58 protein-coding genes and 1 riboswitch (1 of these 59 only partly in view) are annotated in these 54766 nt (G+C 65.4%); of the genes, 31 read left to right on the forward strand and 27 right to left on the reverse strand.

Annotation, left to right across the window (positions count from 1 at the left end):
• The first annotated feature begins 94 nt into the window (after positions 1–94).
• Entirely contained in the window at positions 95–418 is a 324-nt protein-coding gene (locus NGK62_RS04155; protein WP_059375158.1) for a hypothetical protein, read from the forward strand.
• An 88-nt stretch (positions 419–506) separates the two neighbouring features.
• Here the strand turns inward: NGK62_RS04155 and NGK62_RS04160 are convergent, their stop codons facing one another.
• Positions 507–1892, reverse strand: a complete 1386-nt coding sequence (locus NGK62_RS04160) for an aminotransferase-like domain-containing protein (protein WP_251877541.1) — start codon at positions 1890–1892, stop codon at positions 507–509.
• Positions 1893–2010: 118 nt separating this feature from the next.
• On the opposite strand from NGK62_RS04160, the gene NGK62_RS04165 reads away from it, so the two are divergent.
• Positions 2011–2871 carry a DMT family transporter gene (locus NGK62_RS04165; protein ID WP_118931794.1) on the forward strand — a complete coding sequence of 287 codons (861 nt, stop codon included), beginning with the start codon at positions 2011–2013 and terminating at the stop codon, positions 2869–2871.
• A 31-nt stretch (positions 2872–2902) separates the two neighbouring features.
• Here the strand turns inward: NGK62_RS04165 and NGK62_RS04170 are convergent, their stop codons facing one another.
• The 4 genes from NGK62_RS04170 to NGK62_RS04185 all read right to left on the reverse strand — a co-directional run bounded on the left by NGK62_RS04170 (position 2903) and on the right by NGK62_RS04185 (position 6146).
• Positions 2903–3346: a DUF695 domain-containing protein gene (locus NGK62_RS04170; protein WP_118931793.1), complete on the reverse strand. Its 444-nt coding sequence runs from the start codon at positions 3344–3346 to the stop codon at positions 2903–2905.
• An 80-nt stretch (positions 3347–3426) separates the two neighbouring features.
• Complete coding sequence (locus NGK62_RS04175; protein ID WP_251877543.1) at positions 3427–4368, reverse strand: sensor domain-containing diguanylate cyclase; 942 nt, start codon at positions 4366–4368, stop codon at positions 3427–3429.
• 132 nt (positions 4369–4500) lie between these two features.
• Positions 4501–5373 (reverse strand): alpha/beta fold hydrolase, encoded by an 873-nt coding sequence (locus tag NGK62_RS04180; RefSeq protein ID WP_251877545.1) that lies wholly within the window; start codon positions 5371–5373, stop codon positions 4501–4503.
• A gap of 191 nt (positions 5374–5564) precedes the next feature.
• Positions 5565–6146: a CGNR zinc finger domain-containing protein gene (locus tag NGK62_RS04185; protein WP_251877547.1), complete on the reverse strand. Its 582-nt coding sequence runs from the start codon at positions 6144–6146 to the stop codon at positions 5565–5567.
• Positions 6147–6282: 136 nt separating this feature from the next.
• Between NGK62_RS04185 and rpiB the strand changes: the two genes are divergently transcribed.
• The 4 genes from rpiB to NGK62_RS04205 all read left to right on the forward strand — a co-directional run bounded on the left by rpiB (position 6283) and on the right by NGK62_RS04205 (position 9377).
• Entirely contained in the window at positions 6283–6711 is a 429-nt protein-coding gene (rpiB, locus tag NGK62_RS04190; protein ID WP_118931790.1) for a ribose 5-phosphate isomerase B, read from the forward strand.
• Positions 6712–6738: 27 nt separating this feature from the next.
• Positions 6739–7614: a leucine-rich repeat domain-containing protein gene (locus tag NGK62_RS04195; RefSeq protein ID WP_251877549.1), complete on the forward strand. Its 876-nt coding sequence runs from the start codon at positions 6739–6741 to the stop codon at positions 7612–7614.
• Between the two features lie 14 nt (positions 7615–7628).
• Complete coding sequence (locus NGK62_RS04200; RefSeq protein ID WP_251877551.1) at positions 7629–8096, forward strand: hypothetical protein; 468 nt, start codon at positions 7629–7631, stop codon at positions 8094–8096.
• A 72-nt stretch (positions 8097–8168) separates the two neighbouring features.
• A complete protein-coding gene (locus NGK62_RS04205; RefSeq protein WP_251877553.1) occupies positions 8169–9377 on the forward strand; it encodes a hypothetical protein in 1209 nt (402 codons plus the stop codon).
• A 65-nt stretch (positions 9378–9442) separates the two neighbouring features.
• Here NGK62_RS04205 and dsdA read toward each other — a convergent pair whose 3' ends face one another.
• Positions 9443–10762 (reverse strand): D-serine ammonia-lyase, encoded by a 1320-nt coding sequence (gene dsdA / locus NGK62_RS04210; RefSeq protein WP_502802971.1) that lies wholly within the window; start codon positions 10760–10762, stop codon positions 9443–9445.
• A 94-nt stretch (positions 10763–10856) separates the two neighbouring features.
• On the opposite strand from dsdA, the gene NGK62_RS04215 reads away from it, so the two are divergent.
• Entirely contained in the window at positions 10857–11807 is a 951-nt protein-coding gene (locus tag NGK62_RS04215) for a LysR substrate-binding domain-containing protein (RefSeq protein ID WP_251877557.1), read from the forward strand.
• 41 nt (positions 11808–11848) lie between these two features.
• Here the strand turns inward: NGK62_RS04215 and mntP are convergent, their stop codons facing one another.
• Entirely contained in the window at positions 11849–12421 is a 573-nt protein-coding gene (gene mntP, locus NGK62_RS04220; protein WP_059375198.1) for a manganese efflux pump MntP, read from the reverse strand.
• Positions 12422–12430: 9 nt separating this feature from the next.
• Positions 12431–12618: riboswitch (yybP-ykoY riboswitch) on the reverse strand.
• A 122-nt stretch (positions 12619–12740) separates the two neighbouring features.
• Here mntP and NGK62_RS04225 point away from each other — a divergent pair.
• Positions 12741–13190 carry a DUF6389 family protein gene (locus tag NGK62_RS04225; protein ID WP_251877559.1) on the forward strand — a complete coding sequence of 150 codons (450 nt, stop codon included), beginning with the start codon at positions 12741–12743 and terminating at the stop codon, positions 13188–13190.
• A gap of 22 nt (positions 13191–13212) precedes the next feature.
• On the opposite strand, the gene NGK62_RS04230 is transcribed toward NGK62_RS04225, so the two are convergent.
• The 6 genes from NGK62_RS04230 to NGK62_RS04255 form a co-directional block, all read right to left on the reverse strand.
• The gene (locus NGK62_RS04230) at positions 13213–13656 is read right to left on the reverse strand and encodes a CopD family copper resistance protein (RefSeq protein WP_059375201.1); all 444 of its coding nucleotides are present in this window, start codon (positions 13654–13656) and stop codon (positions 13213–13215) included.
• 84 nt (positions 13657–13740) lie between these two features.
• The gene (locus tag NGK62_RS04235) at positions 13741–16179 is read right to left on the reverse strand and encodes a TonB-dependent siderophore receptor (RefSeq protein ID WP_251877561.1); all 2439 of its coding nucleotides are present in this window, start codon (positions 16177–16179) and stop codon (positions 13741–13743) included.
• A 66-nt stretch (positions 16180–16245) separates the two neighbouring features.
• A complete protein-coding gene (locus tag NGK62_RS04240) occupies positions 16246–17229 on the reverse strand; it encodes a FecR domain-containing protein (protein ID WP_251877563.1) in 984 nt (327 codons plus the stop codon).
• On the reverse strand, positions 17226–17732 hold the full coding sequence (locus tag NGK62_RS04245) for a sigma-70 family RNA polymerase sigma factor (protein ID WP_118931779.1): 507 nt from the start codon (positions 17730–17732) through the stop codon (positions 17226–17228). Before NGK62_RS04245 ends, NGK62_RS04240 begins: the two co-directional genes overlap by 4 nt.
• Before the next feature lie 132 nt (positions 17733–17864).
• A complete protein-coding gene (locus NGK62_RS04250; protein ID WP_054450298.1) occupies positions 17865–18587 on the reverse strand; it encodes an META and DUF4377 domain-containing protein in 723 nt (240 codons plus the stop codon).
• A gap of 428 nt (positions 18588–19015) precedes the next feature.
• On the reverse strand, positions 19016–19840 hold the full coding sequence (locus NGK62_RS04255; protein WP_251877565.1) for a lysozyme inhibitor LprI family protein: 825 nt from the start codon (positions 19838–19840) through the stop codon (positions 19016–19018).
• A gap of 287 nt (positions 19841–20127) precedes the next feature.
• Here NGK62_RS04255 and NGK62_RS04260 point away from each other — a divergent pair, with 287 nt between their 5' ends.
• The gene (locus tag NGK62_RS04260) at positions 20128–20895 is read left to right on the forward strand and encodes a substrate-binding domain-containing protein (protein WP_059375215.1); all 768 of its coding nucleotides are present in this window, start codon (positions 20128–20130) and stop codon (positions 20893–20895) included.
• 98 nt (positions 20896–20993) lie between these two features.
• On the opposite strand, the gene NGK62_RS04265 is transcribed toward NGK62_RS04260, so the two are convergent.
• A complete protein-coding gene (locus tag NGK62_RS04265; protein ID WP_059375218.1) occupies positions 20994–21593 on the reverse strand; it encodes a nitroreductase family protein in 600 nt (199 codons plus the stop codon).
• 181 nt (positions 21594–21774) lie between these two features.
• On the opposite strand from NGK62_RS04265, the gene NGK62_RS04270 reads away from it, so the two are divergent.
• The 13 genes from NGK62_RS04270 to NGK62_RS04330 all read left to right on the forward strand — a co-directional run bounded on the left by NGK62_RS04270 (position 21775) and on the right by NGK62_RS04330 (position 34922).
• Positions 21775–22146: a tRNA-binding protein gene (locus tag NGK62_RS04270; protein WP_251877567.1), complete on the forward strand. Its 372-nt coding sequence runs from the start codon at positions 21775–21777 to the stop codon at positions 22144–22146.
• A 113-nt stretch (positions 22147–22259) separates the two neighbouring features.
• The gene (locus NGK62_RS04275) at positions 22260–23396 is read left to right on the forward strand and encodes an NAD(P)/FAD-dependent oxidoreductase (RefSeq protein ID WP_251877569.1); all 1137 of its coding nucleotides are present in this window, start codon (positions 22260–22262) and stop codon (positions 23394–23396) included.
• Between the two features lie 28 nt (positions 23397–23424).
• Positions 23425–23841 (forward strand): RidA family protein, encoded by a 417-nt coding sequence (locus tag NGK62_RS04280; protein WP_059375227.1) that lies wholly within the window; start codon positions 23425–23427, stop codon positions 23839–23841.
• Between the two features lie 127 nt (positions 23842–23968).
• Positions 23969–25414 (forward strand): M81 family metallopeptidase, encoded by a 1446-nt coding sequence (locus tag NGK62_RS04285; RefSeq protein WP_059375232.1) that lies wholly within the window; start codon positions 23969–23971, stop codon positions 25412–25414.
• Positions 25415–25466: 52 nt separating this feature from the next.
• Positions 25467–27038, forward strand: coding sequence for an ABC transporter substrate-binding protein (locus NGK62_RS04290; RefSeq protein ID WP_059375234.1), 1572 nt, complete (start codon positions 25467–25469; stop codon positions 27036–27038).
• A 52-nt stretch (positions 27039–27090) separates the two neighbouring features.
• Positions 27091–28026, forward strand: a complete 936-nt coding sequence (locus NGK62_RS04295; protein WP_013391996.1) for an ABC transporter permease — start codon at positions 27091–27093, stop codon at positions 28024–28026.
• A 14-nt stretch (positions 28027–28040) separates the two neighbouring features.
• Positions 28041–28916, forward strand: a complete 876-nt coding sequence (locus NGK62_RS04300; RefSeq protein WP_054450278.1) for an ABC transporter permease — start codon at positions 28041–28043, stop codon at positions 28914–28916.
• 8 nt (positions 28917–28924) lie between these two features.
• The gene (locus NGK62_RS04305; RefSeq protein ID WP_251877571.1) at positions 28925–29932 is read left to right on the forward strand and encodes an ABC transporter ATP-binding protein; all 1008 of its coding nucleotides are present in this window, start codon (positions 28925–28927) and stop codon (positions 29930–29932) included.
• An 8-nt stretch (positions 29933–29940) separates the two neighbouring features.
• On the forward strand, positions 29941–30954 hold the full coding sequence (locus NGK62_RS04310; RefSeq protein WP_118931773.1) for an ABC transporter ATP-binding protein: 1014 nt from the start codon (positions 29941–29943) through the stop codon (positions 30952–30954).
• 12 nt (positions 30955–30966) lie between these two features.
• The gene (locus NGK62_RS04315; RefSeq protein WP_251877573.1) at positions 30967–32421 is read left to right on the forward strand and encodes an N-acyl-D-amino-acid deacylase family protein; all 1455 of its coding nucleotides are present in this window, start codon (positions 30967–30969) and stop codon (positions 32419–32421) included.
• 82 nt (positions 32422–32503) lie between these two features.
• Complete coding sequence (locus NGK62_RS04320; RefSeq protein ID WP_059375252.1) at positions 32504–33136, forward strand: helix-turn-helix domain-containing protein; 633 nt, start codon at positions 32504–32506, stop codon at positions 33134–33136.
• A gap of 257 nt (positions 33137–33393) precedes the next feature.
• Entirely contained in the window at positions 33394–33573 is a 180-nt protein-coding gene (locus NGK62_RS04325; protein WP_059375255.1) for a hypothetical protein, read from the forward strand.
• A gap of 140 nt (positions 33574–33713) precedes the next feature.
• Positions 33714–34922 carry an NAD(P)/FAD-dependent oxidoreductase gene (locus NGK62_RS04330; protein WP_059375260.1) on the forward strand — a complete coding sequence of 403 codons (1209 nt, stop codon included), beginning with the start codon at positions 33714–33716 and terminating at the stop codon, positions 34920–34922.
• A gap of 33 nt (positions 34923–34955) precedes the next feature.
• On the opposite strand, the gene NGK62_RS04335 is transcribed toward NGK62_RS04330, so the two are convergent.
• The 6 genes from NGK62_RS04335 to NGK62_RS04360 all read right to left on the reverse strand — a co-directional run bounded on the left by NGK62_RS04335 (position 34956) and on the right by NGK62_RS04360 (position 39415).
• Positions 34956–35522 carry a GrpB family protein gene (locus tag NGK62_RS04335; protein ID WP_059375264.1) on the reverse strand — a complete coding sequence of 189 codons (567 nt, stop codon included), beginning with the start codon at positions 35520–35522 and terminating at the stop codon, positions 34956–34958.
• A 41-nt stretch (positions 35523–35563) separates the two neighbouring features.
• The gene (locus tag NGK62_RS04340; protein WP_059375267.1) at positions 35564–35833 is read right to left on the reverse strand and encodes a hypothetical protein; all 270 of its coding nucleotides are present in this window, start codon (positions 35831–35833) and stop codon (positions 35564–35566) included.
• A gap of 116 nt (positions 35834–35949) precedes the next feature.
• The gene (gene argE / locus NGK62_RS04345; RefSeq protein WP_118931819.1) at positions 35950–37125 is read right to left on the reverse strand and encodes an acetylornithine deacetylase; all 1176 of its coding nucleotides are present in this window, start codon (positions 37123–37125) and stop codon (positions 35950–35952) included.
• A 42-nt stretch (positions 37126–37167) separates the two neighbouring features.
• Positions 37168–38133 carry a LysR substrate-binding domain-containing protein gene (locus NGK62_RS04350; RefSeq protein WP_059375270.1) on the reverse strand — a complete coding sequence of 322 codons (966 nt, stop codon included), beginning with the start codon at positions 38131–38133 and terminating at the stop codon, positions 37168–37170.
• A gap of 176 nt (positions 38134–38309) precedes the next feature.
• Positions 38310–38981 carry a DUF1028 domain-containing protein gene (locus tag NGK62_RS04355; protein WP_118931771.1) on the reverse strand — a complete coding sequence of 224 codons (672 nt, stop codon included), beginning with the start codon at positions 38979–38981 and terminating at the stop codon, positions 38310–38312.
• Between the two features lie 20 nt (positions 38982–39001).
• Entirely contained in the window at positions 39002–39415 is a 414-nt protein-coding gene (locus tag NGK62_RS04360) for a RidA family protein (protein WP_059375273.1), read from the reverse strand.
• Positions 39416–39799: 384 nt separating this feature from the next.
• Here NGK62_RS04360 and NGK62_RS04365 point away from each other — a divergent pair, with 384 nt between their 5' ends.
• From NGK62_RS04365 to NGK62_RS04400, 8 genes are all read left to right on the forward strand, one after another.
• Positions 39800–40597, forward strand: coding sequence for a maleate cis-trans isomerase family protein (locus tag NGK62_RS04365; RefSeq protein WP_059375276.1), 798 nt, complete (start codon positions 39800–39802; stop codon positions 40595–40597).
• 46 nt (positions 40598–40643) lie between these two features.
• Complete coding sequence (locus NGK62_RS04370) at positions 40644–41435, forward strand: transporter substrate-binding domain-containing protein (protein ID WP_059375279.1); 792 nt, start codon at positions 40644–40646, stop codon at positions 41433–41435.
• An 84-nt stretch (positions 41436–41519) separates the two neighbouring features.
• Positions 41520–42233, forward strand: coding sequence for an ABC transporter permease (locus NGK62_RS04375; RefSeq protein ID WP_059375281.1), 714 nt, complete (start codon positions 41520–41522; stop codon positions 42231–42233).
• Entirely contained in the window at positions 42223–42912 is a 690-nt protein-coding gene (locus NGK62_RS04380) for an ABC transporter permease (RefSeq protein WP_059375283.1), read from the forward strand. Before NGK62_RS04375 ends, NGK62_RS04380 begins: the two co-directional genes overlap by 11 nt.
• Before the next feature lie 38 nt (positions 42913–42950).
• The gene (locus tag NGK62_RS04385; RefSeq protein ID WP_059375291.1) at positions 42951–43736 is read left to right on the forward strand and encodes an amino acid ABC transporter ATP-binding protein; all 786 of its coding nucleotides are present in this window, start codon (positions 42951–42953) and stop codon (positions 43734–43736) included.
• 25 nt (positions 43737–43761) lie between these two features.
• Positions 43762–44787 (forward strand): ABC transporter substrate-binding protein, encoded by a 1026-nt coding sequence (locus tag NGK62_RS04390; protein WP_118931770.1) that lies wholly within the window; start codon positions 43762–43764, stop codon positions 44785–44787.
• A 72-nt stretch (positions 44788–44859) separates the two neighbouring features.
• Positions 44860–45714 carry an ABC transporter permease gene (locus NGK62_RS04395; protein WP_251877575.1) on the forward strand — a complete coding sequence of 285 codons (855 nt, stop codon included), beginning with the start codon at positions 44860–44862 and terminating at the stop codon, positions 45712–45714.
• Position 45715: 1 nt separating this feature from the next.
• Positions 45716–46537, forward strand: a complete 822-nt coding sequence (locus tag NGK62_RS04400) for an ABC transporter permease (protein ID WP_118931768.1) — start codon at positions 45716–45718, stop codon at positions 46535–46537.
• Between the two features lie 577 nt (positions 46538–47114).
• Here the strand turns inward: NGK62_RS04400 and NGK62_RS04405 are convergent.
• The 5 genes from NGK62_RS04405 to NGK62_RS04425 all read right to left on the reverse strand — a co-directional run bounded on the left by NGK62_RS04405 (position 47115) and on the right by NGK62_RS04425 (position 51404).
• Positions 47115–48074 carry a 2-hydroxyacid dehydrogenase gene (locus NGK62_RS04405; RefSeq protein ID WP_251877577.1) on the reverse strand — a complete coding sequence of 320 codons (960 nt, stop codon included), beginning with the start codon at positions 48072–48074 and terminating at the stop codon, positions 47115–47117.
• A gap of 12 nt (positions 48075–48086) precedes the next feature.
• Positions 48087–48557, reverse strand: coding sequence for a type II 3-dehydroquinate dehydratase (locus NGK62_RS04410; RefSeq protein WP_251877579.1), 471 nt, complete (start codon positions 48555–48557; stop codon positions 48087–48089).
• A gap of 10 nt (positions 48558–48567) precedes the next feature.
• The gene (locus NGK62_RS04415) at positions 48568–49182 is read right to left on the reverse strand and encodes a glutathione S-transferase (RefSeq protein WP_118931764.1); all 615 of its coding nucleotides are present in this window, start codon (positions 49180–49182) and stop codon (positions 48568–48570) included.
• Between the two features lie 15 nt (positions 49183–49197).
• Entirely contained in the window at positions 49198–50196 is a 999-nt protein-coding gene (locus NGK62_RS04420) for an NAD(P)H-quinone oxidoreductase (RefSeq protein ID WP_251877581.1), read from the reverse strand.
• A gap of 86 nt (positions 50197–50282) precedes the next feature.
• Positions 50283–51404, reverse strand: coding sequence for an ABC transporter ATP-binding protein (locus tag NGK62_RS04425; RefSeq protein WP_059375371.1), 1122 nt, complete (start codon positions 51402–51404; stop codon positions 50283–50285).
• Between the two features lie 409 nt (positions 51405–51813).
• On the opposite strand from NGK62_RS04425, the gene NGK62_RS04430 reads away from it, so the two are divergent.
• The gene (locus tag NGK62_RS04430) at positions 51814–53064 is read left to right on the forward strand and encodes a flavin-containing monooxygenase (RefSeq protein WP_059375379.1); all 1251 of its coding nucleotides are present in this window, start codon (positions 51814–51816) and stop codon (positions 53062–53064) included.
• A gap of 110 nt (positions 53065–53174) precedes the next feature.
• Here NGK62_RS04430 and NGK62_RS04435 read toward each other — a convergent pair whose 3' ends face one another.
• Positions 53175–54173 (reverse strand): D-2-hydroxyacid dehydrogenase, encoded by a 999-nt coding sequence (locus NGK62_RS04435; protein WP_251877583.1) that lies wholly within the window; start codon positions 54171–54173, stop codon positions 53175–53177.
• Positions 54174–54186: 13 nt separating this feature from the next.
• Positions 54187–54766: the 3' portion of a class II aldolase/adducin family protein gene (locus NGK62_RS04440; RefSeq protein ID WP_059375472.1), read on the reverse strand. 182 nt of this gene lie beyond the right edge of the window; the window shows 580 of its 762 coding nt (coding positions 183–762); its start codon lies off the right edge, out of view; its stop codon occupies positions 54187–54189.

A 54766-nucleotide genomic window follows, 5' to 3' on the forward strand; every position in this document is an offset into this window, starting at 1 on the left:
CGGCTTGCGATTAACTTTCGCCGCCGGCTGCCGTTAAAGAAGTGAAGACAGACATAGCCATCCCCTCCGTTTCCAGTCGCAAGGAGTTGCTGTCATGTCCAAGCTCCAATATCGCCTTTCCCTGCTTTTGCTGTGCGCGTCCAGCGTCCTGCCCGCAGCCCACGCCGCGGATGGAACCATCTATTTCCACGGGGCCATCGTCGAGGCGGCATCATGCACGCCGCAGATTCAACCCAAACGGGTCGCCGTGCGCGTGGAATGCGACGCTGAACGCGCCCGCGCCGCCGGCAAGCCGGCCTACCGCTACGGGGTAAACGCCAGCCGCGTGCAGGTCGACGTGCAGCCCGTGTCCCTCAAGGCGCGACAGACCGGGCAGAAAGATGCCCAGGGCTACATCATCACCCTCGCCTACTTGTAGTCGCAAGTACGCACGATCCGGCGGCCCGCGCGCCGCTGGATTGCGTAGCCCCCGGCGGCGCGCGGCAAACCGGGATAGACAGGACGCATCAAGCGGCGTTCAAGGCCTTGGCCAGCACCGTGAATATCCGCTCGTCCGTGGACTGCGCAACGTTGAACCGCAGGAAATCCCCAGCTGCCAGCGACTGGCTGAACGCATTCCCCGGCGCCACCAACACCCCTTCCTTCAGGCACAGGCGGGCCACGGTAGCCGCGTCCTTGCCTTCGGGCAGGCGGCACCACAGAAACATGCCCGCCCGGGGCGTCAACCAGGGCTTGATGCCAAGCTTCAGCAGCTTGGCGGCGGTCTTGTCCATCTGCTGCGCCAGACGCAGCCGGGTCAACTCCATATGCCGACGGTAGCCGCTGCCCGTCAAGGTTCTGAAAATGACGTCGGCCGCCAGCCGGCTGCTGCCAAAAGTCGTGGCGACTTTCAGGTCGGTCAGGCTTTCCACCCAGTCGGACCGCACCGCGATGTAGCCGCAGCGCACCGACGCCGACACCGTCTTCGAGAAGCTGCCGATATGTATGACCCGCGACAGCCCATCGAACGCGGCCAGCCGCGGCGCGGGCGTGTTCTCGAAATCCGCGAAGATATCGTCTTCGACGATCACCAGCTCGGAATCGTCCGCCAGCTTCAACAGACGGTGCGCAACCAGGGGCGACAAGGTCGCCCCCGTCGGATTGTGTATGCCGGAGTTCGTGATGTAGAGCCGCGGGGAATGCTCGCGCAGCGCCGCTTCGAACGCTCCGAGGTCCGGCCCGTTCGGCGTGTACGGCACTCCCACCGCCTTGACGCGATGCGCCTTCAGCAGCGCATGGAAGTTGAAATAGCAGGGATCGTCCACCAGCACCGTGTCCCCAGGCTCCAGCAGGAAGCGCAGGATCAGGTCGATGGACTGCGTTCCCGAATCGGTCAGCATGATCTGCTCGGGCCCGGCCTCTATCCCCATGCCCGCCATGCGCCGCGCCAATAACTGCCTCAAAGGCGCATGGCCCAACGGCGTTCCATACTCGGTCAGTTCCGCGGTTTCGGCCCGCGCCATGCCGCGCATGGCGCGCCGCAACCCGTCTTCATACATCCAGCTGACCGGCAGCCATCCGCAACCCGGCCGCAAGCTGTCCGCGTCCGCCGCCAGCGACTGGCGCGAAACCCACAGCGGATCGACCTCCCGGTCCAGCTTTGGTCCCATCTCGGTCAGCGTCAGCGGTGCCACCTGCCCGGCCACATAAAAGCCGGAGCCGGGACGCGACACCAGCACGCCCTCGGCCGCCAGCCGCTCGTAGGCTTCCACCACCGTGGACACCGACACGTCCAGCGTCTTGGCCTGCACTCTTACCGAAGGCAGCCGGGCGCCAGGCAAGGCCGTGCGCGCCGCAATCCGCCCCTGGATCTCGCCCATGACCTGCTTGATTAGGGTGCCGCCACGCGCCATGAAAATCTCCGCCGTACTGGCTCTTTATACATAACAGTTCCTTGAAATTGTACTGGATTGTGCGTGGACTACGGACAACTGCCGTGCTGTACTGAAGCCCGCTATCAAGGAGCTTCAGATGCAAAAGGCCACCAGCGGCTGGGTGAACGGTTTTATCGGTGTGGTGATCTTCGCGGGCTCCTTGCCCGCCACCCGGGTCGCCGTGGCGGACCTGGATCCCATTTTCCTGACCTGCGCGCGAGCCGCCATCGCGGGCCTCTTGGGCCTGGCCCTGCTGATGCTGCTGCGCCAACGCCGGCCGTCCCTGTCCGACCTCCCCTCCCTGGCGCTGACCGCGCTGGGCGTGGTGGTCGGCTTCCCCCTGCTGACGGCGCTGGCCCTGCAGCACGTCACCTCGGCCCACTCCATCGTCTTCCTGGGACTGCTGCCGCTCAGCACCGCGATCTTCGCAGTGATACGCGGCGGCGAACGCCCGCGACCGCCGTTCTGGATGTTCTCCATCGTCGGCGCCGCCTGCGTCGCGGGCTACGCCGCCTGGGGCGGCCTGCAAGCCTCGCCCACCGGCGACCTGCTCATGCTCGCCTCCATCATCGTCTGCGGCCTGGGCTACGCCGAAGGCGCCAAGCTCTCCCGCAAGCTGGGCGGCTGGCAGGTCATCAGCTGGGCGCTGGTACTGTCCCTGCCCCTCATGCTGCCCATCGCGCTACTGACCATGCCGGCCACGTTCGAACACGTTGGCGCGCCGGCGTGGATAGGTCTCGCCTACGTGTCGCTGTTCAGCATGCTCATCGGGTTCGTGTTCTGGTACCGCGGGCTGGCGCAGGGCGGGATTGCGGCGGTGGGGCAGTTGCAGCTGTTCCAGCCGTTCATGGGGCTGGGATTGGCTGCCGTGCTGCTGCATGAGCAGGTCAGCTGGACGATGCTGGTCGTGACGCTGGCGGCGGTGATTTGCGTGGCGGGCGCCAAGCGGTATGCGTAGCACGTGGCGCGCAAGCGCCACCCAAGCCCTATCAATGAAGCTGGTCTGAACCCTGGGGCTGCAATTCCGCCAAGGCATTCCAATCGGGATCCTTGTACATGCGCAGTTGTATGGGATAGACCGGATGCCCCGCCAGGCATGCATTGAACGCATCCAGGAAGGCTTCGACGTCCCGCGTGTAGTAACGCCATTCTTTGTGGTGATTCCCGGTCAGGCAAGCCACCTGCACCCCGATATCGGAGTTCTCAAAGCCTTTTTCGATAGCCTCTTCAAAGCTATTGTGGCTCTGCTTGTCTTCGTCACTGGGCATACCGGACTCGATGCCCTGGTACGGCCACGAGATGATGACCAGGTTTTCATTGATCTGACGGTCAGGCGCCGATGGCAGCCCGGTGCGAAAACGAACGATGACCGTCAAGCCCTCGATCTGCGCTTCACCCACTGCCCACAGATCGCCTGGAAAAATACTGCTCATTAAATCAATTCCTGTGTAGACGCCGAACCCGGGAGGTTCAGCGCTTGTTACTGAGAAAACCTTGCGCGCGCGACCCAGCGCTACAACTGCATATGCTCAATGCGGTCCCGCCCATTTTTCTTGGCCGCATATAGCTGCTGGTCGACGGCTTCGATGAAGCCAGCGCGGTCTATCTTCCCGTCTGGCACCACCGTTCCGGCGCCAATGCTGACGGTGACGCGCCTGCCATGCGGTGACAGCGCGTGCACGATAGCCTTTTTCTGGAGCAAGCGCTGGCAGCGCTCAGCGACTTTTCGCGCCACCTCGGCGTCGGCTTCCGGCAGCAGCACGACAAACTCTTCGCCCCCGTAGCGCGCAACCAGATCGCGAGGCCCATCCAGCGCCAGACTCAAGGTCTGGGCGATATCCACCAGACATTGGTCGCCCTGGGTGTGGCCATACAGATCGTTGTACTGCTTGAAGAAATCAACGTCGAACAACAGCATGGACAGCGGCTGACGTTCGCTGCGCGCGCGGTCCCACTCCAATTCGAAACCACTATCGAAGCGACGCCGGTTGGCAATGTTCGTCAAACCGTCCTTGAAGGACAGCGCCTCCAATTCCTTCTGCAAGGTCAGCAACTTTTCCTCGGTCTTCTTGCGTTCGGTGATGTCGAACATGAAACCGATCAGCGCTTCGACCTCGCCCCTGTCGTTGCGCACCACGTGCACAACGTCGCGGATCCACACGTAGCCGTTTTCCTTGGTCAGCGCCCGGTAGTCCGCCTCGTGGTCGACGCCGGCCTGGGATTGGGTGACGCAAAAATTCACCACATAGTCCCGATCCTCCGGGTGCATGCGCATGGCCCAGTCCTCCACGCTCACCCAGCTGTCGGCCTTCCAGCCCAACAACGTTTCAATCTGCGGGCCGATATAGGCGAACTGCTTCGTGGCCCAATCGATCTTCCAGGGAATTGCCTTGGTCGACTCAAGCAAGGTCCTATACACCGCGTTGTCATCAAGAAGCGGGCTTTCGCTCGACATACCCTATCCATCCTCGATCCAAATGAACGGGTCACTGTAGCCTGAATCCATCAGCTGCGGCGGGCTGCTCGGTGAGCGCCAAAAGAAGCGCGCCATGAATCGGCCGCGTTCGGCGGCCGCTTCCGGGATCCCTCAAGGCGCCAACACCTCGATAATCCGGCTCCCGATGTACTCCGCATGGGTCTCGAGCGCAAAATGCCCGGTATCCAGCAGCTCGACCTGCGCGTCCGGATTGTCCCGCTTGAACGCCTCGGCGCCAGGCGGAATGAAGAACGGATCGTGGCGCCCCCAGATCGCCAGTGTCGGGATCTTCGCCGCGCGGAAAAAGGCCTGGAAATCCGGATACCGCTTCAGGTTGTTGGCGTAGTCCAGGAACAGATCGAGCTGGATTTCCTTGTTGCCCGGCCGCTCGAGCAAGGCGGCATCGAGCGTGTAGCTTTCCGGAGCCACGTCGTCCGGATTGGCGACGCCATGCACATACTGCCACTTCGTACCCTCTAGGTTCAGCACGGCATCCGCGATGACCTGGCGGTTGGCGGCGGTTGGCTCCGCCCAATAAGCGCGGACCGGCGCCCAGGCATCGCCCAGGCCTTCGAGATAGGCATTACCGTTCTGCGAAACCAGGCCGGTGACCCGCTTGGGGTGGGCTAGCGCCAGGCGCAGCCCGACGGGCGCGCCATAGTCGAAAACATACATCGCATAGCGCTTGAGACCCAGCGCATCGACGAATGCGCCGAGCGACGCGGCCAGGTCGTCAAACGTATAGCGGTAACCGCGCTCCTCGGGCACTTCCGTGAAACCGAAGCCGGGCAGGTCCGGCGCGATCACTTGAAAGCGCGTGGCCAGAATCGGGATCAGGTTGCGGAATTGATGCGAGGAACTGGGAAAACCGTGCAGTAGCAGCAGCACGGGCGCATCGGGATTGCCCGCTGCGCGATAGAAAAAATTCAGGCCGTCGGCTTGCACGCGACGCGTTTGGATCGGGCTTTCAGGGGTACTGGACATGACGGTCTCCGTAGTCAGGAACTGGATCAGCAGCCGAATTCCGGCAGGCTGTGCGAGCCATTCTTGCTCCTTTCAAGTAACCCGTCAAACTAATATTTAACGGTTACTTAAATAGTTCAAAGCTATGACACGGAGAGGTTCGTTCAAAAAAAATCCGGCCAGGGCGGCCGGATGAATGGGCAAGCAAGCGCTCAGGAAGCCGCGTCCTGGGCTTCCCTTTGGCGAAAGGCCGCCACCTTGTGGCGGTTGCCGCAAAGCGACATGCTGCACCACCTGCGGCGATGAGATCGCGTGCGGTCGTAGAACCAGAGGGAACAGAGCGGGCTTTCGCATTTGCGCACCAGCTCGAAGTCCCCGTGCACGAGCAAGTCCGCAGCCGCCTCCGCGGCGGGAAGCAGCCATTGGTCAGGCGTGGCCGCTTCGTACCGACGGGCCAGGCTGGGCGCGCCCGCCACCACGGTAACCTCGAGATGGCTGCCGCCGGCGGCGAGCGCCCGGTTGAGCGCGCTGAGCTTGAGCGGCAATCCGGCCTTTCTCTGGGCAACCAACGCACGCACCGTCTCGCGCAATGTCCGCGCGGATTCGAGCAGGCCCTTGGGCGTCTTGCGCTGGGCGGGCGCAAAGCCCAAGGCGTCCAGCCAGGACCGCACATCGTCGTCCGATTGCAGGCGGTCGCGAGGGCCGTCGTCGGACTGCTCGACGGTGTTGATCAGGTCTAACGCCGCATGATCGCCCAGCAGGCGGAATTCGGGCGTGGGGGTAGTGGCGGTCATAACGTTCTCCGTCTTGAATGTAACCACTTAGTTTGCGACTATCAAGTTACGGAAGAATCGTGCGGCGCGCGGCGTCACGCTTTCGCGGACTACAATCGCGCTCGGCAATCCCGAGTCCCCACATGAGAGAGAAAGCATGCAAATCGCCATTGCCTCCGACCACGCCGGCTACGAGCTCAAGGAAAAGCTGAAGAAGGCCTTCGAAAACGTGGATTGGCTGGACCTCGGAACCCACAGCGAAGACTCGGTCGACTACCCCGCTTTTGGCTTTGCCATGGGGCGGGCAATCACGGACGGAAAGGTCCGGAAGGGCGTCGTGATTTGCGGCTCGGGCATAGGCATTTCGATTGCCGTCAATCGTTTCCCCGCCGCAAGAGCCGCCTTGTGCACGAATGCCACCATGGCGCGCCTGAGCCGTCAGCACAATGATGCGAACGTGTTGGCGCTTGGAAGCAGAATCATAGGAATCGAGGTGGCGCGCGAATGCGTCAGCGCTTTCCTTGACACGCCCTTCGATGGCTCGCGTCATCAGCGCCGCATCGACATGCTGAGCGAGGCGGGCTGAGCTCCCGACGGCCTGCCGGAACGCCACATGTCCATCATCCCGTTTTCGATCCCGCGGCCAGCCCGCGACCAGACCTGGCGCTTCATGCACAGCCGCCAGCGCTCGCAATTCGCAGGCGCGGATGAACGCATCGTGCTCTACGATGCCCCGCCGCAAGAGGCCGTCCTGGCCTCGATCGAAGACGTGCATCTATGGGCGCCTCAGGGCGACCCGCTGCACGAGCTGCCCGAACTCCTCGCCCGGCTGCCGGCGCTGGCGCACCTGTCCATCGGCCCCGGCGCGGTCGCGGGCAGCGTTCTGACCGGATTGCGCGCAGACATGCTCCCAGCCAGCCTGCGCCATCTTTCCATCCATCCCGAACCCGGCACGTACGCCTGGAAAGCCGGCCCGCTGCCCAGGCTGGAGGCGCTGACAGTAGACGCAACGTTGCGGTTCGAGCCGGAAGACTTTCCGGCATTGATTTCCTTGTCCATGGTTCCGGACCGGCGCGGCATGCTGCTGGACCGCGCCTTGAGCCTGCCGCTCAAGGAGCTGAACCTTTGGAACGTGCCGTTCGATTCGTCGATATTCGATCGCATCGCGGGACTGCCGCTGTTGGCGCTGGGCTTGCTGGCGGGCCGTGGCTTGAAGACGCTGTCCGGCATCGAGCAACTGACAGGATTGCGCTCCTTGCGCCTGAAGAACCTGGGTGCGCTGGAGAAGATAGGTCCGATCAGCGCCCTTGAAAGCCTGGAACGGCTGGACATTCAGTACTGCAAGCGGATTGCGGACATCGGCGTGCTGGATACGCTGACCCGATTGCAGGAGCTGACGCTGGTCGGCTGCGGCGATGTGGGATTGGGCGAGTTGGCGCAAACCTTGAACGCGCGCTTGCGGCGCGCGAACATCGCGGCAACGCGATAACCAAGACAAGCCTGATGAGCAACTTGCACGAACGTTTCCTGAGCTTGCTTGCCGCGCGCGGCTGGACGGTACACCGCGCGACGCCCGTGGCTACACCGGCTGACTCCTCGGAACACGCGGCGTTCCTGTCCTTGTACACGCAGCTGAGCAGCGCGGACGACACGCGCTGGTTCCTGAGCGCGGCCGACTATGCCGGAACCGCCGACAGCGCCTTTGGGCGGGACGCCTTTCGCGACATCAGCCTCGAAGCCGCCATCAGCGACGCCGACCGGCACGCCGTCGAGGCATTCTGGGCGCGCCATGTGCCGATCTTCATGAGCGTGGACGGCGATTATGAATTTCTCGCGATCGACCTGATCTCGGGGCGGGTCGTGCACGGCGTCGAGCCGGAGTTCGAGGCAGTCAGCGAGGTGGCCAGCAGTCTTGGCGACCTGTTCGAGCAGATGCTTGCGGATGACGAGGCGGCTGCGCTATTGGGCTGATGGTTCCGGTATAGTCAGCCGACGCTATCCCTTTGGATCCCAGGCTCCTCGATGTTTCGCTCACCGTCCCGTATGCACCGCAACGTCCGCAGCGCGATTGCGCTGGCAGTCCTGTCTCTTTTAGCCGCCCAGGCCCACGCCGCGCCCCGCACCGTCTACACCGGAACACTGCAAGGCGCCGGCGACATCGTGCTGGAGCTGGACACCGAAGCAGCGGCCGACGGCACCTTGACCGGCCGCTACTTCTACGCCAGGCACGGCGTGGACATCCCGCTGCGCGGCACGGCCAAGGAGCTCTTCGAACCGAAGCCCCGCCAGGAAGGCAAGCCGGCGGATCAGGCCGCAAGCTGGCAAGGCACGCGCGATGCCACCGGCTACCGCGGCCTCTGGACTGACGCCGGCAGCGGCAAGCAGCTACGCTTCGACCTGAAGCAGGTTGCGCAATACGACACGGAGCAGCTGGAAAAGGACCGCAAGCAGGCCCGCGCCAGCCAGGTCAATCTTGGCGACGTCGACGTCCAGGCAGGCATCACCGCCGCCCGCGCGCCCTACGAGACGCTGAAGCTGGCCGGACACGCCCAGCCGGTCGGCAAGGAGATCGGTGACGGCGCGGTGGCCTATCGCATGTGGCGCGATCCGCGCACCAAGTTCACCTACCCGCGGCTCAGCCGCCATCCCGATGCGCAGGTCCTGCAGCGCACGAACTATCTGCTCGAACAACGCCATTGGCAGAAGAGCCTGGGCGCGCTGGCTTGCATGGCCTCGGCCTACACCAGCGGCAATCCGGGCGCCGGCACGCTGGGCGGATTCGATGAAGAGGCCGTGCACGTCACCTGGCTGTCGCGCGCGCTGATGACGGTGACCGAATCGGGCAGCCTGGACTGCGGCGGCGCGCATCCCTACAACCATTTCGAACCCTACACCTACGATCTGCTGCGCGGCGAATACCTGGACTGGAATCGCGTGTTCGACGCGTATGTGCCGGGCAAGCGCAGCTTCGGCGGGGAAAAGAGTCCCGCCCTGCTCGCGCTGATGCAACAGGCGGTCAAGTCGGGCACCGCCGCCCAACAGTCCGGGGATCGGCCCAATCTGGAAGACTGCGCGGACCTCTGGCCCGACTATCTGGCGCTGGGCGTGCAAGCGCCCGGCGCGCTGAGCCTGTCCGTGTCCGGAGTCGGGCACGCGTCGGGCGCTTGCCTGGGCACCCATGCCAGCGTGCCGTTCAAGGCCTTGACGCCTTATCTGAAGCCGGACGGGCGGGCGTATCTGGTCAACAACTGACGGAGCGCACGGGCTTGCCGTGCGCGAAAAGCCATGCGGTCGAAAGCGGCCGGCGCCGCCTGGAATCACGGGTCAAGGGCCGCACCGGCGCGGCTGAGTCCCCTGGCGTGTTCCTGGAAGCCGCGCAACGCCTCCGCGGGCACCAGCGACCCGCCCGTGGCCCAGATGACGTGCGTGGCTTCGGACATATCCATGCCCTGGACATACGCGCGGCCGGCGGCTGAATCCAACCAGCCCGGACCGGAAACCGCGGCGGCGGCCGATGGTTCGACCTCGACGCCCAGGCTGTCTTTCAGCGCAATCAGGTTCAGGTAGAGCTCGTCATCGGACACGGTGAAGACGCCGCCCAGCTGGGGCTTCATCAGCGCGGCCACCAGCTCGGATGCCTGGCCGACGGCCAGGCCGTCTGCCTCGGTCCGGTTGTCCAGGCCGATGTCGTACACCGACACGGGAGTGTCCGCTCCCGACGCCAACTGCACCAGAAAGCACGGTGAGGCGACGGGCTCGGCGAAGAAGCAATGCACGTGAGTCCCGAACAAAGCCTTCAGGCCATGACTGATGCCACCCGGTGCGCCGCCGACGCCGCAGGGGATATACACGAACAGCGGGTGCGCTGCATCGACCACGCGTCCCGCTTCCACCAATTGCCGCGCCAGTCCGCGCGCCGCCGCGGCATAGCCGAAGAACAGCAGCTCGGATTGCTCGTCGTCGACGAAATGGCTGCGGGGCGCGGCCAGCGCCTGCGCCCGCCCGGCTGCGACGGCCTCGGCGTAGTCGCCGTCGTGTTCCACCACGCGCACGCCGCGTTGGCGCAGCCGGTCCTTCTTCCATTCCTTGGCATCGGCGGACATATGCACCACGGCATCGAATCCCAGCGCGGCGGCCATGACGCCGATGCTCATGCCCAGGTTGCCGGTGCTGCCCACGGTCACGGCATACCGGCTGAACACGGCGCGAGCCCGCGGCGTGGCCAGGATGCGCCTGTCCGTTGACGCATCCTGCAGCAGCCCGTGCTCCTGCGCGATCGTCTCGGCAATGGCCAGCACTTCATGAAATCCGCCGCGCGCCTTGATGGAGCCTGCGACGGGCAGCTCGTCATCGCGCTTGAGGTACCAGCTGCCCGAGGCGCAGCCGCCGCCCAGCGCCTGTTGCAACGGCCCGGCAGCCATCAGCCGGGACTCGATATGCCCATTCGCGGCCGCGAGCTCGGGAAAGAGCGTAGCCAGCAGCGGCGCGCAACGCGCCAGACGGCTTTCCGCCTCGTCGATCAGGGTCAGGGACGGGGCGGATCCTGGCATGGGTCCGCCCCTTTCGGGGTTGAGCCATAGCAAAGGCGTTCTTGATTGAAGATTTTCTAATAGCTGAGGATCGAAATTGGCGGTCATCATGAACTTGCAGGTTGATGGTTCAGCGCGAATCGTAGATGCCGCCAGCATGCAAGAATAGCGATCATTTCTACTGCAGCCATTAGCGTGACTTATGCCAGCCCATTTCGACTCGACACTGCTGGGCGCCCTGCGCTGTTTTGACATGGCCGGCCGTCATCTCAGCTTTACCAGGGCTGCGGCAGCCATGAACCTCACGCAAAGCGCGGTAAGCCAGCAGATCCGGCAGTTGGAAGACCGCCTGGGCTACCTGCTGTTTGTTCGTCAACAACGCGGCCTGACGTTCACGTCCAAGGGCGAGTCGCTGTACTCGACGGTCAGCCGCGCGCTGGGCGACATCCAACAAGAGATCGAGCGGCTGGGCTTGCCGGCGTCAACGCTGCAGGTCAATTGCCTGCCCTCGTTCGCGCTGCAATGGCTGATGCCGCGCCTGACGGAATTCCATCGCTTGCAGCCGGACATATCGGTGCGGCTGAAGGCGGAGTTCCAGCCGCTGGACCGCAAGCTGATGGAGGAGGAAGACATAGACATCGCCATCCGCTACGACCCGGCGCATTACAGCGATTTGCAGGCGGACGCCTTGCTGGACGAGTATCTGCTGGTGGTCGCAACGCCCGAATACCTTGCGGCCCACCCCAAGTTTCGCGCCGGCAAATCGCTCGATGGCGTCGAGTTCCTGCACGACGCCTCGCCTTGGGCTGGCGCCGCGGAGTTCATCGAATGGCGCACCTGGATGCAAGCGCACCAGCCGGGCTGGGTGCGCCATCTGGACGGGCCGCAGTTCAACCTGGCCAGCCTTGCCATTGGCGCCGCGCTGAATCACCAGGGCGTGGCGATCGGGCGCAGCGCGATGGTCTATGACGAGATCCGCAGCGGGCGGCTGGTCGACGTGTTCGGCAAGCACACGCCCGCGCCGGCGCGCTACGTATTGCTGTCACGCCGGCCTGATGAGCGGCGCACCCGTATCTTTTCCGAGTGGTTGAAATCCGAATGCCACAGCTTCGACAGCGCGCGGTCCGCCTTGATCGGGGGCTCGCGCGGGTAAGGATACGCCGTGGAACCGGCGAGCGACGCCGCCGCGCGACATCAAACCGCCGCGGCGCTCAAATGTTCATAAAGTATCGCCGCGCCTATCCCGATCAGCGCGATACCGCCCAGGATCTCGGCCCGCTTCCCGGCGACGCTGCCCAACACCCGCCCCAGCATCACGCCTATCGTCACCATCAAGGTAGTCGCCAGGCCAATGGCAATGGCCGCCACCACGATGTTCACATCCACGAACGCCAACCCCACGCCGACCGCCATGGCGTCGATGCTGGTGGCCAGGCCCGTTGCCGCCAGCAGCCAGAAGGAATGGCGGGTGACGGGCGCGGCGTCCTCCTCCTCTTCCTTGAGGCCGTTGCGTATCATCAGCAAACCCAGAATACAGAGCATCGCGAACGCGATCCAATGATCCCAGGCAACCACGTACTTGGCCGCGACCGAGCCCAGTCCCCAACCTATCACCGGCGTGATGGCTTCGATCACGCCGAAGATCAGCCCTGTGCGCAGGGCTTCCGGGAATCGGGGTTTGTATAGCGCGGCGCCTTTGCTGATGGCCGCGGCGAACGCGTCCGTGGACATGGCGAACGCGAGAACGATGATGGCGATGGGATTCATTGGAGTCGTGATCCTGCTGGGCGGAAACGGCACGGATCTCCCGCGCCGCCCGGCGTCGCGCGAAAAATCCGTGGTCTCGCCAAGCATGGATGCCGCTTGCGCCATGGCCGAGGAAGCCAAGAATGTTGACGCAAGCCCCTGCGGACCGGACCTTGGCTGGCCGGGCTGCAAGGAGGCTACTCCCCAAAGAGTAAGGGCAGTCTAGCAGAGCCTGCCGATCCGTGTGTTACACCACTAGTCCTTGTGGATTCCCAGCTCCACGCGAACGCCTGTCTGGCGATGCTGCCATCGCCCCGGCGGGAATGATCAGGACACGCACATGACCCAATCCGAATACATCGCCGAACTGCTGCGCATCCTGCGCGCCCACGACGCCGCGGCGCGCGCCACTCTGACGGCGCTGATCGCCGCCCTGCCGCCCAAGGCGCGCGAAATCCACTTCGTGGTGTTTCCCGACCAGGACGGCGAAGGCACGTTCTCGGTGGTGGCCAGCCTGGAGGGCCCGGACCTGTTCGTGCTCAACAAGGCCATCGAAGGCCACCGCTACCTGTTCGACGTGCGCCACACGGAAGACGGCATCGAACCCGAAGTGCCGCTGTTCGCGTCGGACGAAGCCGGTTTCAACGTACAGGACGTCATCGTCGATACCGCGATGCAATGGGTGGCGGAACTGTGGGAAACCAGCGGCCACGGCCATTCGCCGCTGCCGGGGCTGGTGTACGGGGAGGAAGGCTACGGAACGCTGGAACCACTCGCACTACCGGCGTAGCGCCGCGGCATGGGCCGCGCACTCACCAGGCCACGTGGAACATCGCCTTCGCCAGCACCACGATCAGCACCATGTGGCAGAACACGCTGATGTGCATGCGCCTGCTCAATGCGCCGGTCAGGCGCTTGCGGCGCGCGAGCGTCAAGGCGGTCGCGACATGGAGCAGCACGCTCAAGGCCAGCGCGATCTTCAGCGACAGCAGGACGCCGAAGGACGAAGCGAATGGATCGGCGAGCGCGCCGCGGTATTGCCAGGCCAAGCCCAGGCCGGCCAGGTAGAGCACCACGACCGACCACGGCAGCACGGCCCGCACGCGCGGCGCCAGCTGGCTGCCCAGCGCGCGGCGCACGTCGGGCGGCAGGCGCTTGTGCACCGGTTCCAGGAACAGCACCTCGAAGGTGACGGTGCCGACGAACAGGAAGGCGGCAAGCAGATGCAGGATGAGCAGCAAGGGGTAGGTGTTCATGGCTGCGAATGGGAATGGCCATCAGTCGGGATTGTCTCATCCGCGCCATGCGCTGCAACATGACAAACATCAAACGCCCCCCGCTCAGAACTTGTAGCTCACCTTCATCCAGACGTTCCTGGGCGTGCCGTAGTTGTAGCCGTTGTAGCCCCCCAGGCCGCTGTAGTAATACTTGTCGGTCAGGTTTTCCACATTGACGGACGCGGACACATGCCTGTTGAAGTCATAGCGCGCCATCAGGCCAAACAGCGTGACGCCGCCCTGGCTGGCGCGGCCTAGTCCGCCGGCTTCGTCGTAGTAGATGCTGCTCTGGTAGCTGACGTTGCCGCCGATCGTGAGCTTGTTCCACTCGCCCGGCAGCCTGTAGCTGGCAGCCAGGCGGAACAGCCGCTGGGGTGTGCTCGGCAGCAGCAATGCGCCCTCGGCGTCGCGCTTGGCAAAGTAGGTATAGCCGCCCATCAGCTGCAGGCCAGGCGCCACTTCGCCGGACGCGGTCAGCTCGAAACCCTTGCTGCGCGCGCCTTTGACGGCGCGGTAGGGAGTGCTCCCGTCCGGCAGCGGCGGGCTGGACGGATCCTCCACCGCAACGTTTTCCTCCTGGGTGCGGAATATCGCGAAGCTTGTGTTCAGCCTGCCGTCCAGATGTTCGCCCTTCAAACCGATTTCATAGTTTTGACCGGTTTGCGGCGGCAACACCACGTTGCTGGCGTCACGCGAGGTGGTGGGTATGAATATCCGGGTGTAGCTGGCGTAAGCCGAATAATCCTTGCTCAGGTCCACGACCACGCCGGCATAGGGCGTGAAGACGCCATTTTCCTTTGCGGTGGGGTTGTGGGTCCAGGTGTTGGCGGGGCCGTTATAGGCCGAAGAGTTTTCTTCGTACCAGGTGGTCCGGGCGCCCAGGATCAGCGACACCGGCTCGGCCACCTTCAGGCGCGCGGAACCGTAGATGGCGGTCTCCTTCGCGTCCAGGAAGGTGTCGTAGAAGGTGTAGGGCATGGCGGGCCGCGGCACGTCGCGCAGATCGTAGAGATTCACGCGCCGGCGGTCCCAGCCAGCGGGGTTCGCCGAGTTCAGGTTGAGTTCGCTGGTGTAGCGGTTGTAGCTCAGTCCCAGGACGGCCCGGTGCTCCCTGCCGAATGCCTGGAACGGCCCTTCGGCGTAGATATCGAAGGACTTGTTGGTGGAGCTTGCCGGGTTGTCGCGCAATTCGATGGTGGAAGCGCCGGACGGATCGACGGGCTGATACGCGAGGACGTAGCCCCAGGCGGCCTTTCTTTCGTTTTTCAAGCGGCTGGCGTCCATCTTGACGTGCCAGCCGCTGCCGAAGCGATGGTCCAAGGTCGCGAATATCCGGTCCGTATACATGTCCCATTGGCTCCATGGCGTCACGGGATTGAAGGACCGGGGAAAGTTCGTGCGCGTGCCGTCGCTGTAGAACAGCGGCGCCTGGCCGAAGTTCGCGCCGTCGATGGCGGTCTTCTGGTGCTCGTAGCCGAGGCTGACGGTGGTGCTGGGCAGGATGTCGGCCTCGAGGATGCCGTAGAAGACATCGTCGGACCGCTTCTTGTAGTCAATGAAGCTGTCGCCCGCGGTGCGGGCGGCAACCACCCGGCCGCGCAGCGTGCCGGCGCTGTTCAGCGGGCCGCCCAGGTCGGCTTCGGCGTTGTAGCTGTTCCAGCGGCCGACGCCACCGGTGACGTGTCCGGCGAACTCCGACGTGGGACGCTTGCGCACCAGATTCACCGAACCGCCCGGCTCGCCCACGCCGTTGAGCAGGCCGGCGGCGCCGCGCACGACTTCCACCCGGTCGTAGATGGCGGTGTTGATCATGCCCGCCTCGGCCGACGGCGTCTTGAACGACAGCGTGGGCACGCCGTCGAGCATGGTGTTCAGCGCAAAACCGCGCGAGGTGAATTGCACGCGCTCATCCAGCCGCTCGACGGCGATGCCGGGCGTCTGGCGCATCACCTCGTCCAGCGTGTTCAGATTCTGGTCGTCCATCTGCTGTCGCGTGACGACGCTGATGGATTGCGGGGTTTCACGCAGCGACAGCGGCATGCGGGTGGCGGCGCTTGTTGCCGGCACGGTATAGGAGCCCGTCCCTTCGGAGGGGCCTTCGTCGCCAGCGCCGGTGACGGTCACTGCGGGCAAGGCGGTGACTTCGCCCTGCGGCAATCTGCGCAGCGTGTAGCCGCCATCGGCGCGCCGCGCCGGTTCCAGGCCGCTACCGGCCAGCAACTGGCGCAACCCTTCCTCGAAGCCGAAACTGCCGCGTAGCCCAGGCGATTGGAGATCGCGCGTCAGGGCGGGATCGAACGACAGCAGAACGCCGGCCTGGGCAGCGTAGGCCGAAAGCGCCGCGCTGAGCGGTCCGGGTTCGACGGCCACGCTCACCTGCCCCGCCTGAGTCTGCGCCTGGGCGGGCGCTATCAACCCGGCCAGCGGTAGCGCGAATGCGCCTGCCGCGAGCAAGACTGGGAAGGAGACGCTTGCGCGCAACGGGGAAAGCTGACGGGGCATGACATGCACTCCAGATGTTGGTCTTACCCTCGTAGCCAGATAAGACGCGCAAAGTGCTAGTCGCCGTTACAAAATAGTCTCGCCGCGCGGCACCAGCGACACCCAGTAGCGGGTGCGGTAGCGCAGGCCGAGTTGCAGGGTGTCCGCCACCGTGACCAGCACCCGGTCGGGTTCGGCCAGCGGGAAAGCGCCGGAAATGGGCAGATGCGCCACCTCGGGCGCGCAATCGATCCAGCCCGCGCGGTAGCGCTGGAGTTCACGCAGGAATTCATTCAAGGGCATGCCGTCGACCTGCAGCATGCCGCGCTGCCAGGCGGAGGGATCGCCGGTCAGCGCTTGGGCGTCATCGATCTGGCCGCCGCTAAAGCGCAGGCCCATGCCGGCGGGCACGATGCGCGCGGCATCCGCCGAAGCGCCCGGGAGCGCCACGCGCACGGCGCCTTCCAGCACCTGTACCGCCGATACGCCGTCGTCGCGCCTGACCACGAAGCGCGTACCCAACGCGGTGATGCTGCCTTCGCGGGTGCGCACGATGAACGGCCGAGCGTCCTGTTGCGGGTCCGGCGCGGTTTCGATCAGGATTTCGCCGCCGTGCAGCGCGATCAGCCGCTGCTGGGCATCGAACAAGACGTCCATGGCGGTGGCGGCATTGAGCACCACGCGGCTATGGTCCGCCAGCAGCACCTCGCGCCGGGCGCCGACAGCCGTGCGGTATTGGGCCACCCAGCCGCGCCAGGCCTCATCGACCTGCGCGTAGCCGATGGCGCCTCCGGCGCCGATCAGCACCAGCAGCTTGCCCAGCGCGGCGCGGCGGGCGGACGAGCGCGGCCGTCCCAGCACGGGCAGCATGCCCTTGGGCAACGCCTCGAAGCGACGCGTAAGCGCTTCGGTGCGCCGCCAGGCGCGCTCATGTTCGGGATCGGCCTGGCGCCAGGCTTGCCACGCTTCCCGGTCCGCCTGGCTGGCGCTGCCCGACGTCAGGCGCAGAAACCAGTCCACCGCTCCGTCCAGCGCGCGCGGATCGATGCGCCCTGCCTCTCCGGCGCTCATGGCACGAACTCCAGGCACTGGCGCAGGGCGCGCGCGATGTACAGCCGCGCCGAGCCGACCGACACGCCCAGCGTCTTGGCAATATCCGCATGCGTCAGGCCTTCCAGCTGGCAAAGCAGGAAAGCGCGCCGCACCGGCACGGGCAAGCCGTCCAGCATGGCGTCGATTTCGCACAGGGCTTCCAGCGCCAGGGCGCGCTCCTCAGGCGACGGCGACTGCGCCTGGGGCAGCTGCGCCAGCGTTTCCAGATAGGCGCGTTCGAGGTCCCGGCGCCGCAGATGGTTGACCATGAGACCGTGCGCGATGGTCGCCAGATAGGAACGCGGCTCGCGAATGTCGCCTGGTTCGCGGCGGGCCAACACGCGCAGATAGGTGTCATGCACCAGGTCGGCGGCGTCGAAGGCGCATCCCAACTTTTTGCGCAGCCAGCCCTGCAGCCAGCCTTGGTGTTCCTGGTACAGCGTGTGCAGGGGGTGCCGCGGAGAGGGATCGGAGGCGGCCATGAAGACGCACGGTTATAAATGAGAATGACTACAATTTACAACATAGTGCCCTGCACCGGGTGAAATGACTGCGCCCGGCCGCTGAATCCAGGGGCCGGGCGCAATCGGGAAATCCAGAGGGAAGCTGGCGTCTTACTTCTTCGACGCGTCCTGCTCCACCACCATATCCAGCACATACACCTGCTTGGGCGCATCCGCGGGCGGATTCTTCCAGTCGTAGCGCTTCACGCGCAGCACGGTGCGCACGCCGTCCTGGTGCTGGAAGCCTTCGATGGACTGATACAGCGGATGCCACTTGTCCTGGGTGGGCTGCTGCACGCCGGCTTCGTTGTAGCGGCGCTCGCGCACCATCAGGCACTGGTAGTTGGGAATCAGCGGGTGGCTGCACTCGGTCTTCTTCGCAGCAACTTCGAGGAACATGATTTCGCCGGCGCTGCCGTAGAGCGTTTCAGGCGTGGGTTCGCCGACAAACTTAAGCACGCTGCCGTCCTGCGCGACCAGTTCCAGTCCCGGTTCGGAAGCGTGTCCGCTGAGCGTGGCGCGCAGGTCGCCCTTCATGCGCTGGCCGATCTCGGCGTCCAGGCGCATCAGGCTCTGGTCGCAGGCCTTCATGGTCGACGCGAGGTTCGCCACTTGCAGCACGCCGTTCTTGTAGGTGTAGCCGCCGAACTGCGCGTTGCAGCCGCCGCGGATGTTCAAGGCGTCCTGCGTGAACGACAGGCGCAGCTGGTGCTCGACGCCGGCCTGCAGCGCGGCTATCGGCTTGCCCGCCGCGTCGGTGGCGGAAGCCAGGCGCCAGTAGTAGGCGGGCAGGCTCACTTCAGGGCTGGCGGGCGTGGTGGCGGTAGTGGGCATGGAGGACGATCCTTCGCGGGGAGAGGAGGTCGGCGCGCAAGCTTGCAGCAGCGCGGCGCATACGGACGCAAGGAGGATGGTTTTCTTCATGGTTCGTTCCTGTCAGCCGGATGGCACTGATGAAAAACGGGATTCTACGTTCGCGTGATGGACGTTTTGGACGCCCGGCCATCCAGTCCGTTTCAAAATCTTGCCGCAGAGCCGGCCCGAAAAACACCCTCTGAGCAACGCAATCTACGGGTTTTCCCTAAACAAACGTGTATTACTCTTGCCTGCCAACGGATAGCCGCGAGGTCTTCGCTGGCTTACAACTAAATACATAACCCTCAAAATACTGCAAGTATTGCCAATACACCGCGAACTGCACGCAATACGCAAAATCGTCGCAACGCGAGACTGATCATGCAGGCACGATCAGCTCACTGGCGTCAATTGGCGGGGTAGGCCGCGCCCGTCAGGCAGGCCCGGGCCCACTCATAGTCGTCATCACTCACGATCTCTCCATCGATCTTGGGCAGCGGCTGGTCGGGATAGGAAAAGTCCGGCTTTTGCGGCTTCATGTTCCATTTTGTCTGGCCCGGGGTATCGGAACACGCCTCGTCCGAGCTGCTGAACGAGCAGGACGCAGCCAACTGTGGTTTTCCGCCCACGACGTTGGCGACATAACGCTTGGTATAAACGCCGCCCGAGGCCCAGTACTCGTCGACCGAGCAGATGCGGTCATTGTTCTGGTAATGCCGCGTCGCGAAGCAACCGTAGTAGGCATGTTCGCCTGGAAAGATGTCGCACGAACTCGAGTAGCCGGCGTACACGCCGCCTGTGAATTGCGCCTGGAACTGCCGCTGGCGGACTGCGCTGCCGATGATGTCGGGCAGCGCGGCGCCCTTGTGCGTTTCCTTGAGCTGCGCCGTGCGGCTTTGGATCAAATCGCGAGCGACGCCTGCAACCGTCTTGCCGGCGGGGACCGAGCCCGGATCCTCGATCAGGTCCGTTAGCGCGCGGTCGCGCGCCACAATCCAGCGCTTCTGGCTGTGCGCCAGCATGGCGCGGATATCGCCGTCGGGGGCCTGTTTCAGTATCGCGGCGTAAGCCCGGTTCAACTCGGCGTCCGCCGCCACGGTCTTGCGGTCCGAGCAGATCAGCTTTTCCGCGGCGCTGGCGGCTTTGGCGCAATCGATCGCGTAGGCGGGCGCGGCAAGCGCGCAGAAACCAGCCATGCACAACAAACGGCCTGCGGTGATTCCAGATTTCATGTGACGTTTCTCGTTGAGGATGCCCCTCGCCTTGTCTCGATGCCTGAAGACTGTGTTGTCGTCCATCGCGAGGCGGCGGCAAGGCTGCAATTTTGCACGCGACTTTTTAACAGACTGGAAACAGAGTTCTACCCTCTGCAACGTCCTCGCCGGAATATTCCCCTTCCCTTGCGCGTCTACCGGGTGGCGAGCCGCGGGAAAGACCCCGCGGCGCTCCATGGATCAACCAGCCGATCGCGCCGCTTGTCTCAACCGGCCGCAATCGGCGTAGAACGGAAGTGTCAGCTATGAAGTCGATCAGATCCCTTGCCTGCGGCATCGCCCTGGCTTGCTCCGCCGCCGGCAGCGCCTGGGCCGCTCCGAGCCTGAACGTGTATGGCCCCGGCGGCCCCGCGCCCGCAATGAAGGAAGCCGCCGCTGCGTTCGGCAAGCTGCACGGCATTGATGTCAGCGTCACCGCGGGTCCGACGCCGGCCTGGGCCGACAAGGCCAAACAGGACGCCGACGTGATCTACAGCGGGGCCGAAAACATGATGAGCGGTTTTGCCTCGGCGCTGCCTGGCGTGTTCGAGCTGCGCGAAGCCCGCACGCTGTACCTGCGACCCTCCGCCATCCTGGTGCGCCCGGGCAATCCCAAGGCCATCACGGGCTTCAAGGATCTGCTCAAGCCCGGCATCAAGGTCATGGCGGTATCCGGCGCGGGCCAGACCGGACTGTGGGAAGACGTGGCCGGCCGTCTTGGCGACATCGAAACCGTGCGCGCCTTCCGCGCCAACCTCGTGCTGCCGGAGGCCGGCAACAGCGCGCAGGCGCGCACCCAATGGACCGAGGACAAGACCATAGACGCCTGGCTGATCTGGAACATCTGGCAGGTGTCGAACCCCGAACTGGCCAGCGTGGTCGAGGTGGAAGAGCCGTACCGCATCTATCGCGACGCGGGCGCCGTCGTCACCAAGAAAGGGAAAGGCAACGCGCAGGCGCAGGCCTTTGTCGACTTCCTGACCGCGCCCGAAGGTCGGGCGATCTTCAAGAAGTGGGGCTGGAAGACGGATTGAAGGCCGCCAGGAGCCGGACGTAAAAAAACCCGCTATTCCCAGGGAATTGCGGGTTTTCCGATGCGCTCGGACCGGGACGCCCAAGGCGTCCCGAAAACTCAGCCCGCCACGCGGAAGCGCTCGGCGTCGTCCATGAACGCCTTTTCACCGAAGCCGTTTTCGTTGGAGCCGAACGGCATCTGCGCGCGCAGCTTCCAGTACGCCGGGATGTTCCATTCGCGCGCAACGGCGGCGTCGATCAGCGGGTTGTAGTGCTGCAGGCTGGCGCCCACGCCGGCGCTGGCCAGGGTGCTCCAGACCGACAGCTGGGCCATGCCGCCCGCCTGCTCGGACCAGACCGGGAAGTTGTCCGCGTACAGGGCGAATTTTTCCTGCAAGCCCTGCACCACGCCCTGGTCTTCATAGAACAGCACGGTGCCCACGCCGGCGGCGAAGCTCTTGAGCTTGGCTTCGGTCTGGGCAAAGCTCTCGGCCGGCGCGACCTTGCGCACTTCTTCGATCGCGATGTTCCAGAGCTTGTCGCTCTCGGCGCCGAACAGGATCACGGCGCGCGAACTTTGCGAATTGAACGACGAGGGGCTGTGCTTGATCGCTTCCTGGATCAGGGAGGTCAGTTCCTCCTTGGAGATCGACAGGTTGCGGCCCAGCGAGTACTGCGTGCGACGCTGCTTGAGGGCGTCCAGATAAGCGTTGCTCATGACGTTGTGGCCTTCCGACGAGTAGATAGAGGAAAATGCATGGCGAATTCTACCGACCGCCAATTGTCCCGAATACGTTTAGGAAGCCAAAAAACACACCATTGCGCGGAACAAACTGTTCCGTCTATCGACCAAATCGGCTCTGCGCAAGGTGACGGACAACCCAATCCAAGGACCCAACGTGCACTACACCCAAGACCCGAATACCCCCGCCGCCGCCGACATCGGCTTTGACGACTTCCTCAAGGTCGACATCCGCATAGGCACCATCCAGTCGGCACAGGCCTTTCCCGAGGCGCGCAAGCCCGCCTACAAGCTGACGATAGATTTCGGGGCCGGCGTGGGCATCCGCAAAAGTTCGGCGCAGATCACCGATCACTACACGCTGGAACAGCTGGCGGGCAAGCGCGTCATGGCGGTGGTGAACTTTCCGCCGCGCCAGATCGGGCCGATGAAATCCGAAGTGCTGGTGCTGGGTTTCGCCGACGAAGCCGGCGGCATCGTGCTGGCAGTGCCGGACGATCAGGTTCCCAATGGCACGCGCCTGACCTGACTTTCCGAGCCTCGGAGTTTCCTCCATCGGGGCTTTCCCCTATTACTTGTCTGCCGTCAAAAAACTATCGTATTCGAGAATTATCAAATAAGAGAATTCTCGCTTCCGACAAAATGACAGCAGAACCCCTATTCGATTACGCCGTGATCGGCGCCGGCATCGCTGGCGCTTCCGTGGCCTACCGCCTGAGCGCCACGGCCTCGGTGGCCGTGTTGGAACGCGAGGCCCAGCCGGGCTACCACTCCACCGGCCGATCCGCGGCCATGTTCATGGAAACCTACGGCACGGACCAGATCAAGGCGCTCACGCGCGCCAGCCGCGCCTTCTACGAAAATCCGCCGCAGGGCTTCAGCGAGCATCCGCTGCTCAGCCCGCGCGGCGTGCTGTACATCGCCACGCCCGAACAGCAGGACCTGCTGCGCCAGGTCTATGACGACTTCCGCAGCCAATCGCCCAATGTGACGCTGATCGACGCCGAAGCGGCCGTCGAGCGCGTGCCCTGTCTGCGCGCCGACCAGATCTGCGGCGCCATCGAAGAACCGGATGCCCGCGACATCGACGTGCACGCGCTGCACCAGGGCTTTCTGCGCGGCATGGCGCGCCAGGGCGCGGTGCTGCACAACAATGCCGAAGTCGTGTCGGCCGCGCATGCGGACGGCGTCTGGACGCTGACGCTGGCCGATGGCCGCACCCTGCATGCGCGGGCGCTGGTCAACGCCGCCGGCGCCTGGGCTGACCATACCGCGACCCTGTGCGGAGCCTCGCCCGTCGGCCTGCAGCCGTGCCGGCGCACCGCCTTCACGTTCTCCGGCCCGCAGGACGTGGACTTTGCCCATTGGCCCGCGGTGGTCGGGGTCGACGAAAGCTATTACTTCAAGCCCGATGCCGGCCAACTGCTGGGATCGCCGGCCAACGCCGACCCGGTCGCCGCGCATGACGTGGTGCCGGAAGAACTGGACGTGGCCACCGGCATCTACCGCATCGAAACCGCGACCTCGCTCACCATCCGCCGCCCCAAGCACACCTGGGCCGGCCTGCGCTCCTTCGTGCGCGATGGCGATTTCGTGGTCGGCTGGGACGCCGATGCGCCCGCCTTCTTCTGGCTGGCGGCCCAAGGCGGCTATGGTATCCAGACGGCCGCGGCGACTTCTGAGCTGGCTGCCGCACTGCTCACGCGCCAGCCTCTGCCCGCCCATCTGCAAGCGCACGGCGTGGACGCCGAAGCCGTGCGTCCCGCGCGATTGCGCTGAACCCTCCCCTTGCCTGCGAGAGTCCACCATGACCACCATTGCCCGCTACCCCAGCCCCCTGCCCCTGCCGTTCTCCCGCGCCACCCAGGCCGGCGGCTTCCTGTTCCTGTCGGGCCAGATCCCGATGGACGCCAACGGCCAGGTCGTGCGCGGCGACATCGCCGCCCAGACCCATGCCGCCATCGAGCGCATCAAGGAAACGCTGGCCCTGGCGGGCGCCACCCTCAAGGACGTGGTGCGCGTGACGGTGTGGCTGTCGGACCTGGAACTCTTCGCGCAGTTCAACGACGCCTACCGCAGCCATTTCTCTTCCGACTTCCCCTCGCGTTCAACGGTCGAGGCCAAGCTGGCCATGGGCGTGGACGTGGAAATCGAGGTGCAGGCCTGGCTGGGCGCGGCGGCCGTGCACGGCGGCTACACGCCGGGCCCCGTGTCCGAAGCCTGAGCCCGCGCCGCGGGCCGGTCCCATTGCTAGCCACCCCCTGGCCCTGGCGCCAGGCGGTGCGGTCTTTTCCCTGCGCTCGCGGCAACGCCGGCGCCCCCATGTGCACATCCTTACGCGGAGCGGCAGCATGAAAATCTTTTCCGGGTCCCTGGCGACCGAGACGAATACCTTCTCTCCCATCCCGACCGGTCTGTCGGCCTATCGGGCGCGCGGCTACTACCCCGCGGGCCAGCATCCGGACCGCATGCAGATGTTTTCGGGGCCGCTGTGGGCCGCGCGCCAGCGCGCCCAGGGCAAGGACTGGACCCTGGTCGAAGGCCTGACCGCCGGCGCCACGCCGGCCGGCATCACCACCCGCCACGCCTACGAAACCCTGCGCGACGAACTGCTGGGCGATCTGAAGCGCGCCGGCCGCGTCGACATCGCCCTGTTCGGCCTGCACGGCGCCATGGTGGCCGACGGCTACGACGACTGCGAAGGCGACCTGCTGCGCCGCGCCCGCGAGATCGTGGGTCCCGACACCGTGATCGGCGCCGAACTGGACCCGCATTGCCACATGACGGCAGACATGGTGGAAAGCGCCGACTTCCTGGTCTGCTTCAAGGAATATCCGCACACTGACATCCTGGAGCGCGCCTACGACCTGGTGGACCTGTGCGTGGCGCGCGCCGAAGGCCGCATCAAACCCACGCGCGCCGTGTACGACTGCGAGATGATCTCCATCATGCACACCAGCCGCGAACCCATGCGCAGCTTCGTGGACCGCCTGCTCGCCATGGAAGGCAAGGAAGGCGTGCTGTCGGTATCCATCGCGCATGGCTTCCCGTGGGGCGACACGCCCGACATGGGTTCCAAGGTGCTGGTCTATACCGACGGCGACCAGGCCCAGGCCAACGCCCTGGCGCGCGCGCTGGGCGAAGAGATCATCGGTTTCCGCGAGCAGCTGGCGCCGCCCTACCCCGGCGCCGACGAAGCGCTGGACCAGGCCCTGGCGTTGAACGACTTTCCGGTGGTGCTGGCCGACTCCGCCGACAACGCGGGCGGCGGCGCGCCCAGCGACGCCACCTTCATCCTGGAACGCGTGCTGGCGCGCGGCATCACCGACGTCGCGACCGGCCCGTTCTGGGACCCGGTGGCCGTGCAGCTCTGTTTCGAGGCGGGCGAAGGCGCGCGCATCCAGCTGCGCATCGGCGGCAAGGTCGCGCCGGTGTCGGGCCAGCCGCTGGACCTGGATTGCGAAATCGTGGCGCTCAAGCGAGACGCCATCATGACCGGGTTGGCCGGCACGCCCGCGCTGCTGGGTGACGTGGCCATCGTGCGCAGCCAGGGCGTGACCATCGCCCTGACCACCAACCGCACCCAGGCCATGGGCACCGACCTGTTCACGCAGTTCGGCGTGGACCTGCAGGCCATGAAGCTCATCATCGTGAAATCGTCGCAGCACTTCTACGCCTCGTATTCGCAGGTCGGCCGCCACGTCATCTACGTGGAAACGCCGGGCGCCATCACCACCGACTACAACGCGCTGCCTTACACCAAGCGCAAATTGCCGAAGTGGCCGTTCAAGGCCTGAGGCTCAACGATCGCCGCCCGAGCAGGGCATGGGAATAACGAAGGGGATAACAATGATCAGACGTTTCAGTTTGCTGGGCGCAGCCGCCCTGCTGGCCATGGGGGCCGCCACCGGCGCGCTGGCGCAGACCAAGACCCTGCGCCTGGTGCCGCACGCGGACCTCAAGACGCTGGACCCGCTGTTCAACACGGCCTACATCACGCGCAACCACGGCTACATGGTGTTCGACACCCTGTTCTCGCAGGACAGCAAGGGGCAGGTCAAGCCGCAGATGGTGGACAGCTGGACCGTGTCCGAAGACGGCAAGAGCTGGAGCTTCACCTTGCGCCCGGGCCTGAAGTTCAACGACGGCACGCCCGTCAAGGCCGAGGACTGCGTGGCGTCGATCCAGCGCTGGGCCAAGAAGGACACGCTGGGCCAGGCCATGATGGCCGCGGGCGCCGAACTCGCGGCGACCGGCGACAACAGCTTCACGCTGACGCTCAAGGAGCCTTTCGGCCTGGTGCTGGACGCCTTGTCCAAGCCTTCCGGCATGCCGCCCTTCATCATGCCCAAGCGCCTGGCCATGACGGACCCGAACACCCAGGTCACGGAAATGGTCGGTTCGGGCCCCTTCCTCTTCAAGCGCGATGAATGGGTGCCGGGCAACAAGGTCGTGTACGTGAAGAACCCGGCCTATGTGCCGCGCGCGGAGCCCGCCGACGGCCTGGCCGGCGGCAAGAACGTCAAGGTGGACCGCGTCGAGTGGGTCTACATCCCCGACGGCAACACCGCCACCGCCGCCCTGATGAACGGCGAGGTCGACATGATCGAACAGACCACGCCCGACTTCCTGCCCGTGCTGGAAACCAACAAGGACATCACCCTGAACACGTCCGTCGCGACGCAGGGCATGGTCATCCTCAATTCGCTGCATCCGCCCTTCGACAACCAGCTTGCCCGCCAGGCGCTCTACCACCTGGTGAACCAGAAGGAAATGCTGTCGGCCATGGGCTACCCGGAGAAATACCGCGTCGACTATTGCCCCAGCCTCTTCGTCTGCGGCTCGCCGCTGGCCAGCGACGCGGGCGCGGCGCCCTACGCCAAGACCGATCCGGCGCGCGCCAAGCAACTGCTGCAGGAAGCCGGCTACAAGGGCGAGAAGGTGGTGGTGCTGTACCCCACGGACCACCTGAGCGCGCCCGCCGTCATGGTGCTGACGCAGAACATGAAGAAGGCCGGCATCAACGTCGACCTGCAATCCATGGACTGGGCTTCGCTGGCCGGCCGCCGCCTGAAGAAGGATCCGCCGGCGCAAGGCGGCTGGAACGTCTTCCTGACCTGGGGCGGCTATTACGACGCCAGCACGCCGGTGACCAACCCCTGGATGTCCGCCGCCTGCGGCAACAGCCTGCCGGGCTGGCCCTGCGACAAGGAGCTCGACACGCTGCGCACCAGCTGGATCCGCGAAACGGACCCGGCCAAGCGCAAGGACATCGCCGCGCAGATGCAGGCGCGCGCCTACCAGAGCGTGCCCTATGTCATGTGGGGGGAATTCAAGCCCGTGTCCGCATTCCGCGGCCTGCAGCACACCGAGCTGCTGAAGACCGGCATCCCGGTGATGTGGAACATCGAAAAGCCGTAAGGCGGGCGCCGGGCGCCGCGTGCGCCCGACCACAAGCCGGGGGAAAACCAGCGTGAAATACATACTGCGCCGCATCGCGGCCGTCATTCCTGTCATGGCCGTGGTCGCGGTCGTGGTGTTCCTGCTGATCCACTTGTCGCCGGGCGATCCCGCGGCCGTGATCGCGGGCGACAACGCCACCGCCGACGACGTGGAGAAGATCCGCCAGAACCTGGGCCTGGACAAACCGTTGCTGCAGCAGTTCGGCATCTGGGTCAGCCACATCGCCACCGGTGATCTGGGCACTTCGATGTCGACACAGATGCCGGTCTCGCAGCTGATCGGCCAGCGCATGGGACCGACGCTGTCCATCGCCATCTTCACCATGCTGTTCGCGGTGATCGTGGCGATTCCGCTGGGCGTGCTGGCGGCCTGGCACGCGGGACGCTGGCTGGACCGGCTGGTCATGATAGGCGCGGTCTGCGCATTCTCGGTGCCGGTGTTCCTGATCGGCTACAGCCTGGTCTACGGCTTTTCGATCAAGCTGGGCTGGCTGCCGGTGCAGGGCTACAAGCCCCTGGCCGACGGCGTGGTGCCCTACCTGCGCCATCTGGTGCTGCCTTGCCTGTCGCTGGGCCTGGTCTACATGGCGCTGCTCACGCGCATGACGCGCGCCACCATGCTGGAGGCCCTGTCCGAGGACTACATCCGCACGGCCCGCGCCAAGGGCCTGGCGGCTGGCCCCATCGTCTGGCATGCGCTGAAGAACGCCGCCAATCCCATCGTCACCACCATCGGCGTGGGCGTGGCCCTGCTGATCGGCGGCGTGGTGGTCACGGAAACCGTATTCGCGATTCCCGGCCTGGGCCGCCTGACCATCGACGCCGTGCTGCGCCACGACTATCCCGTGATCCAGGGCGTGCTGCTGGTGGCCTCGGGCATCTATGTCCTGATCAACCTGCTGGTCGACCTGAGCTACCGGCTCTTCGATCCGCGCATCCGCTATTGAACCGGGGGCAACGCATGACTACCACTACCCTGTCCCTGCCCGCGCGGCGCCCGCGCCACCGCCGCGTGCTGCGCTCGCTGCGCCGCCATCCCATGCTGTACATAGGCGGCGCCATCCTGCTGGCGCTGGCCGCGATCGCGCTGGCCGCGCCCTGGCTGGCCACCGTCGACCCGCAGGACATCAATCCGCTGGCGCGCATGAAGCCGCCGTCGTCGGAGCACTTCTTCGGCACCGACGCGCTGGGCCGCGACGTCTATTCGCGCACTGTCTGGGGCGCCCGCGTCTCCCTGGTGGTCGGCATCGTGGTGGCGGTGGTCTCCACCGTCGCCGGCGTGGCGCTGGGCATGGCGGCGGGCTACTTCCGCCGCATCGACGCGTTCATCATGCGCATCATGGACGGGCTGATGGCCATCCCCGGCGTGCTGCTGGCCATCGCCTTGATGGCCACGCTGAAGGGCGGCCTGGGCACCGTGATCATCGCCATCGTCATCCCCGAGGTGCCGCGCGTGGTGCGGCTGGTGCGGGCGCTGGTGCTGACGATACGCGAACAACCCTATATCGAGGCCGCCATTTCGTCCGGCACGCGCGTACCCGCGATCCTGCTGCGCCACATCCTGCCCAACCTTTTCGCCCCGCTGATGGTGCAGGCCACCTTCATCGCGGCATCCGCCATCCTGACCGAGGCCGTGCTGAGCTTCCTGGGCGTGGGCATACCGCCGCAGATCCCCAGCTGGGGCAACATCATGGCCGAAGGCCGCAACTTCGTCGCCGTGGCCTTCCACATCATCCTGTATCCGGGCCTGTTCCTGGGCGTGGCCGTCCTGGCCGTCAATCTGGTGGGTGACGGCCTGCGCGACATGCTCGATCCCCGTCTGGCCAAAAAGCTGTAGGAGCGCACATGCAAACCCAACCCGTCTTGCGCGTGCACGACCTCACCACCTGTTTCGACGGCGATGAAACCACCGTGCTTGCCGTGGACCGCCTGTCCTTCGACCTGATGCCCGGCGAAACGCTGGGACTGGTCGGCGAATCCGGCTGCGGCAAGAGCGTCACGTCCCTGTCCATCATGCGGCTGTTGCGCGCCCCCGGACGCGTGGCCGGCGGCCGCATCGAGTTCGACGGCCAGGATCTGCTGGCGCTGCCTGAAAAGGCCATGCGCGCGATCCGCGGCAACCAGATCTCGATGATCTTCCAGGAACCCATGACCTCGCTGAACCCCGTGTTCACGGTGGGCCGCCAGATCAGCGAATCGCTGATGCTGCACCAGGGCCTGTCGCGGCGCGAGGCCATGGCGCAGGCCGAATCGCTGCTGGAGCTGGTGCAGATCTCCGACCCGGCGCGCCGCGTGCGCGAGTATCCCTACCAGCTGTCCGGCGGCATGCGTCAGCGCGCCATGATCGCCATGGCGCTGGCCTGCCAGCCCAAGGTCCTGATCGCCGACGAGCCCACCACCGCGCTGGACGTGACCATCCAGGCGCAGATCCTGCACCTGCTGCGGGAAATCCAGCAGCGGCTGGGCACCTCCATCGTGCTGATCACCCACGACCTGGGCGTGGTCGCGCAGATGTGCCAGCGCGTCATCGTGATGTACGCGGGACGCAAGGTCGAGGAAGGCAGCGTCGACGACATCCTGGACCGCGCCCAGCACCCCTACACCCAGGCGCTGATCCGCTCGCTGCCGGACTTCGCCGACGGCCAGGACCATACGGCGCGGTTGGCCGAATTGCCCGGCATCGTGCCGGTGATGACGCCCGAGTCGCGCGGCTGCGCCTTCGCGGCGCGCTGCCCGGAAGCGCAGCCGCGCTGTTCCGAGCAGGCGCCGCCCGCCGCCGATGCCGGCAGCCGCCACCGCGTCTGGTGCTGGGCCCGCGCGGCCGAACCCGCTCCCGCCGCCCTGACCGCCTGAGGCCCGCCATGAACCTGCACGACATCCCCCTTGCGAGCCCCGTGTCCGCGCCCGCCGCCGACGCCCCGCCCATGCTGGAAGTCATCGGCCTGAAGAAGCACTACCCCGTGGACAGCGGCAGCGGCGCCAAGGTGCTGCGCGCGGTCGACGGCGTTTCCCTGTCGGTGCCGCGCGGCCAGACGCTGAGCCTGGTGGGCGAATCCGGCTGCGGCAAATCCACCACCGGCAAATGCCTGATCCGCCTGACCGACCCCACCGAGGGCCGCATCCTGCTGGAAGGCCGCGACCTGGCCGCCATGAACAGCCGCGAACTGCGCGCCATGCGCCAGCGCATGCAATTCATCTTCCAGGATCCGTTTTCCTCGATGAACCCGCGCATGCGGGTGCGCGACATCATCGGCGAGCCGCTGCGCGCCTTCGGCCACAGCCGCGCCGCCATCCGCGAGCGCGTCGCGCAACTGCTGGCCCGCGTCAGCCTGCGTCCGGACGCCGCCGACCGCTACCCCCACGAGTTCTCCGGCGGCCAGCGCCAGCGCATCGTGATCGCGCGCGCGCTGGCGCTGGACCCGGGCCTGATCGTCTGCGATGAACCCGTATCGGCGCTGGACGTGTCGGTGCAGGCGCAGGTCATCAACCTGCTGATGGACCTGCAGCGCGACCTGGGGCTGACCTATGTCTTCATTTCGCACGACCTGAGCGTGGTGCGCCACATCAGCCACCGCGTCGCCGTGATGTACCTGGGCAAGATCGTCGAGACCGGCACCCGCGAGGCCATCTTCGAACGCCCCGCCCATCCCTATACCCGCGCCCTGCTGGCCGCCGTGCCCTCGGCCCGCCAGGGCGAGCGCAAACCCGTGGAAGTGCTGAAGGGCGAAATACCCAGCCCGCTGTCGCCGCCCTCGGGCTGCGCCTTCCGCACCCGTTGTCCGATGGCGCAGCCGCGTTGCGCCGAGGAAGCGCCGCAGCCGCGCCAGATCGCCCCCGAACAGCAGGTCGCCTGCCACTTCGCCACCCCCGTTTAGCCGGAGATACGCATGTCCCAGACCGACGCCACCCCGTTCGATTACATCCTTGCCGGCGGCACCGTCATCGACGGCACCAACTCGCCCGGCCGGCTTGCCGACGTCGGCGTGCGCGGCGACCGGATCGCCGCCGTCGGCAACCTGAGCGCCAGCAGCGCCCGCCGGCGCATCGACGTGGCCGGCAAGGTGGTGTCGCCGGGTTTCATCGACTCGCACACGCACGACGACAATTACCTGCTCAAGCACCGCGACATGACGCCCAAGATCTCGCAGGGCGTCACCACCGTGGTCACCGGCAACTGCGGCATCAGCCTGGCGCCGCTGGCACATGCCAACCCGCCCGCGCCGCTGGACCTGCTGGACGAAGGCGGCTCGTTCCGCTTCGAGCGCTTCTCCGACTACCTGGAGGCCCTGCGCGCCGCGCCGCCCGCCGTCAACGCCGCCTGCATGGTGGGCCATTCCACCCTGCGCGCCGCCGTCATGCCCGACCTGAAGCGCGAAGCCACGGCCGGGGAGATCCAGGCCATGCAGGCGCTGGCCGACGACGCGCTGGCCAGCGGCGCCATCGGCATTTCCACCGGTGCCTTCTACCCGCCCGCCGCCCACGCCAGCACCGAGGAAATCATCGAGGTCTGCCGCCCGCTGGGCACGCATGGCGGCGTCTACGCCACCCACATGCGCGACGAGGGCGAACACATCGTGGCGGCGCTGGAAGAGACCTTCCGCATCGGCCGCGAGCTGGACGTGCCGGTGGTGATCTCGCACCACAAGGTCATGGGCAAGCCCAACTTCGGCCGCTCCAAGGAAACGCTGGCGCTGATCGAGGCCGCCATGGCCAGCCAGGACGTGTCCCTGGACGCCTACCCCTACGTGGCCGGCTCCACCATGCTGAAGCAGGACCGCGTGCTGCTGGCGGGCCGCACGCTCATCACCTGGTGCAAGCCCTTTCCCGAACTGAGCGGGCGCGACCTGGAGGAAATCGCCGCCGAGCGCGGCAAGTCCAAGTACGACGTGGTGCCGGAGCTGCAGCCCGCGGGCGCCATCTACTTCATGATGGACGAGCCCGACGTGCAGCGCATCCTGGCGTTCGGCCCCACCATGATCGGCTCCGACGGCCTGCCGCACGACGAGCGTCCGCACCCGCGCCTGTGGGGCACCTTCCCGCGCGTGCTGGGCCATTACTCGCGCGACCTGGGCCTGTTCCCGCTGGAGACCGCGGTCTGGAAGATGACCGGCCTGACCGCCGCCAAGTTCGGCCTGGCCGAACGCGGCCAGGTGCAGCCCGGCTACTACGCCGACCTGGTGGTCTTCGACCCCGCCACCGTGGCCGACTCGGCCACCTTCGAGCGTCCCACCGAGCGCGCGGCGGGCATCCACTCGGTCTACGTCAACGGCGCGCCCGTCTGGGAAGGCCAGGCCTTTACCGGCCAGCACGCCGGCCGCGTCCTCAACCGGGCGGGAGCCTGATCCCGGCCAGCCCTTACAATCCGGCATACGCAGCGGGGCTTGCGGGCCCTGCCCCAATCACCCCTACCTGCCAGATCGCTACATGGCCCTACCCGGCACTACATCCCCGCCCGAGATCGTCGGCAAGGAAGAAATGGGCGCTCGCCTGCGGGCCGAGCGCAAGGCGCGCAAGATGACCCTGCAGGCGCTGTCCCGCGCCAGCGGCATCGCGGTCTCGACGCTGTCCAAGGCGGAGCTGGGGCAGATCGCCCTCAGCTACGAGAAGTTCGCCGCGCTGGCCGGCGCGCTCGGCATAGACATGACCCGCATGTTCATGCTGCCGGACGCCTCGCAGGCCGCCGTCGCCCCCACCTTCGTCAAGAACAAGCTCAGCGACGCCCGCGACTACGTCACCGAGAACTACCACTACCGCTTGCTGATGGGCGAATACCCCGGCAAGAAGATGACGCCCATGCTGGCGCTCATCGACTCGCGCAAGGTGGTCGAGTTCGAGGACTACATCCGCCACCCCGGCCAGGAATTCGCGGTGGTGCTGTCGGGCAAGGTCCGCATCCAGTTCGAAAACGGCGACAGCGTCGTGCTGGGCAAGCTGGAGACCGCCTACTTCGACAGCAGCATCGGCCACGTGTACCTGTCCATGAGCAAGAAGCCCGCCGAAGTGCTGGCGGTTTGCAGCGACGTGGGCGAGGTGCCGTCGCGGCTCAAGGCGCCTTGAGCCGCTGGTGCCCCCGGGGCATCGTCATCCGGCGGGTTCTCCGCGCGGACCTGGTCCGCGCCTGCCGGGCGGCCGCAAGCGCCGCTGGCATATGGCTGTCATACTCGCGGGCGATACTGGCGTTCGAATATCCGCCAGCCCCCGAATCCCGGGCGCGCGCCGGATATTCATATAAAAGGTAATTCGTTGGCCGCCACCCCCGGCCGCCTTACGATACCTGGCATCGACTGGGCCTGACGCCCGCAGGAATGCTCCACATGCAACGCTTGATATCCCCGATTCTTACCCGCCGCCCGGTGCTGCTGGCCGGTCCGCTCAGCGCGCGCCGCTACGACGCCGTGGTTTCCCTCAACGCCCACCGCGAAGCCCGCAGGCTGCGCGAATCCGCCCAGCGCATCCTGGCCGTTTCCGCCCGCTACATGCTGCCGGGCGCCTGAGCCCGTCCCCCAACGCCGCGGCCTGATCCTCTCCAGGCGCGCAGCGCCCTTCGCGTCCTGCATGCAGTTCCTCCAGCTGCCACCTGCGGTAGCATTGCCGATTCGGCCCGAGACCGGGCCAGGCAGAACAGGAGTCATGCATGCAGAAGGTGGTAATCGTCGGCGGCGGCCACGCGGCGGCGCAATTGTGCGCCAGCCTGATAGAAGGCGGCTTTCCCGGCAGCCTGACGCTGGTGTGCGAAGAGGCCTCGCTGCCCTACCATCGCCCGCCGCTCTCCAAGACCTACATCAAGGATCCGGAAGCTCCGATCCAGCTGCTGCGCCCCGAGGCGGTCTACGCCGACGCTGGCGTGCAGGTGCTGCTGGCCGATCCCGCGGTCGGCATAGACCGCGACGCGCGCGTGCTCACGCTGGCTTCGGGCAAGCAGCTGGACTATGACGCGCTGGTGCTGGCCACCGGCACGCGCGCGCGACGCCTGCCGGACGTGCCCGAAGAACTGCAGAACCTGATCTACCTGCGCAACGCCGACGACGCCGCGCGCCTGCGCGCCGCGATCGCCGACGCGCCGTCGGTCACGGTCGTGGGCGGCGGCTTCATCGGCCTGGAAATCGCGGCCACCGCGGGCGCCCTGGGACGCCCGGTCACCGTCTTCGAGTCCGCGCCGCGCCTGCTGGCGCGCTCCGTGTCGCCCGAGGCCTCGGAACACGTCGCCCGCGTGCTGCACGACTCCGGCGTCGACCTGCGCCTGTCCTCCGATCTGCAACACATCCGGACCGAGAACGGCCGCGTGCGCAGCGTAGTCGTCAACGAGGTGGAGCATCCGGTGGACCTGCTGGTCGCCGGCATCGGCGCCGTGCCCGAGATCACGCTGGCGCAGGCCGCCGGCCTGGACTGCCTGAACGGCATCGTGGTGGACGGGCTGATGCAGACTTCCGCGCCCGGCATCTACGCCATCGGCGACTGCACCTCGTTTCCGTATGCGCGCTGGGGCAAGACCCTGCGCCTGGAATCGGTGCAGAACGCCAACGACCAGGCCCGCACCCTGGCCGGCGTGCTGCTGGGCACGAAAACGCCGTATCACGCCCTGCCCTGGTTCTGGTCCGATCAGGGCGCCTTGCGCCTGCAGATCGCCGGCCTGGCGCCGCCGGACACCGAGCGCGTCCTGCGGCCCGGCGCCAAGCCCGGCAGCTTCTCGATCCTGCACTTTGCCGACGGCCATCTGGTCTGCGTCGAATCGATCAACGCCCCGATGGACCACCTGGCGGCGCGCAAGCTGCTGGAGCTGGGTCTGAACCCGCCCCGCGACGTGCTGGCCGACCCCGCCGTGCCGCTGAAAAGCCACTATTGAAGCGGATAGGGATGATATCCGCGCCGGCGCGCCTCAGATAAAGCCGGCGGCGCGGAACATGCGTTCGTAGATCTGGCGCAGGACCGCTTCCTTGCGCTTGTTGTAATCCATGACCTGCATCATGCCGTCCGCCGCCATACGCTTGGCCTGGGCATACAGATCGCGGTCGGCCGCGTGCTGGCGCAGCCAGTCGCGGAACATCCGGTGCCGGATATTCTCGGGACAATCGGGGCCGAATACATGCAGGTTCACGCGCGGCGCGGCCAGCTGCAAAAGACGGTGCTGATGCCAGGACGGCTCCCGTAAAACCAGCACGTAACCGGCGGCTTCCAGCGCGGGGACATAGGCGTCCTCCTGCACGGGGTCGACCACCGTCAGATCGATATCGATTACCGGCTTGGCCGGCAAGCCCGGAACCGCGGTCGACCCCATGTGCTCGACCGCCAGCGCGGCCGGCCCCAAAGCCTCGCGCACCTGCGTTTCAAGCTGGGCATAACGGGCCGGCCAATCGGGGTCATAAGGTACTACCGCGACCTGCTCCGGCGCAGGCTTGCCGCGAACCCAGGGATCCTCGTCCGGGTCCGAGTCGTAGTGCCGCATGATTTCTTCAGGCGTGGGCGTGCGCCGGTTCCCTGCCGGGGTCAATTGCCGAAAGCGCGGCGCAGGCGCTCCAGTTCGGCGATGTTCAGGCGCTTGGCTTCCGCTTCGGCGTAGTTCCGTTCCCCTGATTCATACGCGCCCTTGTAGATGCACTTGCCGCGGCTCGCGCACTCGCCGCCGGCGCGGGCAGTGGAGGAATACGACTTGGCTGCACCCTGCTCCGAAGTCTTGGGACCGCTGGAGGAGCAGCCGGCCATCAGCGCAGCCGCAAAAATCGCCACACCATAGCGGCTCAACGTTTGAATGGACATTTCCTGGCCCTACAGAAAAGCTGTAGCCGCTGTTATAGCAGGCTCTCGCAGCCCCGGCTCAACAGGCGATTGCTTCAAAACGTTGCCACGTAGCCAGCGATCCCGCGCTCCGGCGCCTAAACCATCAAATACTGCGTCAACTTCTCCAGCATGGCGTCGCAGGCTTGCAGCTGCGAAAGTTCGACGTACTCGTCGGCCTTGTGCGCCACCTCGATGCTGCCGGGTCCGCAGATCAGCACCGAGGTCTGCGCCCACAGCTGCTGGAACAGCCCGCCTTCGGTGCCGAAGGCAGCCTTGGTGAGCGGCGTGTCCGGCGGCAGCCACGAGGCCAGCAGCGCCACGGCCGCCGAGCCGTCCGCCGTGGCCAGGCCGGGATAGCTATTGACCACTTCGACCCGGGGCGGTTCGGCCTCGGGCCGGGCGCCCGCGGCGCGCATCTTCGTCCTGGTCAGCTCCAGCACCCGCTCCAGGATCTGGTTAGGGTCGTCCTGCGCGACGTTGCGGATCTCGAAATTGACTTCGCATTCCGCGGGCACGATGTTCAGCGCCGTGCCGCCCTTGATGGTGCCGGCATGCACCGTGGTATATGGCACGTCATAGCCGGCCTCGCGCGGTCCGTGTTCGGCCAGGTCGCGCTGCACGTCGCGCAGCGCGCCGATCAGATCGCTGGCCGTATGGATGGCGTTGACGAAATGCGGCGCCAGCCCGGAATGGCCCGCCTGGCCGCAGCACACGGCCCGGTAGGCCGCCTTGCCCTTGTTGCCGGTGCCGATCTTCATCAGCGTGGGCTCGCCCACCACGCACAGCAACGGTGCGGGCTCCATGTCTTGCAGCGCGCGCAGCAGGTGGCGCACGCCGACGCAGCCGATTTCTTCATCGAACGACAGCGCCAGATGCAGCGGGCGCGCCAGCGGCAGGCGAGCCGCGCGGATCATGGCCATCACGGCGCAGGCGACGAAGCCCTTCATGTCCGCGCTGCCCCGACCATAGATGCGACCATCGCGCTCGGTCGCCTGAAAGGGCGGCGTGGTCCAGGGCTGCCCCGTCACGGGCACCACATCGGTATGGCCCGAGAGCAGGATGCCGGGTACTTCCAAAGGGCCGACGGAAGCGAACAGATTGCTGCGCCTGGCGTCCTGCGGGTCCGCCGCCAGCGTGGATGCGATGCCCGCCTGCGCCAGCAATTCCCGCACCCGTTCTATGAGGTCGATATTGGGCGTCAGCGTGACGGATTCAAAGGCGAGCAGTTCGCGCAATAGGTCTGGACTGTTGTCCGGGGTCGGTGAGCTCATGGCATGGATCTGCAAAAGACGGACGGCGCGCGCGCCGTCCATTCACTTGTTTTCAGGAGGCACGTAGGGATCGAAGAAGCTGCCTTCGCTCATGCCCGGAATGTACTGGTCCGAAATGTAGGCGCGGCAGCGCTGCATGAACACCTCGGTCAGGCGCGACGGCTTCATCGGTTTGTAGGTGGTGAGCCCGAGCAGCATCGGCCGGTGTTCGCCCACCAGGCGCAGCCGCACCAGGCGCTTGCCGTCCAGGGCCTGGGTGGACTTCGGCCGCACGTTGAACAGGGCGTAGCCGATGCCGTTGGCCACCATGGACCGCACTACTTCCTCAGAGCGCGAGCGCGCCACGATGTTCGGCTCCAGGCCAAACTTCGCGAACAGGGACATGAAGTAGTCGCGGCTCAGGGGCAGGTCCAGCAACACCATGGGCAAGCGCGCCAGTTCTTCCAGCGTTACCGCAATCTGCTGCGACAGCGGATGCAGCTCGCTGACCACCACGTGCGGCGGCAGGCGCGCCAGCGCCTCGAACGATATCTCGTCGCCCAGCCTCAGGTCGTAGCTGAGCGCAACGTCGATCTCCAGCGTATGCAGCTTGTCGATCAGCAACTGCTGATCGCCTTCGACCATGTGCAGCTCGACCTTGTCGAATGCGCGCGAGAACCCGAAGATCACCTCGGGCGCGATCATGGCCGTGAGCGACTGGAAGCAGCCCACGCGCAAGGTGCCCTGGATGGTGTTGCTGGAAACGGATGCAATCTTGTAGAGGCGCGACGCGCGCTCGAGCAGATCTTCGCATTCGCTCATGACCTGCTGGCCTAGCACTGTCAGCGCCAGGCCCTTGGACGGATGCCGCACGAACAGCTGCACGTCCAATTCGGTTTCGACATGTGCGATGGCAGCCGAGATCGACGGCGCCGAAATGTGGATCTGGTTGGATGCCGCGGCGATACTGCCATGCTTGGCAGTGGCGACGAAGTACTCCATCTGGCGCAGCGAAATGCGATTGAGCATAGTCCGAAGTGAGAAAACTGGAGCAGGCTGGAAGGAGGCGGCGGTCCGCTGCGCAGGCCGCCGGCGCGGCCCGGCGCCAGCGTCAACCGCACCGTGCAAAAGTGTATCCACTATGCCCTGACAGCGGGGCATGGCGCTCCTCGGGTTTTCTCGCACTCGCCGCAAGCCGCAAGCGCTCACGGATTGCCTGGCACGCCAAAGCTCGGCGCGGCGCGCGGGTCCCTGGCGCGGGTGATGTAGGCCTCGATCTGCGGCTCGTAGACCTGCCAGGCCTCGTACAGCCGTTCGACGGGACCTTGCTCGACCCAGTCCATGCGCAAATCGACGATGGGCCAATCCAGGTCCGCCACCACCAGCAGCCCGGCCGAATGCACCGGCCCTTCTTCGCCGCCAGCCGCCTGGCCCGCCAGCATGGCCTGCATCAGGCGCTCGGCCAACGAACCCGAGGCCTGCTCGAACGCCGACAACATGGCCGCCGGCACTTCCAGCGACGCCAGCATATTGCCCGCGCATGCGGCATGCTCGCCTTGCGCGTCGGCCAGGCGACCCAGCGCGTTCGAGCCCGTGAATATGGCCGGCGCCTGGGTGGCATCGATGGCCATCAGCTGCCGGTAGCTGATGAAAGGACGTTCGGCCAGCGCCTGCAGCGCGCCTTCGGGCGTGCGACCCTCGGCCATCGCGTCCAGGATGAGCGGCCCCAGGGCGGGGTCGGTGATGTTCTGGCTGACCGCCGCGCCTACGCCCGCACGCGCACGGATGCAGCGCGCCGCGACCGCGGGCGACGAGGACGAAACAGCCGCGCCGAATTGGCCGGTGGCCGGGCAGCGGGCAATGATGGAGAAAGTCATGAGCTGGGCCTCCTGCGGCGTCAATCCGGAATAACGGCAGTCGCGTCGATTTCCACCAGCCACTCGGGGCGCGCCAGCGCTGACACCACAATGCCGGTGGACACGGGGAACACGCCCTTGAGCCATTTTCCGACCACGCGGTAGACCGGCTCCCGATAACGCGGGTCGATGATGTAGATCGTGATCTTGCAAATATCCTGCAGCTCGCCGCCGGCCTCCTTGAGCAACATGTCGATGTTCTTCATCGCCTGTTCGGTCTGGCCCGCCGCATCGCCGATGCAGACGCTCTCCGAGGTGTCCAGATTCTGGCCAATCTGCCCGCGCAAGAAGACGGTGCTGCCGCGCGCGACGACGGCCTGGCACAGATCGTTATCGAGGTTCTGTTCAGGGTAGGTTGCCTTGGTATTGAAGGTGCGTATGCGCTTGTGCTTCATGGCTCGTATCTGCATTAGGGTTTATCCGGAGACCCCGCGCCCGCCTGGGTGGCGGCATCGCACAAGGCCGTGACCTGCCCGCTGATGGTCGGTCCAAGCGGGAACGCAGCCTATTTGTTTTTTCCGGCGTCCCGTCTCGGAAATCCTGACGCGGGCGGCGCCCGCCGCCATGCGCATGCGACCTGCCTCGGCGGCCTCGCGGGGCCATCAGGAAAATCGATCCATGCCAACGGAAAAGGCGACTTGGTGCCTCGGATGGCCTCTCGCATCATTGGTTTTCGCTGGCGTGGCCGGTGCGGCGGGCGGCGGCAACGCCCGGTCCCGGATCGACGGCCGACGTCACCAGATGCAATCCGCAGCAACCTCACCTTACAAGGGATCCGGATGAACACCGCCTCAACGCCGGCGCAAGCCGCCTATCCCCGATTCCGCTACGACGGCTCGGGCGACCTGGCCCGCATCGGGCTGATCTACATCGCTTCCAGCGTCGTGATGGAAGAAGAAATGTGGGCCATGTCCGCTCCAGGGGTTTCCACCCATACCGCGCGCATCAAGCTGCCCAAGGTCACGGTGCAAGGCATCGAAGAGATGATGAACGCGCCTGAACTCGAACAGGCCGCGCGCCTGGCCGGCGCCGCTCCCATCGACGTGCTGCTGTTCGGCGGCACCAGCGCCTCGTTCCTGCATGGCACCGCCTACGACCAGGCGCTGATCCAGAAGCTGCGGCAGTGGGTGCCGGGGCCGCAGATCACCACCGCCTCCACCGCGACGCTCGCGGCGCTGAAGAAGGTCAAGGCCGGCAAGGTTGCGCTGGCCACGCCATACCTTCCGGAGATCCACGAGCGCGCCATCCGCTTCCTGCAGGAAAACGGCCACGAGGTCGTCAAGAGCGCCTGCCTCGGCATCTCTGACGATCACGCGCTGGCCGAGGTCTCGCTGGAAAAGGTCTACGACCACGTGCTCTCGGTCGATCACCCCGACGCGACGGCCATCTTCGTCTCGTGCACCAACTTCCGCACCGTCGGCGCCATCGAGGCGCTGGAACAGAAACTCGGCAAGCCGGTGATCTCGGCCATCCAGGCTTCGTTCTGGCATTGCCTGGATCTCACCGGCGCGGCGGGCGCCAAGCCCGGCTACGGCTCGCTGTTCAACGGCAACCTGAGCAAGGCCGCAGCGATGTAGACCATTCAACGAAGTGCATGACCAATAAATAAGCAAGGGGAAAATAATGCATCTACACCAAACCATCACGGCGCTGACGCTCGCAGGCGCCTCGCTGTTCGCTGTGACGCCCGCCCAAGCCGAGAAGCTGGTGCTGGGCAACGAAGGCAGTTATCCGCCCTTCAGCATGGTCGACCCGTCAGGCCGCCTGACCGGCTTTGAACCCGACCTGGCGCGCGAGATGTGCAAGCGGATGAAGGTCGATTGCGAGATCGTAGTCATGGACTTCAAGGCCCTGATCCCGGCGCTGCTGCAGAAGAAACTGGATGCCGTGGTCAGCCAGACCAAGCCGCTGCCGGAGCGCAAGGAAAAAGTGCTGTTCGGCCGACCGGTGCTGTTCAACCCGGACTCCTATGTGGTGCCCGAGGCCAAGAACTACACCTTCACGCCGGAGGGCCTGAAGGGCGTGCGCATCGGCCTGCAACGCGGCTCGGCCCAAGCCAAGTACGTGGGCGAGACATTCGGCAACGCGGTGCAGATCGTGTTCTACGACAACCCCGACCAGATCCGTCTCGACCTGGCCAACGGCCGGCTCGACATGAGCCTGGGTCCCAAGATCAGCTGGACCAATGAGTTCCTGTCCAAGCCCCAGGGCAAGGGCTGGAAGTTCGCTGGCGGCGATCTGTGGACTGGCGGCGGCGAAGCCGGATCGAGCTGGATCGCCCGCAAGGACGGCGGCGAACTGCTCAACCGCATGAACGTCACGCTGGACACCATCATCAAGGACTGCACCTTCACCAAGCTGCGCAAGCCGTACATGGAAGTAGAGCTGCTGCCCGAGGAAGCGGCCTGCCGCTAGCAGGATTCGCGCGCGCCGCCCGAGTCCCCGGCACGAGCTTGCCGGACCGGGCGGAACTCCACCCACGCTTGCCAGGAAGACCTCATGCCTTCGATGGGTTTCGTGCAGCAACTCGCGACCGGCGCAATGATGACGATCCAGGTCGCCGTCTGCGCCTACCTGCTGGCGCTCGCGATCGGGACGTTCTTCGCCCTGATCACGCTGCGGCCGACATGGCTGGCCAAGATCGTCTGGATTCCGTATGCCTCCATCTTCACGGGGGTGCCTTCGCTGCTGGTCGGCTTCCTGTTCTATTACGGCGGCTCGCAGATCGTCGCCAGCCTGCTCGCGCCGTTCGGCATCGACCAGCAGATCGAGGTAACGCCGTTCATGGCGGCGGTAGCGGCGCTGGGCATGGTGTATGGCGCCTATCTGGCCGACCTGATCCGCAGCGCGATCCAGAACGTTCCCCACGGCCAGTTCGAGGCCGCGCGGGTGCTGCTGGTGCCGCGCACCGCCATCTGGCTCAAGGTGATCCTGCCGCAGATGCTGCGGCTGGCCCTGCCCGGCATGACCAATATGTGGATCGTCGTGCTCAAGGACACCGCCCTCATCTCCCTGATCGGCCTGAAGGAAATCATGGCCTACGCCAAGCTTGCCTCGGGCGTGACCAAGGAGCCTTTCGTCTATTACATGCTTGCGGCCGGCTTCTTCCTGATGATGACCTGGCTCACCTACTACGTGGCGCGCCGTGTCGAAACATGGGCTGCGCGCGGCTTTCATCCCGTCGTGACCAAGGGAGCGTCGCATGCACTTTGACTTCCAGGTAGCCTGGGACAGCCTGCCCAAACTGCTGGCCGGCGCCGGCACCACCTTCGCCGTGCTGCTGCCGGTGCTGGTCATCGGCCTGCTGCTGGCGCTGCCGGTGGCGCTGGCAAGCTTCCGGCCCGGTGCCCGCGCGCTCTTCGCCAGCAGCTACATCGGCTTCTTCCGCGGCGTCCCCAGCCTGGTGCTGCTGTACCTGATCTACAGCGGACTGCCGCAGTTCTCCATCGTGCGCGACACCCCCTTGTGGAGCGTCTTCTCCAACGCCTATGTCTGCGCCTGGCTGGGCCTGGCGCTGACCCATTCCGGCTTCATGGCGGAGATCATCCGCGGCGGACTGGCGGCGATACCCCGGGGCACGATCGAAGCGGCGCAGACCCTGGGCCTAAAGCCTGCGCAGATCCTGTTCCGCCTGCGCCTGCCGCTGGTGGCGCGCTATGTGCTGCGCGCCTATCAGAATGAATTGCTGATCATGGTGAAAAGCACGGCGGCTGTCAGCGCCATCACGCTGGTCGACCTCACCGCGGCCGCCAACACCGTGTTCGACTACACCTATGACCCGTTCACGCCCCTGATCACGGCGGCGGCGATCTACTGGTGCATCACCAACTGCATACGACTTGGCTTCTCGATCGCGGACCGCAAGTTGAACCGCTATCTCGCCAGGGCCTGAACCGCCCGGCCGACCGAACTATCAGAGCGCGAACCATCATGACTGCCATCCTGTCCAGCATCACGCCGCCTGTCTCCGCCACCCTGTCCGAGTGCGCGCCCGCGGTCTCCATCTCGGGTTTGAACAAGTTCTACGGCGCCTTCCACGCCCTGCGGGATATCCACCTGGAGGTCTCCAACGGCGAGATCGTCATCCTCTGCGGTCCTTCCGGATCCGGCAAGTCGTCCCTCATCCGCTGCATCAATCATCTGGAACAGCATGACTCGGGCGACATCCGGGTCAACGGCGCCGAACTGACCCGACGTCCCGAAGACGTGGAGAAAGTGCGGCGCCAGCTCGGCATGGTGTTCCAGAACTTCAACCTCTTTCCGCATATGACGGTGCTGGACAACTGCACCTTCGCGCTGAAGATCGCCTTGAAGGTTCCAGCCCGCGAGGCCGAACAGACGGCGCGCGAATACCTGGCCAAAGTCAATGTGATCGAGCAGGCCGACAAGTATCCGATCCAGCTTTCCGGTGGCCAGCAGCAACGCGTGGCCATTGCCCGCGCGCTCTGCCTGCGCCCGCGCATCATGCTCTTCGATGAGCCGACCTCGGCGCTCGATCCGGAATCGGTCGGCTCGGTGCTGCGCATCATGGAAAACCTGGCGCAGACCGGCATCACCATGATCTGCGTCACCCACGAAATCGGCTTCGCCCGCAGGGTGGCCGACCGCTGCGTCTTCATGGAGCGAGGCGAAATCATCGAGACCGCGCCCACTGAACAGTTTTTTGGGGCGCCCCGCAGCGAGCGCCTGAAGAATTTCCTCGAGCAGGTTCTGTAGTCAACCATATAGACAAGGGGTTGTCATGATCAAGAAACTCATAAGCGCCGGCATGCTTGCCGGCGCGGCTCTCTCCGCCACGGCGCAGGCGCAGGATGCGCTGGTGGTCAGCACCTGGGGCGGCAGCTTCCGCGATCTCATCGACGAGAATATCGGCCGCGAGTTCACGCGGCAGACCGGCGTGCCGGTGAAGTACATCACGGGCGGCACCATAGACCGGCTGAACAAGGCCAAGCTCGCCACCAAGCCGGAAAGCGACATCACGTTCACCACGTCGCATATCGGCTGGCTCTATGTCAACGCCAACCTGTACGAAAAACTTGACCTGAGCAAGATCCCCAACTACTCGCACCTGGTCGACCGGGCCAAGATCAGTCCGTACCATATCGGCAGCTGGGCGTACGTGTACACCATCGGCTACCGCCCCGACCTGGTTCCCGCGGGCGTCACCTTCAACAGCTGGAACGATCTGTGGAGTCCGGCGCTGAAAGGCAAGCTGTCCGCGCCCGATTTCGACCCCAGCCACATCATCGACATTTCGGCCTTGCTGTCCGGCGGCGACGCCAGCACCTGGGAAAAGGGGCAGGAAAAACTCAAGGCCCTGAAACCCAATTTCAAGGCTTTCTACACCAACGACGCCAACAGCCAGCAACTGATCGCCGCCGGCGAAACGCCGGTGCAGGTCGTGCTATCCATGAACGCGTACTACATGATCGGCCAGGGCGTGCCCATCAAGGTGGCGATGCCCAAGGAAGGCGCGGTGCTGGGTGTCGATACCATGGCCATCATGAAAGGCAGCGCCAAGACCGACCTGGCCCACAAGTTCATGGACATCGCGCTGTCGCCCGAGGTGCAGGCCAAGATCGTGGCCGCCAAGAAGGCCAGCCCCGTCGTCGACAACGCCAAGGTCTCGCCTGAAGACGCTGCCCTTCCTGGCGTCTTCACGACCAAACAGCAGTGGGACACCCAGGCCATCGTCATCGACGACAAGCTGCGCGCGGAGAAAACGGCCGAGTGGCGCAAGTGGTTTACCGAGAACATCATGAATTGATAACGCAAGGCCGCGGCCCCTTGGGGCCGCGGCGCCGCCACGTCCTCAACGTAAACCAAGGATGGGTTCACCATGGATGCGCGTTCCACCCTGAGGGGATGGCTGATATCCCCGGCAAGCTTCATCGCCCTGTGCATCTGCGTCGCCATGGCGGCCGTGTTGCAGTACAGCTTGCGCACCTTCATTCCGGGTTCGCTGGACGTCGGCGGCCTGACGCTGACGAACTTTTCGGGCATGGGCAAGCAGATCTACATCGATGCCTTCACCAACACCTTGCGCCTGAGCGTGGAGACCACGGTCTGCTCCCTGCTCGTGGCCTATCCGCTGGCGTATGCCCTGGTCCGGGTGCGCAACCGCGCCATCAAATCCTTCATCCTGATCGTGTCCATCACGCCGCTGTTCCTGGGCGAGATCGTGCGCACCTATTCCTGGATCATCGTGCTGGGCAGCACGGGCTTCATCAATTCGATGCTGCTCAAGACGGGCCTGATCGATACGCCGCTCACACTGATGTTCAGCCATCTGGGCGTGCTGGTGGCGCTGGTGCACGTCACCATCCCCGTCGTGGTGCTGATGCTGGCCACGGCCATCTCGCACATCGACCGCGACTACGAAAAGGCTGCGGAAAGCCTGGGCGCGGGGCCGGTACGCACCTTTCTCACGATCACCCTGCCGCTGTCCATGCCCGGCATCCTGGCCAGCATCACCACCTCGTTCGCCTGGACCTTCAGCGCCTTCGCCACGCCGCAGATGATAGGCGGGGGCCGCGTGCCGACGGTCTCGACGCTGGTCTACCAGCTGGGATTCTCGTCGATGAACTTCCCCCTCGCCGCCAGCCTGAGCGTCATGGGCCTGGGCCTGACGGCGATCTCGCTGATGCTGCTCGGCCAGGTCACGCGCCGTCTCAAGGTCATCGGAGGACATTGACATGAGCATCCGAAAATCCCTGCCCCTGTGGCTGCGCATCGGCGCGCCGGTGCTGATCACGCTGATCCTCGCCTTCGTGCTGCTGCCGGTAGTCGTGGTGATGCTGGCCTCCTTCAACGACAAGGCCCTGCTCACTTTTCCGCCGCAGGCCTGGTCCTGGCGCTGGTTCGAGCGCGTCTTCACCTACGCCGATTTCCGCGATGGCTTTCGCGCCAGCATGGTGGTGACGCTGTGGTCGTCGTTGCTGGCGCTGGTCATCGGCACCGGCCTGGCCATCGCCGTCAAGCGCATGGCGTTTCCGGGCAAGAACATCCTGCAAGCCATCCTGCTCTCGCCGCTGGTGATTCCCCATTTCACGGTCGGGCTGGGCTTGCTGATCCTGGCGGCGCAACTGAACGTGGACCGCGGCTACGGGATCGTGATTCTGTGCCACGTCATCCTGGTCCTGCCGTTCGTGCTGCGCAGCGTCTATGTCTCGATGGAGAACCTGGACGAACGCCTGGAGCAGAGCGCCGCCAGCCTGGGCGCCTCGCCCGTGCGGGTGCTGTTCACGATTACCGTGCCTCTGCTGGCGCCCGGGCTGTTCGGCGGCTGGCTGTTCGCGGCCATCATGTCATTCAGCGAATTCACCGCCTCGCTGTTCGTGACCACCCAGAGCACGCAGACCTTGCCGGTGACCATGTACAACTATGTGCGCGAGTTCGCCGACCCGACCCTGGCTGCGCTGTCGGTGGTGTACATCGTGGTGACGGCCGCGCTGTTGATCTTCGCCAACCGTTTCCTCGGGCTGAGCAGGATCCTCAATATCGAGGACAACCACTAGAGAATTCTGGGGTGGAATGTTGCCGGCTGGTTGGTTCTGTGAGGTCAGGTTCTTGAGCCGCCGGCGTCCGGACTGCGGGATTCCGATGCTCGCCCCGGTGGGGCTGCGCTTCGGATCCCTCCGCCCTGCCACCGGCTTACGGCATCTGCCCATGAACGGGGGCTGAGACCAACGCATTAGGCGACTGCCAGCCGAGGCGGCTCGGAGCCATCCGAAGCGCAGCCCCATTGGGGCGAGCATCGGAATGGCGCAGGGCTGCCTCGGCGGCTAAAGAACCCCGATATCTGCAAGCTCTAAGCCCTGCCGCTTCGGTTTTGTGAGGCTGGGTTCTTGAGTCGCCGGCGTCCGGACTGCGGGATTCCGATGCTCGCCCCGGTGGGGCTGCGCTTCGGATCCCTCCGCCCGGCCACCGGCTTGCGGCATCTGCCCATGAACGGGGTCCAAAACCGACGCATTAGGCGACTGTCAGCCGAGGTGGTCCGGAGCCATCCGAAGCGCAGCCCCATTGGGGCGAGCATCGGAATGGCGCAGGGCTGCCTCGGCGGCTAAAGAACCCTGACATCCGCAAGACCCAACGTCAATAGCCGCGCGCGGGATCAACGCGGTTGGCGGGCTCCAGACCCTGGTTGACGCGCAGTATGTTGTCGGCGATCTGTCCGGCGGCCGATGCTGGAATGGCCACCGAAGCCAGGTGCGGCGTGATCAGCACGTTATCCATCGCCCAGAGCGGGTCGCCAGCGGGCAGGGGCTCGCGCTCGAACACGTCCAGCGTCGCGCCGCCCAGATGGCCGCTGCGCAGCAGATCGGTCAGGGCGGCCTGGTCCACCAGCGCGCCCCGGGCCACATTGATCAGGGCTGCTCCGCGGGGCAGACGCTGCAAACGTTCGCGATCCAGCAGGCCGCGGGTCTGCGGCGTCAGCGGCAGCATCACCACCAGAATGTCCGCGCGTGACAGCACCGTGTCCAGCGACTCCATGCCGGCGAGGCACTCGACGCCTTCGATGCTGCGCGGGCTGCGCGACCAACCCAGCACCGTCAACCCCTGGCGGCGCAGCTCCTGCGCCGCGCAGGCGCCCAGCTCGCCCAGGCCCAGCACCGCCACACGCACGTCCTCGGGCGAACGCGGATGGCGGTAGGCCCACTCGCCGCGCCGCTGCGCCGCCTCGAAATACGGAATATCGCGCGCATAGCGCAGGGTGGCGAACAGCACGTAGCCCGCCATCATGCGCGCCATGTTCGGATCCGTGATGCGCGTGATGGGTACGCCGGCCGGCAGGTCCTCGCGGCCCACCAGCGAATCCACTCCCGCGCCCAGGTTCACGATAAGGCGCAGGTTCTTCATGCGGTCGAAGAAGCCCTGCGGCGCCTTCCAGGCCAGTGCGTAATGGATGCTGGCCGGGTCGTGCGCCTCGCTGCCGTGCACCATGCGCAGGTCCGGCAGGCGCGCCTGCATGGCGTCGCGCCAGGCCGTGTAGTCGTCGAACTCGCTGTAGAAAACCATCGTGCCCGACACGGCCGGGCGGGAGGATGCATGCATGGCGGGGCGACCTCAGGCGCTGCGGTTGATCAGGCGGGACATGGCCTCGATGGCCAACTCATAGCCATCGCCGCCCAGGCCCGCGATGACACCGTCGGCGGCCTTGGAAATGTAGGAATGATGGCGGAAGGCCTCGCGCCGCCAGATGTTGCTCATGTGGACCTCGATGATCCTGCCGGGAAAGGCTAGCAAGGCATCGAGGATGGGCACCGACGAATAGGTCAGGCCGGCCGCATTGATGATGACGCCCTGCGCGCTGCCGCGCGCCTCTTGTATCCAGTCGACCAATTGGCCTTCGTGGTTGGACTGGACGAAATTCAACCGGATGCCCAGCGAGGCGGCCTTGCTTTCGCAACGCTGCTGCAACACGGGAAAGCTGTCGGAACCATAGGTCTTGTTGGCGTCCAGTCCGTAGAGATTGGCGTTCGGCCCGTTGAGAAACCAGACCGTGGAGGAGGTGGAAGATGCGCTCGGCGTCGTCATGGCGGCGGTCTCAGGCTTCGTTGGGAAGGGTGGCCTGCATGGCAGGCAATTGATTGAACACGGCGAACCAGGCTGTGGCCCGCGGATGCGCGGCGCGCCAGTCCAGCTCGGGAAAGCGGAAATCCAGATAGCCCAGGGCGCAGCCTATGGTCAGGCTGCCGATGTCCGGATGCGCTTGCGGCAGCTCGTCTGCCTGCGCCTCGATTTCCGCGAGACAGGCCCGTACCTTGACCAGCTGTGCCTCGCGCCATTGCGGCCATTGGATTTCGGCCGGCCGGGCCGTGTGTTCGTAGCGCGCCAGCAGCGCGGCATCCAGCAGGCCGTCGCCCAGGGCCTGGCGCGTCAATGCCAGCCAGCGCGCCTCGCCCGCCGGAAACAGCTGCGCGTCGCCGGCGGCGCCGGCCAGGTATTCGCAGATCACGCGGCTGTCGTAAAGCGCCCTGCCGTCCGGCAGGATCAGGGTCGGCACCTTGGCCAGCGGATTATGGGCGGCGATGCGCGCATCGCGGTTGACCGGATGCGCCGCGCTGGGCAGCCATTCGATCCGTCCGGCCTGGCCGGTCAGATGCGCGCAGATCATCACCTTGCGCACGAAAGGGGACGTCGGGGCGTAGAGGAGTTTCAATCCAGTCTCCGATTGTCAGGGTTTGAGGACCAGCTTGCCGAACACCTTGCCGCTTTCCAGCAACTGGTGCGCGCGCACGGCCTCGGCCAGCGGCAGGCTTTGCGCCATTCTGGGCCGGATGCGGCCGGCGGCCACCAGGGGCAGCACGTGGCGCCTGAGCGCGGCGGCCATGCGGGCCTTCTCGGCATCGGTCTGCGGCCGCATGGTCGAGGAATGCAGGCTCAGCTGCTTCTGCATCAGGGTCAGCAGCTCGACATTGACGGCCGATCCCTGCAGGAAGGAAAGACTCACGTGACGCCCGCCGAAAGCCAGCGCCTGCAGATTGCGGCGCACGTAATCGCCGCCGACGATGTCCAGCACCACGTCCACGCCGCGGCCCTCGGTATAGGTCTCGCAGGCCTGCACGAAATCCGTGTCATGAAAGCAGATCACCTCGGACGCGCCGAGTTCGCGCAAGGCAGCGCCGCGGTCGCGCTCGCCATCCGTCACGATGACCTTCGCCCCGGCCGCATGCGCCATCTGGATCGCCAGCGTGCCGATGCCTCCGCCGCCGCCGTGAATCAGCACGGTCTCGCCCATGCGCAGGCGGCCCAGCTCGAACAGGTTGTGCCAGACGGTGTACAGGCCTTCCGGCAGGGCGCTCGCCTCGGCGTCGCCCAGCCCCGGGGGCACGGCCAGGGAATGATCCACGCGCGCCACGCACCACGGCGCATAGCCTCCGCCCGCCAGCAGGCTCATGAACCGCTGTCCGAGCAGGGACTCCGGCACGCCGGGGCCGCAGGCGGCCACCTCGCCGCAGGCCTCCAGCCCGAGCACGTCCGTCACGCCTGGCGCTGGCTTGCTCAGGCCCTGGCGCTGCATGATGTCGGGCCGGTTGATGCCGGCCGAAAGCACACGCAACAGCACTTCGCCGGGGCCTGGCGTGGGGACCGGGCGCTCGGCCAGCGCCAACACCGTGGCGTCGCCGGGCTCGCGGGCGATGATGGCTTGCATTTCAAGGGGGATCTGCTTCATGGAGTTTTGCCTCGCGAAAGAATGGAAGCCGGGCGGCTGCGCTGGCGCGGCCGCCGTGCGGGATGGAACAGCGCGAAACCCGTCTTTCAGGACGACGCGTTGAAGACGCTGACCCCGTGACCGGGCAGAGCAAGTCCCGCCACGGCGCCCACGGGCCATTCATGGATGCAGTTCAGGTCGGAGGTGCGCACCATCACGTGCTGGCGTCCCTCCACGGGAATGTGCACCTCCAGGTACAGATCCACGTGGTCGCCCTGGAATACGTGGTTGACGACCGTGCCGCTCAGCACCGACCCGCTATGCAGGGTTTCCAGCTTGATGTGTTCGGGCCGCACATAAAGATCGAGCCGGTGCCCCTCGTGCGAGCCGCCCACCAGGCGGTGGCGGGGAATATGCGTCAGCCCCGCGCCCAGGCGCAGCTGGATGGTCTCCGCGCCGGAGCCGTGATAGTGCGCGGGCAGGATGTTGACGTCGCCCAGGAACGAGGCCACGAACGGGTCCTGCGGATTTCGGTACAGCTCGTCGGGCGCCGCGACCTGCCGGATCACGCCCTGGTTCATCACCGCAATGCGGTCCGACATGCTGAGGGCTTCGCCCTGGTCATGGGTGACAAAGATTGTCGTCACCCCGAGCTTGCGCTGGATATCCCGGATTTCCACCTGCATGGCGCCGCGCAGGCCCTTGTCCAATGCGGAAAACGGCTCGTCGAGCAGCAGCACCTTGGGGCGGATCACCAGGGCCCGCGCCAGCGCCACCCGCTGCTGCTGGCCGCCGGACAACTCGCGCGGCTTGCGCTCGCCCAGTCCATCCAGCTTCACCAGGGCCATGGCTTCGCCCACCCTGCGCTCGATCTCGGCGGCCGGCACGCGCCGCATCCGCAGGCCATAAGCGATATTGCGCGCCACCGTCATGTGCGGGAACAGCGCGTAGTTCTGGAACACGATGCCGATCTGGCGCTGATATGGCGGCAAGGCCGTGACCGGGGTGTCGTCGATGAAGATCTCGCCCTCGTCCGCGTCGGCAAAACCCGCGATCAGGTTCAGCAAGGTGGTCTTGCCGCAACCGGACGGGCCCAGCAGCGTCAGGAACTCTCCGCTCTCGATCTTCAGGGAGACCTTTTGGAGCACCGCATGATCGCGGTATTTCTTGATCACGCCCTCCAATCGGAGCGCGCTGGGAGTGTCGGAGGCAAAGGGGCGATTCGGCATGGCTGCTGCACTCACAAAGTTCGACTTCCCGGCGTGTATGGCTCGGGAAAAGCAGGTGGTGGCCGCATGGCACGCAAGAGAGCGTCCTCAGCGTTCTGGTGCATTCAAGAATACGGCAAGGCCCTTTTCCCAGTGCGTTGCCGATGCTGATGGGGGCCATCGGAAAAAAGAAATCGCGGCATCCCGGACGCCCCGAAGCCCCCCTTTCCGCACAAACCTGCTCCTTTGCTTTTTCCTAAGTCAGCCGTCCGAAAAACGAAGTTATCAACTCGGGGCTTCAGGGTCACACTGCGTGCCTATCGTTCAGCGCGCCCTTTGATCAAGCGCGCGGTTCGCCGGTCTTCTGTTGCTTGATCTTCGTGTCAGCCTCGAGACGCACCAGGGTCTCGGTAATTTTTAGGATCTTCAAATGTCAATTGAAAAAACCAATACGCTGGTGATCGGCGCCGGTCAGGCCGGCATCGCAATGAGCGAACACCTCGGCGCCATGGGCATTCCGCATATCGTGCTCGAGCGCAAGCGGATCGCCGAACGCTGGCGCTCCGAACGCTGGGACTCGCTGGTCGCCAACGGCCCCGCCTGGCACGACCGCTTTCCCGGCCTGAAGTTCGATGACGTCGGGCCCGACGTCTTCCCGCCCAAGGAACGCATGGCCCAGTACTTCGAGGACTACGCCAAGATGCTCAAGGCGCCGGTGCGCACTGGCGTCGAAGTCCTGCGCGTGCAGCGCAACGACAAGCGCCCGGGCTTCACCGTCACCACCTCCGCGGGCACCATCGAAGCCCAGCACGTGGTCGCCGCGACCGGCCCCTTCCAGATCCCCACCTACCCGAAGATCGTGCCGCAGGACGCCGGCATCCAGCAGCTTCACTCCTCGGCCTACAAGAATCCAGGCCAGCTGGCCGAGGGCGCCGTGCTCGTCGTCGGCGCAGGCGCCTCCGGCTCGCAGATCGCCGAAGAACTCCGCCAGGCCGGCCGCACCGTCTACCTGTCGGTGGGCGAACACTATCGCCCGCCCCGCTCCTACCGCCAGCGCGACTACTGCTGGTGGCTGGGCGCGCTGGGCATGTGGGATGAGGTCAAGAAAAAGCCCAAGCGCGAACACGTCGCCTTCGCCGTGAGCGGCTACGAAAACGGCAAGACCGTCGACTTCCGCCGCCTGGCGCGCGACGGCATCCAGCTGGTGGGCATCACCACCTCCTATGAGAACGGCGTGCTGCATTTCGCCGACAACCTCGGCCGCGACGTCGCCCAGGGCGACGCCGACTACTTCGAGGTCCTGCGCGAAGCCGACGCCTACATCGAGCAGAACGGCCTGGACCTGCCGCCCGAGCCCGATGCCTGGAAACTGCTGCCCGACCCGGAATGCCTTACCTACCCCATCCTCAGCCTGAACCTGGCCGAGGCCGGCATCAAGACCATCCTCTGGGCGACCGGCTTCAAGGTCGACTTCAGCTGGATCGACGTCGACACCTTCGACGAAAACGGCTACCCCATCCACAAGCGCGGCATTTCCGCCGAAAAAGGCATTTACTTCCTTGGCCTGCCCAACCTCACCAACCGTAGTTCCTCGTTCATCTGGGGGGTTTGGCACGACGCCCGCTATATCGCGGACCATATCGGCATCCATCTGGATTACCTGGCGTACGAGAAGGAATGAGGGAGGCGGCGCATGGCCGGCTTCCAGGTCAGCCAGAAAAAACCCGCACGCTCGTGGGAGCTGCGGGTTTTTTGCGGTCCTGGCCGGCCTACCCCATTCGGGCACTGTAGCTAGAGCTGGCTAGCGCTGGCATACCATTGCAGCAAGCGCTGCCGAAAGCGCTCGTCCAGTTTCCCGTATCGGGTCTGCGCATCGCCCGCCGCGTGCGGCGTGAGAATCACGTTGTGCATATTCCACAAAGGCGACGCCGGCGGCAGGGGTTCCACTTCGAAAACGTCCAGGTAAGCGCAGCGGACCTGCTCCCGTTGCAACGCCTCGATCAAGGCGTCCTCATCGGCCACCGGTCCCCGCGCAACGTTGATCAGTCCTGCCTCGGCCTTCATCTTGCCAAAGGCATCGGCATCCATGAGATGAAACGTCTCGGGCGTCAGCGGGCATGCAAGGAATACCCAGTCGGCGCGGGGCAATACCTCATCCTTCCTGTCCAGGGTGACGACACTGTCAAAATTCGGCAGGGGGCCGCAGGAAGTTCGCCTCACGCCTATGGTTTTCATGGACACGGCCTTGCATAGCCGGGCGATTTCAGCCCCGATACTGCCGACGCCCACGATCACGGCCGTATTGTTTTCAATTCCTCTCGGCTCCAACGGGCCAAAGCGCACCGGAAACCATTCATTTTCGTACTGCTTGCGAAAATGGACATGCATGTTCCGGGCAAGCATCAGCATGCCAGTGAATGCGCTCAGGGCAACCGTCGTCCCCGCGATCCCCCGCGCATCCCAGATTTGCACGCCACGGGCGCTCAATTCGTCGTAAAACGGCCGATCCAATCCGGCGGAGGGAACCTGCAGGAACCGCAACCCTCCGCATTTCCGCATCAGGTCGCAAAAATCCGACATCTTCCTTGTCAGCTCCGTTTTGGAGGACAGTTCCAGAATATCTGCTGACAGATACGCCCCTACTACCCGGGCCCTGTCCTCCTCCGCAACGCTGTGCGCGCCCTCGTAGAGCAGCCAGTCGAATACCTCGCCACAACGGGACCTGAGCTGGGCGTACCCGTCCACATCGCGCGCATGCACCTCGCGGGACAAAACGATAAGCGGATTCATGCAATGCCCCGGGTCAATCTTTGTAGTCCGGACATTTTTTATCCAGGAGCCGCTTCAAGGCAGGCCATTCCAATATTCCGTACGGCTTTTGCTTGCCGGGGCTGTCTGCGCTGGGTTGCAGCTTCAATTGCTGTCCCGTGCGACGTATCACCTCGTCATTTGGAAGGTTGATCTCGGCGCCGGACGACATGACGCGCAGCTGCACGGCGCACGATCTTTCAAGCCTGTAGATATTGTTGAAGGCTTCGGGGATGGTCCGGCCAGTGGCCAGCAAGCCGTGATTCCGGAGAATCATCACGTCGGCCTCCCCCAGGTCGTTCACGAGGCTTTCCTGTTCCTCGGTATCGACCACGACGCCTTGATAGTCGTGGTACGCCACATTCACGAACCGCATCGACGTCTGCGTCAAAGGCAACAGCCCGCATTTCATCGCCGACACGGCCATGCCGTCCAACGTATGCGTATGGATGATGCATTCGACATCATGGCGAGCCTTGTGTATGGCGCTGTGGATGACGAACCCCGCTTTGTTCACACCATAGGTTTCATGGGGGTTGTAGAGAACATTGCCGTCAACGTCCACCTTTATCAGC

The sequence above is a fragment of the Achromobacter sp. Marseille-Q4954 genome, from assembly GCF_943737025.1.
GTDB classification, from domain to species: Bacteria; Pseudomonadota; Gammaproteobacteria; order Burkholderiales; family Burkholderiaceae_B; genus Achromobacter; species Achromobacter bronchisepticus_A.

Excerpts from the sequence above, each read along its gene's own strand:
- NGK62_RS04405 (WP_251877577.1), bottom strand. The coding sequence starts at position 48,074 with ATGCATGCATCCTCCCGCCCGGCCGTGTCGGGCACGATGGTTTTCTAC.
- NGK62_RS04235 (WP_251877561.1), bottom strand. The coding sequence starts at position 16,179 with ATGCCCCGTCAGCTTTCCCCGTTGCGCGCAAGCGTCTCCTTCCCAGTC.
- NGK62_RS04250 (WP_054450298.1), bottom strand. The coding sequence starts at position 18,587 with ATGCCCACTACCGCCACCACGCCCGCCAGCCCTGAAGTGAGCCTGCCC.
- NGK62_RS04395 (WP_251877575.1), top strand. The coding sequence starts at position 44,860 with ATGGATGCGCGTTCCACCCTGAGGGGATGGCTGATATCCCCGGCAAGC.
- NGK62_RS04340 (WP_059375267.1), bottom strand. The coding sequence starts at position 35,833 with ATGTCCATTCAAACGTTGAGCCGCTATGGTGTGGCGATTTTTGCGGCT.
- NGK62_RS04385 (WP_059375291.1), top strand. The coding sequence starts at position 42,951 with ATGACTGCCATCCTGTCCAGCATCACGCCGCCTGTCTCCGCCACCCTG.
- NGK62_RS04360 (WP_059375273.1), bottom strand. The coding sequence starts at position 39,415 with ATGAAGCACAAGCGCATACGCACCTTCAATACCAAGGCAACCTACCCT.
- NGK62_RS04410 (WP_251877579.1), bottom strand. The coding sequence starts at position 48,557 with ATGACGACGCCGAGCGCATCTTCCACCTCCTCCACGGTCTGGTTTCTC.
- NGK62_RS04245 (WP_118931779.1), bottom strand. The coding sequence starts at position 17,732 with ATGGCCGCCTCCGATCCCTCTCCGCGGCACCCCCTGCACACGCTGTAC.
- NGK62_RS04240 (WP_251877563.1), bottom strand. The coding sequence starts at position 17,229 with ATGAGCGCCGGAGAGGCAGGGCGCATCGATCCGCGCGCGCTGGACGGA.
- NGK62_RS04200 (WP_251877551.1), top strand. The coding sequence starts at position 7,629 with ATGAGCAACTTGCACGAACGTTTCCTGAGCTTGCTTGCCGCGCGCGGC.
- NGK62_RS04315 (WP_251877573.1), top strand. The coding sequence starts at position 30,967 with ATGTCCCAGACCGACGCCACCCCGTTCGATTACATCCTTGCCGGCGGC.
- NGK62_RS04265 (WP_059375218.1), bottom strand. The coding sequence starts at position 21,593 with ATGAGCAACGCTTATCTGGACGCCCTCAAGCAGCGTCGCACGCAGTAC.
- NGK62_RS04430 (WP_059375379.1), top strand. The coding sequence starts at position 51,814 with ATGTCAATTGAAAAAACCAATACGCTGGTGATCGGCGCCGGTCAGGCC.
- NGK62_RS04170 (WP_118931793.1), bottom strand. The coding sequence starts at position 3,346 with ATGAGCAGTATTTTTCCAGGCGATCTGTGGGCAGTGGGTGAAGCGCAG.
- NGK62_RS04180 (WP_251877545.1), bottom strand. The coding sequence starts at position 5,373 with ATGTCCAGTACCCCTGAAAGCCCGATCCAAACGCGTCGCGTGCAAGCC.
- NGK62_RS04425 (WP_059375371.1), bottom strand. The coding sequence starts at position 51,404 with ATGCCGAATCGCCCCTTTGCCTCCGACACTCCCAGCGCGCTCCGATTG.
- NGK62_RS04195 (WP_251877549.1), top strand. The coding sequence starts at position 6,739 with ATGTCCATCATCCCGTTTTCGATCCCGCGGCCAGCCCGCGACCAGACC.
- NGK62_RS04320 (WP_059375252.1), top strand. The coding sequence starts at position 32,504 with ATGGCCCTACCCGGCACTACATCCCCGCCCGAGATCGTCGGCAAGGAA.
- NGK62_RS04275 (WP_251877569.1), top strand. The coding sequence starts at position 22,260 with ATGACAGCAGAACCCCTATTCGATTACGCCGTGATCGGCGCCGGCATC.
- NGK62_RS04165 (WP_118931794.1), top strand. The coding sequence starts at position 2,011 with ATGCAAAAGGCCACCAGCGGCTGGGTGAACGGTTTTATCGGTGTGGTG.
- NGK62_RS04230 (WP_059375201.1), bottom strand. The coding sequence starts at position 13,656 with ATGAACACCTACCCCTTGCTGCTCATCCTGCATCTGCTTGCCGCCTTC.
- NGK62_RS04215 (WP_251877557.1), top strand. The coding sequence starts at position 10,857 with ATGCCAGCCCATTTCGACTCGACACTGCTGGGCGCCCTGCGCTGTTTT.
- argE (WP_118931819.1), bottom strand. The coding sequence starts at position 37,125 with ATGAGCTCACCGACCCCGGACAACAGTCCAGACCTATTGCGCGAACTG.
- dsdA (WP_502802971.1), bottom strand. The coding sequence starts at position 10,762 with ATGACCGCCAATTTCGATCCTCAGCTATTAGAAAATCTTCAATCAAGA.
- NGK62_RS04400 (WP_118931768.1), top strand. The coding sequence starts at position 45,716 with ATGAGCATCCGAAAATCCCTGCCCCTGTGGCTGCGCATCGGCGCGCCG.
- NGK62_RS04290 (WP_059375234.1), top strand. The coding sequence starts at position 25,467 with ATGATCAGACGTTTCAGTTTGCTGGGCGCAGCCGCCCTGCTGGCCATG.
- NGK62_RS04380 (WP_059375283.1), top strand. The coding sequence starts at position 42,223 with ATGCACTTTGACTTCCAGGTAGCCTGGGACAGCCTGCCCAAACTGCTG.
- NGK62_RS04370 (WP_059375279.1), top strand. The coding sequence starts at position 40,644 with ATGCATCTACACCAAACCATCACGGCGCTGACGCTCGCAGGCGCCTCG.
- NGK62_RS04160 (WP_251877541.1), bottom strand. The coding sequence starts at position 1,892 with ATGGCGCGTGGCGGCACCCTAATCAAGCAGGTCATGGGCGAGATCCAG.
- NGK62_RS04350 (WP_059375270.1), bottom strand. The coding sequence starts at position 38,133 with ATGCTCAATCGCATTTCGCTGCGCCAGATGGAGTACTTCGTCGCCACT.
- NGK62_RS04435 (WP_251877583.1), bottom strand. The coding sequence starts at position 54,173 with ATGAATCCGCTTATCGTTTTGTCCCGCGAGGTGCATGCGCGCGATGTG.
- NGK62_RS04335 (WP_059375264.1), bottom strand. The coding sequence starts at position 35,522 with ATGCGGCACTACGACTCGGACCCGGACGAGGATCCCTGGGTTCGCGGC.
- NGK62_RS04225 (WP_251877559.1), top strand. The coding sequence starts at position 12,741 with ATGACCCAATCCGAATACATCGCCGAACTGCTGCGCATCCTGCGCGCC.
- NGK62_RS04205 (WP_251877553.1), top strand. The coding sequence starts at position 8,169 with ATGCACCGCAACGTCCGCAGCGCGATTGCGCTGGCAGTCCTGTCTCTT.
- NGK62_RS04255 (WP_251877565.1), bottom strand. The coding sequence starts at position 19,840 with ATGAAATCTGGAATCACCGCAGGCCGTTTGTTGTGCATGGCTGGTTTC.
- NGK62_RS04375 (WP_059375281.1), top strand. The coding sequence starts at position 41,520 with ATGCCTTCGATGGGTTTCGTGCAGCAACTCGCGACCGGCGCAATGATG.
- NGK62_RS04155 (WP_059375158.1), top strand. The coding sequence starts at position 95 with ATGTCCAAGCTCCAATATCGCCTTTCCCTGCTTTTGCTGTGCGCGTCC.
- NGK62_RS04300 (WP_054450278.1), top strand. The coding sequence starts at position 28,041 with ATGACTACCACTACCCTGTCCCTGCCCGCGCGGCGCCCGCGCCACCGC.
- NGK62_RS04260 (WP_059375215.1), top strand. The coding sequence starts at position 20,128 with ATGAAGTCGATCAGATCCCTTGCCTGCGGCATCGCCCTGGCTTGCTCC.
- NGK62_RS04355 (WP_118931771.1), bottom strand. The coding sequence starts at position 38,981 with ATGACTTTCTCCATCATTGCCCGCTGCCCGGCCACCGGCCAATTCGGC.
- rpiB (WP_118931790.1), top strand. The coding sequence starts at position 6,283 with ATGCAAATCGCCATTGCCTCCGACCACGCCGGCTACGAGCTCAAGGAA.
- NGK62_RS04185 (WP_251877547.1), bottom strand. The coding sequence starts at position 6,146 with ATGACCGCCACTACCCCCACGCCCGAATTCCGCCTGCTGGGCGATCAT.
- mntP (WP_059375198.1), bottom strand. The coding sequence starts at position 12,421 with ATGAATCCCATCGCCATCATCGTTCTCGCGTTCGCCATGTCCACGGAC.
- NGK62_RS04330 (WP_059375260.1), top strand. The coding sequence starts at position 33,714 with ATGCAGAAGGTGGTAATCGTCGGCGGCGGCCACGCGGCGGCGCAATTG.
- NGK62_RS04175 (WP_251877543.1), bottom strand. The coding sequence starts at position 4,368 with ATGTCGAGCGAAAGCCCGCTTCTTGATGACAACGCGGTGTATAGGACC.
- NGK62_RS04325 (WP_059375255.1), top strand. The coding sequence starts at position 33,394 with ATGCAACGCTTGATATCCCCGATTCTTACCCGCCGCCCGGTGCTGCTG.
- NGK62_RS04285 (WP_059375232.1), top strand. The coding sequence starts at position 23,969 with ATGAAAATCTTTTCCGGGTCCCTGGCGACCGAGACGAATACCTTCTCT.
- NGK62_RS04280 (WP_059375227.1), top strand. The coding sequence starts at position 23,425 with ATGACCACCATTGCCCGCTACCCCAGCCCCCTGCCCCTGCCGTTCTCC.
- NGK62_RS04310 (WP_118931773.1), top strand. The coding sequence starts at position 29,941 with ATGAACCTGCACGACATCCCCCTTGCGAGCCCCGTGTCCGCGCCCGCC.
- NGK62_RS04420 (WP_251877581.1), bottom strand. The coding sequence starts at position 50,196 with ATGAAGCAGATCCCCCTTGAAATGCAAGCCATCATCGCCCGCGAGCCC.
- NGK62_RS04365 (WP_059375276.1), top strand. The coding sequence starts at position 39,800 with ATGAACACCGCCTCAACGCCGGCGCAAGCCGCCTATCCCCGATTCCGC.
- NGK62_RS04305 (WP_251877571.1), top strand. The coding sequence starts at position 28,925 with ATGCAAACCCAACCCGTCTTGCGCGTGCACGACCTCACCACCTGTTTC.
- NGK62_RS04390 (WP_118931770.1), top strand. The coding sequence starts at position 43,762 with ATGATCAAGAAACTCATAAGCGCCGGCATGCTTGCCGGCGCGGCTCTC.